Source organism: Lysobacter sp. F60174L2 (assembly GCF_052547135.1).
Genome location: NZ_JBQWRA010000003.1, coordinates 339,509 through 397,179, shown reverse-complemented (window position 1 = coordinate 397,179; position 57,671 = coordinate 339,509). Strand labels below are relative to the sequence as shown.

Sequence of the window (57,671 nt, the reverse complement as noted above, 5' to 3'; positions counted from 1 at the left end):
CGGCCGCGGGATCATGGCCGGCGGGCTGCGTGACTGGACCCTGGAGCGGGTCCGGATCAACGGCAACGGCTGGGCCGGCTGGGATGGCGATGTCGGCGATGGCAGCTCCAACTCCGGCGACATCGTGTTCCGCCATGTGGAGATCGCATGGAACGGTTGCGCCGAGCGCTGGAAGACCCGCGAAATCCACGGCTGCTGGGCTCAGGAAGCCGGCGGCTACGGCGACGGGCTCGGCACCGCGAGCACCGGCGGACGCTGGCTGATCGAGGACTCGAACGTCCACCACAACACCTCCGACGGCATCGACCTGCTCTACCTCGACGAAGCCACGTCCACCTCGGTCACCATCCGCCGGGTGCGGGCCGAGGCCAACGCCGGCAACCAGGTCAAGACCCTGGGCAACGCGCTGATCGAGGATTCGGTGATCGTCGGCAGTTGCGCCTACTTCAACGAGAAGTTCGACATGACCTGGAGCGACCAGTGCCGGGCGATGGGCAACGCGGTATCGATCGGCGTCGGCGACGGCCAGCTCGCCACGGTGCGCCACAACACCATCACCGGCGAAGGCGACTGCCTGATCCTCACGTCCGGCGGCGGCCCGTCGTCGACGATTGCGATCGAGGACAACGCGCTGGTCGGAAACATCGACTTCCTCGCCGACGCCGATGGCAATCCGGGCGAGCTGACATGCGGCCACTACGCCGACGACAGCCGGGCGAAGGTGCTGTTCACCGGCAACGCGTTCTGGAACGTCAAGCACGACCAGTGCCCGCCGGGCGACAACCTCTGCGGCAAGGCGCCACGACTGGCCGACATCGACCTTGACCACTTCCAGCCAGCGCCCGTCGCGGGCAGTCCGCTGATCGACCAGGCGACGGGGTCGCGCGGCGGCGTGGATTTCCTCGGCCGGCCGCGACCGCATGGCGCGGCCAGCGACATCGGCGCGATCGAATGGCAGGGCGAAGCGGCGGCCGCACCCGGCAGCAACACCGGCGAGACCCGCGCGACGCGCGACAAAGCGGCTGGCCCCGACCGGTCGGGCACAACCACGGCGACGCCGGCGCAACGCCGGACCGGGGTCCTGAAGCTGCCTGGCAACGCCGGCTGGTGCGTCGAACCGGCGCTGTTCATGGGCAACCCGCTGGTGCTGATGTCGCGACCGGACTTCGCGCGCTGCCTGCTGGTGCTCCACGCCGCCTGGCAATCCACCGCGCGGCCCGGCGCGACGGCCTATCGGGCATCGCATCGCGCCGCTCCGACCTCAGGAACCGGCGGCAATGGCGCCGGCCCGTGAGCGCGACCTGAGCAGCCCCAGCACCTGCATGCGGATACGTGCATCCAGCAGCAGCACCAGCGAGCAGTAGGCCAGCCCCACCACCGTGCCGCCGACCAGCAGGCGCTCCCAGCCCGGCCGCAACCCGAACAGTCCGGTGGCCCATACCCCGACGATGCAACCCGCCGCGACCCCGCCCGCGGTCACCACCGTCCGCGCGTCCGGCAGTTTCAGCAGGTCGCGCGGCACCCACACGCAATGGCCTACCGCCAGTGCGGTGGAACTCACCAGGGTGGCGTAGACCGCGCCCATCACCCCGAACTGCGGGATCCACACCCAGTTGAGCACCGAGTTGACCAGCAGGCTGCCGCACATCAGCACCATGACCTGGGTCGAGCGCTTGCCCATGATCAATCCGTAGCCCGCCACCAGCAGCACCGGCAGCAGCGCGCGGGAGACGCCCATGACCGCGAATACCGGGCCCGAGGCGACCTTGTCCGGGCCGCTGAGCGCGAGGATCACGTCCGTGCCGAAACACCACAGCAGCACCGACACGCCCACCGAGGCGTAGGTCATCGGCATCAGCACGCTCGACTTGAGCGCCCGCACCGCCGACGCGCCTTCGGTCACGTTGAGCCGGTTGGCCATCGGCGTGAACGACTCGAAGATCGCGAGGTTCATGAACATGTGCACCTGCAGCGCCAGCGCTGCGCCGATGCTGAAGATGCCCACCACCGCGAAGTCGCCGGTGAGGAACTTCAGCATCACCCGGTCGACCAGGATCAGCGCCACCGCGAACGCCTCGTAGATGATCATCGGCCCGCCGAACGACAGGCCCTGGCGTGCCATGCCGGCATCCACGGCGGCGCGCGAGAACGGCAGGTGGCGCCGCGCCCAGTACAGGTAGAACGCCACCACCAGCAACGTGCCCGCGAGCTTGGCGCCATAGACGGCAAACGCGCTCTGTTGGATCCACACCACCGCCGACAGCATCAGCACCAGTTGCAGCCAGCGGCTGCCGATGCGCGACAGCATCACCAGTTTCGAGCTCTCCCTGACCCGCAGCACCGTGTCCACCAGGCTGGCGTAGACCGCCATCGGCACCGACGCCAGTGCCAGCCACATCACCGGCGACTGGCGCGAACCGGTGGCCCAGTCGTACGCCAGCAACCCGGCCACGACCAGCAGCCACAGCGCCACCGAGATGGCCATGGGCACGTGGAAGTAGTTGGTCGCGAACGACCGGGTCGCGCCGGCGTCGCCGTCGTGCGGGTAGTAGCGCTGCAGGGCGTGCTGGGTGCCGAGCTTGCCGAACGCGACCGCCATCAGCGCCCAGGTTTCGTAATAGCCCAGGATGCCGTACTGGGTGTTGTCCAGCAGCCGGGTCAGCACCGGGAACGACACAAAGCCGGCCAGGATGACCATCACGTTGGCAGTGGAGTAGCGCAGGTAGTGCGCCACCATGCCGGGACTCTTGGTGCCCATGGTCAGTGTCCGAACTGTTCGCGCATCCAGCCGAGCACGGCGGCCTGCAGCCGCCGCCGGTCATGCCGCAGGTAGAAGGTGTGGTCGCACGCAGGCCAGTATTCCAGCGACACCTGCGGCTCGCGCGCCGCGCGACCGAAGCAGGCGGCCAGTTGCCCACGGTGGTTGAAGTAGCGGTACACCGCGCCGGTGTAGACAAACAGGATCCGGATATCCCGCACCACCAGGTCGGCCAGCTTGCGCCGCGCCTCGGCCCGGGTCGGGAAATCACGGAAGCTGCCCTGCGACGACCTGCCGCCAAGCATGGAACGCAACTGGCGCCAGACGCGTCGTGGATCGAGCACGCGCGGCAGCACGTGGCGCAGCCAGTGGCCCGGCGTCGGATAGGCCAGGCCGTCCAGCAGCAGCAGGCCGACGATCCTGCGGTCGATGTCGGCCGCGTTGAAGGCGTCGTCCGCGGCCGAGCAGATGCCGCCCAGCACGAAGCGCGAGACCCCGGTTTCCGCGGTGACCAATGCCATTGCCGCCCGGATGGCGTTGTCGCGGACGCCTTCGCTGGCCACCGGTGCACGACTGTCACCGAGGCCGGGCTGGTCGAAGCGCAGGACCACGAATCCCGCATCGGCCAGCACCCGCGCGAGCTGCACGTAACCGCGGAACGGCCCGACCCGGTGGACCAGCCCCGCGTTGAGCAGGATCAGCGCGGTGGCGTGACGGGTCGCCGCGGCCGGCTGGCTGACGATGCCGACGAGGCCATCGCCGAACGCGTGGACCTGCTCGTCCACGCCGCCCGCAACCGCGTCATCCAGTTCCGGCACCGTGGCCTGCAGGTTCATGCGACCGCCCCTGCCAGCCGTCCGGCCAGCCGCGACACGCTGCGACGCGGGAACGCCTGCAACTCGAACGCGTGACGGTCCTGCCAGTCGACCCGGTCCCCCGGATCGAGCGTCACCACTTCGACCTTGACCCCCATCTGCTGCTGCGACTCCACGAACTGGCGATGCGATGGCGGGAAGTCCCACGTCGCCAGCAGCACTTCGCTGCCTGCCGGCAGTTCCATGTGCAGCGCGTCCAGCCGCGCCAGCCGGCCGAGCAGTTGCCCGTCGATGTCGAACCCCAGCAGTTCGTCGGGTTCGGCGACGGCGCCGCCGCGGGTAAAGCGGCCGGCCGCCGTCAATTGCCATGCGTGTTGCTGTCGCCATTCGGCGACCAGTTCGTCGCCGACCAGCACCGGATCCCACAGCACGATGCGTGCCGGCACGCCCTGGCTGCGCACGTAAGCAAGCAGCGGCAACGCGGCGCCACGCACGGCGAAGAACCGGCACCCGGCGGCCGGGGTTCCGGTCGACAGTTCCGACCGCGCCGCGGCCAGGTCATCCAGCATTCCCTGCAGGGTCAGTTCGTCGGATTCGCCCGCCGAATCGCCACTGCCGTACCAGTCGAAGCGCAAGGTGCTCACGCCCGCGCGCGCCAGCGTTTCGGCCAGCGCCCACAGGGCCCGGTGGCAGCGCGTGCCCTCGTGCAGCAACGGCGCGCACATCAACACGTGGTCCCGTGCCGGCTGGGCGCGATGGTGCATGCCGTACAGGCGTCGCCCGGGCCGGCCGAAGAACAGCGGCAGTGTCATTGCGATGCCGCCTCCGGCGACCCGAGCATCCGCGCCAGCCCACTGGTCGAGGCCGGCTGCCTGCCATCCGGCGCGCCGTGCGCGGCGGCAAGCCTGCGGCTCGATTCGTCCGTCGAAGCGGGCAACTCGGCCGCCAGCTGCGACAGCGTCCAGCTGGCCAGTCGCATCATGTTGAGCCGCACGCCGCGCTCGCGATACACGCGATCGGTCATCTGCACCGCCAGCATCGAGTGGCCACCGGCATCGAAGAAGTTGTCGCCGGGCGCCACGTCGGCATCCAGCAACTCCTTCCACAGCGCCATCAGGTAGCGGACCCGAGGATCATCCACCGCGGCTACGGCCGACACGCCGGTCGCCTCCTGGCGCGCGCTGGCGTGGCCATTTGGCGCCGCGGCCAGTGCCTGCGCCAGGCTCGGCGCCATTTCCGGCGCCTCGACCAGCCCGACATGCGAACCGTCGACCGGAATCACTTCCACCGCTTCGACCAGCTGCTCCCAGCCCAGCGTCGGCCGCCGGTCGAGCGCGGTCGGCTGTTCCGAAGCGCGGAACAGCACCACCCGGCCGGGATACGGCCGCACGGCGTATTGCTCGTAGGCCTGGCGATGGACCGCTTCGATCCCGGCGTAGCGGTCGGCATGCGGGATTTCCGCGCCGATCCGGCGCGCCAACGCGGTCTTCAGCCGCAGCGCCAGCCGGCGTTTGCGTGATGCCAGGGCCGCCCCCAGGACCGCCCAGCGCTGCCGCCATGAACGACCCGCCATGCGATTGCGCAGCTTGACCCGCCAACCACCGAGCGCTTCGCGCCGGCAGCGTTCGCCGTAATCGGCCGAGGTGTCGATCAGCCCCAGGAACGAAACCTGCTGTCCGGCGGCCACCAGTTGCTGGGCCATCTCGAAAGCGATGATGCCACCCATCGAGCCGCCGGCCAGGCGGTAAGGACCTTCCGGCTGCACCTGCCGGATCTCGGCAACGTAGCGGCGCGCCATGTCCTCGACCCGCTGCAGCGGCGGCGTGCGCCCGTCCAGGCCAATGGCCTGCAAGCCGTACACCGGCTGGTCGGCGGGCAGCTTCTTCGCAAGGTGCTGGTAGTTGAGTACGTTGCCGCCGACGGCATGGGCCAGGAACAGCGGCGGGCGCGTGCCCCCGGTGCGGATGGGCACCAGCGGCGCCCAGGGATCCCTCGATGCCAGGCTGTTCGACACCGGGTTGTCCAACACCGGGGCGATCGGGATCGATGCCGGCGCGGCGACGGCGCCCGCGTTCCGGTACGCGGCGGTCAGGCCGCGCAGGGTCGGTGCCGCGAGCAGCGTCGCCAGCGGCAGGTTGGTGCCGGTCAGCTGGCGGGCGGCCTGGAACATCTGCACCGCTTGCAGCGAGTTGCCGCCGAGGGCGAAGAAATCGTCATCCGGTGCGACGGACTCGAGCCCGACCAGTTCGCTCCAGACCAGCGCCAGCCGGGCCAGCAGCGGGTCGTCGTCGGTGACGGTGGAGCCCGCCGGGGCCGGTGCCGCGGCGGCGTCCGCGGCCGTGTGCAGCGGCTCGACCGTCGCCGTCGCCGCGGCGTCCCAATCCTTCAGGTCCAGCGGCGCGAGATTTTCGAACCGGGTCAAGGCCGCGATCGGCTGGAACGGATCGGCGGCCACCGCCTCGATGATCGCCAGGTACCGCTGGTGCAGCAGGTCCGCGCTCTCCGGGCGGAACAGCTCGGTGTTGTAGACCACCGCCGCGCTGAGCTTGTCGACTTCCTCCACGAACCAGATCGCCAGGTCCTCGGTCACGCCCGGATGCGGCAGTGCGCGACGCTCGTGGGTCACGTTGCCCCAGTTCAACTCGCGCTGGCGGATGTCCTGGAACGAGAACAGCGACTGGTAGAGCATCCTGCCGCCGCTGGCGGTACGCACGCTCAGCTCGCTCATGAGGTCTTCCAGGCGGATGTCGGGATTGCCCAGGCTGTCCAGCACCAGGTCCTTGGTGGCCTTGACCACGTCGGCGAACCGCACCGACGGGTCGATCCCGATGCGCAGCGGCAGCAGGTTGGCGAAGTAGCCCATCATCGCCTCGACCTCCGGACGGTGACGCCCGCGGACCGGGGTCGCGACGATCAGGTTGTTCTGGCCGCTCACGCCGTGCAGCAAGGTGAAGTACGCCGCCAGCAGGGTCACGAACATCGTCGCTTCGATCTTCAACCCGGACTCGCGCAGTTGCTCCGCCAGCGCGGCGGGGATCTCGAACTTGTGCGAGGAGGCCCGCCCGGACATCCCGGGGCGCCGCGGGTGGTCGGTCGGCAACGCCCTGACCCTGCGCGAATCCTCCAGGTTCGCGCCACCCAGGCGCGTGCGCCAGAAATCCAGTTGCGCGGCGTACTCCGGCCCCTTGACCCACTCGCGATGCCACGCCGCGAAATCGCCGTAGGTCACCGGCAGTTCGGGCAGGTCCGGCTCGCGGCCGTCGAGGAACGCCTGGTAGAACCCGGCGATGTCGGTGTACAGCAGGTCGAACGACCAGCCGTCCCAGACGATGTGGTGCGGCATGAACATCAGCACGTGGCGCTGCTCGTCCATGCGGTACAGCCGGGCGGTGAACAGCGGCGGCTTGCCGAGATCGAACGGGACGGCGACCAGCGCGGCGAGCTGCCTGTCGAGTTCCGCTTCGCGACGATCGGCCGGGATCGACCTCATGTCCACCACCGGCAGCAGTCCGGTATCGAAGTCGTCGTGCACGATCTGCACCGGTTCGCCATCCTCCTCGCCGATCGTGGTGCGCAGCACGGTCTGGCGCTGCACCATCGCGCGGAACGCGCGCTCGAACACCTCGGCGTCCAGCGGACCGTTCAGCACGTGGGCCGACGGCGTGTTGTAGGTCGGCTGGCCGGGGTTGAACTCCTCCAGCATCCGCAGCCGCTCCTGGATCAGCGACAGCGGGGCGCGGCTCTGGTCGGGCCGACGCGGGATCGGGGCGTGGACCGGAGCGGGTTCGCCTGCGCTGTCATCGATCCTGCGGGCCAGGCGCGCGACCGTCGGGGCGTCGAACAGCGCCCGCAGCGACAGCGCCACGCCCAACTCGCGGTTGAGCCGGGAGGTCAGCTGGGCCGCCAGCAGCGAATGCCCGCCGGCGGCGAAGAAGTCGTCCTCGACACCGATCTCCGCCACCCCGAGCACGCTGGCCATGGTGGTGGCGATCCTGCGCTCCAGCTCGTTGCGCGGCGCGACGCTGTCGGTCTTGCGCTGGAGGGTGGTGTCGGGCGCCGGCAGGCCCTTGCGGTTGACCTTGCCGTTGGGCAGCAGCGGCACCGCGTCCAGCGCCATGACGTGCTGCGGGATCATGTAGTCCGGGAGCGCGCCGCGAAGGTGCGCGACAAGCGCGGATTCGTCGACCTCGCGACCCGGCTGCGGCACGACATAGGCGACCAGGCGCACGTCGCCGGGGCGGTCCTCTCGCGCGATCACCACCACCCGCGCCACGTCGGCGTGGCTGGCTAGGTTGTTCTCGATCTCGCCCAGCTCGATGCGGTAGCCGCGGACCTTGACCTGGAAGTCGAGGCGGCCGAGGTGCTCCAGGTTGCCGTCGGCACGCCAGCGGCCGCGGTCACCGGTGCGGTACAGCAGCGCCGCCGCCTGCCCCGCCTGCGCGGGAGGCGCGCCGGCGAACCGGTCGGGCACGAAGCGGTCGGCGGTCAGTTCCGGTCGCTGCAGGTAACCCAGCGTCACACCGTCGCCGCCGATGCAGATCTCGCCGGCGACGCCCCGCGGGCACAGCCCGCCCTGCTCGTCGACGATCCAGACCCGGGTGTTGGCGATCGGATGGCCGATGTGGATATCGGGAACATTCTGGCCAGCCGGTTGTTCCACCCGCGCGATCGTCGACCAGACCGTGGTTTCGGTCGGCCCGTACACGTTCCACAGCGCGCCGCAGCGCGGCAGCAGCTGGGTCGCAAGGTCGGCCGGCAGCGGTTCGCCGCCGCAGAGGATGGCGAACGCCGGATGCCCCGCCCAGTCCGCTTCCAGCAACAGGCGCCAGGTCGCCGGCGTGGCCTGCATGAGGGTCGCGCCCGAGTCCACCAGCAGCGCCTTCAACGCGCCGCCATCGACCGCGGTATCGCGGTCCGCCAGCACCACCCGGGCGCCGACGCTCAGCGGCAGCAGCAGTTCCAGCACGGCGATGTCGAACGACAGCGTGGTGACCGCGACCAGCCGGTCATCGGGACCGATGCCGGGCTCGCGCTGCATGCCGACCAGGAAGTTCGCGACGGCCCGGTGCGGCACCTGCACGCCCTTGGGACGGCCGGTGGAGCCGGAGGTGTAGATGACATACGCGACCGACTCGGGCTCGGCCGCATCCTCGTCGCGGCCGATCCGGCCGGTGGGCATGGATGCGAGTTCTTCGTCCAGTTGGTCCAGCATCAGCACCGGGCGGCCACGCAGGTCGAACTGGCCGGCATGGCGTTGCTGGGTCAGCAGCGCGGCCAGGCCGGCGTCGCCCGCCATGTAGGCCAGCCGCTCGGCCGGGAACTGCGGATCGAGCGGCACGTAGCCGGCACCGGCCTTGAGCACGCCGAGCAGGCCGGCCAGCATGTCGACCCCGCGGTCCAGCGCGATGCCGACCAGGCCACCGCGCTTCACCCCGCGCGCGCGCAGCAGGTGGGCGATACGGTTGGCCCGCGCCTCCAGCGTGGCGTAGCTCAGCGACTCGCCGCGGAACTCCAGCGCGACCCGATCCGGATCGCGATCGCATTGCACCTCGAAGGACTCGTGCATGCGGAGCTGGCGATCGAACTCGACCGGCGCGGGCTGCAGCGCCGCCAGCTCTGCAATCGCATCGGCATCGACCAGCGACAGGCTCGCGGCGGCGGCCTCCGGACGCTCGACCGCATCGCGCAGCAGCGCTTCGTAGGCCGACAGCCAGCGACGGATCGTGTCCGCGTCGAACAGGTCGGTGTTGTACTGGCACTCCAGCGTCAGCGCGCCATGCGCGTGCACGGCGTTGATGAAGATCTCGAAATTCTCGTAGCTGCGCGGGTTGCTGCGGAAATCCATCGACAGGCCGGGGAAACCCGTGGTCTCGCGCTCCAGCGCCTGGTCGATGTTGAACATCACGCTGACCAGCGGCAGGCGCGCGGGATCGCGCTCGAGCTTGACCTTCTGCAGCAGCGTGCCGAACGTGTAGCGCTGGTGCTCGATCGCGTCGAGCAGGGTGTCCTGGGCGTCGCCGAGCAACTGCTGGAACGGCTGCGCCGGGTCCAGGTCGAAGCGCAGCGGCAGCAGGTTGACGCAATGACCGACCAGGTGGTCGTGGCCGTCGACGGACTGGCCGGCGGCCGGGATACCGACGACCACCTGCGACTGCCCGGCGATGCGCGACACCACGCTGGCGAAACCGGCCAGCAGGGTAGCGAACATGCTGGTTCCGCGGCGCGCGCCCATGCGCCTGACCGCGGCGACCAGATCGGCATCGATGACGTGGTCCTCGCGACGCGAGGCGAAACTGCGACGGTGCGGCCGCGGCCGGTCGGTCGGCAGGTCGAGCACCGGCGCGCCGTCGGCGAACCGCGACAGCCAGTAGGCCTCGTCGGCGGCGGAGGCCTTGCCGGCGACATGCGCGGCTTCGGCCACGGCGTAGTCGGAGAACGCTTCGGCCGGCGGCAACGGACCGGTCTCGGTCCCGCACTCGACGGCGTAGAGCATGCCCAGGTCCTGCACCAGCACCCACCACGACCAGCCATCGCAGACGATGTGGTGGGCGGTCAGGACCAGCAGGTGTTCGTCGTCCGACAGGCGCAGCAACTCGGCCCGGAACAGTTCATCGCGATCCAGCCGGAACGGCGTCTCCACCACGCTGCGCAGGCGTGCGGCAAGCGCGGCGTCCCGGGCAGCCGCATCCATCGCCGACAGGTCGGTGAACGGCAATGCCAGCGTAGTGGCCGGCCGCACGCAGAGGCTTTCGCCATCCGGCCCGAAACTGGACCGCAACGCATCATGGCGCGCCACCAGCTGCTCCAGCGCGGCGTGCAACGCGCGGCGATCAAGCGACCCGCGCAGGCGCAGCGACGACGATTCGTTGAACGCCAGCGAGGCGTCCTCGCCCAGCTGGTCCGCGAGCCAGACTTCGCGCTGCGGCTCGGTGGTCGACACCACGCGCGCGAGCTCGCCGTCCGCGAACGGGTCGTAGTCGACCGCGCTGTGGGCCGCGGGTTGCATGATCGCCGCCATTGCTACGCCCCTACCTTGAGGAACTTGCCCGGCTCCCCGTCGTTGGGCACGAACCATGCCGGCCGGCCGTCAGGCTCCCGGCCCAGCCGTGCACCGGGAACCGGCGGCTGGCTCGCATCCATCACCGCCATTGCCGGCACCTCGGCGCGCGGCAGCAAACCGGCGCCCTGGAGTTCGAGCACGGCGTCCTTGTAGGCCTTCAGGATCGCCTGGAAATCCGCTTCGGAATGCGCGGTCGTGAAGAAGCACGGGAAGTTGTCGAGGATGTGGATGCCGCGGATGCGCATCATCGCGAACAGCATTTCCTGCATCGGATGGTCTTCGAGGAACTGCGTGCGCCAGAGCGAGGCGAACTGCGTAATCCGCAGCGGCGCGCCGACCTGCAGGCAGAACGCGTTCAACTCGTCGGCGAACGCCTCCACCCGGGCATTGAGGCCCTGCTGCAGCGCCGGGCCGGATTCCTTCATGTGCACCAGCACCGCATGCGCCGCGGCAAGCGCGAGCGGATGGCGCACGAAGGTGCCGGCGAAATAGGTCACGCCGACGGTCGGCTGCGAATCGTCGCCGTAGTCCCAGTGGCCGCCATCCAACGCGTCCATGAAGGCGCGCTTGCCGGCGATCACGCCGATCGGATAGCCGCCGCCGATGACCTTGCCGTAGGTCGCCAGGTCGGCCTTGATGCCGAACAGCGCCTGGGCGCCGCCCGGATGGCTGCGGAACCCGGTGATCACCTCGTCGAAGATCAGCGCGGCGCCTGCCTGCTCGGTGATCCTGCGCACCTCGCGCAGGAACTCGGCCGGCTGGAAGTCGGGCCGGCGGCTCTGCACCGGCTCGACCAGCACGGCGGCCAGTTCGCCGGCGCGCGCGCGGATGATCTCCAGCGCTTCGTCGGTGCCGTAGTCGAGCACCAGCACGTTCTCGGCGGTGTTGGGCAGGATGCCGGGCGCGGCCGGGACCGACTTGAGCTTGCGGGTGCCGCGGACGATCACTTCGTCGTTGATGCCGTGGTAGGAACCGCTGAACATCACCACCGTGTTGCGGCCGGTGATCGTCCGGGCCACGCGGATGGCGCCCATCACCGCTTCCGAGCCGGTGTTGCACAGGGCGGCGCGGTCATGTCCGGTGAGCTCGCAGACGAGCCTGGTGACCTCGCCGGCGAGCGGATGTTGCGGGCCGATCTCGTAGCCGAGGTCCAGCTGCGCGCGGATCGCATCCATCACGAAACCGGGCTGCCAGCCGAACATGCTGGTACCGAAACCGTTGGTGGCGTCGACGTACTCGTTGCCGTCGATGTCGAACACGTGGGCGCCCTTGGAACGCTCGACCACGATCTGGTAGACGATCTCCTTCACCGCGGGCCGGAAGCCGTTGACCACGCGCGGGTCGGCCATGTGCGGCCGGTGCTCGCGGGTGTACGCCTTGGACTTGCCGGTGCGCTCGATGTAGCGCTGCATGAACGACTGCACGTGCTGGTGCTGGCGTTCGTCGAGGTTGAGCTTGCTGGTGTGGATCCGCGCGATCGCGCCGAAGGCCTTCTGCACGTCGTAGCGGGTGTGGGCGAGTTGCGCGACCTCGTCGTCCGCTGCAGGCACGGGGGCGACCGCGGTTTGCGATGCGGGTGCGGGAGTTGGCGACGGCGCCGGATTCGCGACGGCGGGCATTGCCACGGGTGCCGCGACCGGCGTCGTGACGACCGGTGCCGCAACCACCGGCGCCACCGGACCCGCCGCGAGCAGCGCGAGCTGCTGCGACATCAACTGCATCTGCTGCGAGATCAGCATGCGCCCGAAGTCGCCGGGGTCGACGGCGGACGCCATGGCCGGCGCCGCCGGCAATGCGAACGGCACGCTGGCCGCCGTCGCCACGGCGTCCGTGGCCGGGACGGCAGCAGCGGCCGGAGCTGCAACGGGCGCCACCACGGCATTCGCGGCCGGCGCGGGCGCGGCCTCCGCTGGCATCTGCGTGTCGAGCATCGCCACCAGCCGGTCGAGGCTGGAGCAGTCGCCCATCAGCTGGCGGAACGTCACCGCGACCGGGAACGCCTTCTGCAGCTGCAGCGCGACCTGGGTCAGCATCAGGCTGTCCAGGCCCAGCTCCATGAAGTTGGCATCGGTATCGGCATCGGACAGATCGAAACCGACGATGTCCTCGAACAGGTCGCGCACCTCGCCCATCAGGCGGGGCTTGCGATCGGCGACCGTTTCGACGGCGGGTGACGGGACAGGGTGCGGCATCTGGGACTCCGGGGTTGCGGCTGCTGCGATGGCGGGATGCAGGACGACCTTGGCCGTCGTGGAAGGTGCTTCTACCCAGTAACGTTGTCTGTCGAACGGATAGGTCGGCAGGCGCACGCGACAGCGCCGGGCGCGCCGGTCGAAGCAGGCCGGATCCACCGGTACACCACGGCACCAGGCCTGCCCGAGCGCCTGCCGGACACTGCCCTGCTCCGCATCCGGGTGGTCCGACAGCGACGACAGCACCGCCGTGCCGGGCTGGCCCTTGATGGCGGGATGCTGGCGGGCGAGCGTGCCGAGGGTGGTCCGTGGGCCGACTTCGAGCAGCACCCGCGGCGTATCCACGACCAGGCACTCGATCGCCTTGGCGAATCGCACCGGCTGCCGCAGGTGGCCCGCCCAGTAATCCGGGGAACAGGCGGTTTCCGCATCCAGCCACTGGCCGGTGGCGGTGGACACCACAGGCAGCACCGGTGCCGTCCGCACCATCGCCTCGACCTCGGCGCGGAACGGTGCCACCACCGGATCCATCATCGACGAGTGGAACGCATGCGACGTGCACAGGGCCCGGCACGCAATGCCATCGGCTTCCAGGCTGGCCTGGAACGCCGCGATGTCTTCGTGTGGCCCGGCCACCACGCAGGCGCCGGGGGCGTTCTCGGCCGCCAGCGAGAGGGTGTCGGGCAACCGCGCCTGCAACGCGTCGAGGGCGATCCGGACCGACAGCATCGCGCCGCCCGGCTGCGCCTGCATCAGCGCACCGCGGCGCACCACCAGCCGCAGTGCGTCGGCCAGCGTGAACACGCCCGCCAGCGCCGCCGCGACGAACTCGCCGACGCTGTGGCCGACCAGCGCGGCCGGCTGCAGGCCATGGTCCATCCACATCCGCGCCAGCGCGTACTCGACGATGAAGGTCGCCGGCTGCATGACCGCGGTCGGTCGCAAGGCGTCGGCATCGCCGTGCAGGATCAATGCCCGCAGGTCGCGGTCGTCGTCCTGCGGCAGGTTGTCGATGCACTCGTCGAACGCCCGGCGGAACGCCGGCTCGGTGCGGTACAGCTCGCGGCCCATGCCCGGATAGGTCGCGCCCTGCCCCGGGAACATGAAGACCACATCGGCGCGGTGGGCCGGCCGGCTGCGCTCGGCGGCCGCAGCGACCTTGGGATCGCGCAGGCTGGCGATGGCGTCGGCGACGTCATCGGCCACAAGCGACAACCGGTGTGGGAATGCCTTGCGGCCTGCCGCCAGCGTCCACGCCACGTCGTCCAGGCGGGCGCCGGGATCGGCCTCCAGATGCTCTGCCAGCCGCGCCGCGGCCGCGGCCAGCGCGGCCGGCTTGCGCGCAGAAAGCACCAGCAGGTGCGGCCCCTCGCAGGTCTCGGAGGCGGCAGGCAGCGGCGCCTCTTCAAGCACAAGGTGCGCGTTGGTACCGCCCACGCCGAAGCTGCTGACGCCCGCGCGCCGTGGCTGCCCGGACTGGCGCGGCCAGTCGTGCAAGCGGGCGTTGACGGTGAACGGCGTCGCGGCGAAATCGATCGCCGGATTGGGCTCGGTGAAATGCACGGTCGCCGGGATCCGTTCCCGCGACAGCGCGAGCGCGGCCTTGATCGTCCCTGCCACACCGGCCGCGCTGACCAGATGGCCGATGTTGCTCTTGACCGATCCGACCCGGCAGAAGCCGTTGTCGTCGGTGCCGCGGCGGAACGCGCGGGTCAGTCCTTCGATCTCGATCGGGTCGCCCAGCGGCGTCGCGGTGCCGTGGGTTTCCACGTAGGAGATGCTGCGCGGGTCGATGCCCGCATCGTCGTGCGCCATCGCGATGACGGCCGCCTGCCCTTCGCTGCTCGGCGCGGTGAAGCTGGCCTTGTCGCCGCCGTCGTTGTTGATCGCGGCGCCGCGGATGACCGCATGGATGGTGTCGCCGTCGGCCTGCGCATCCGACAGCCGCTTGAGCAGCAGCACCGCGCCGCCATCGCTGAAGACCGTGCCGCGCGCGGCGGCATCGAAGCTGCGCGTGTGCCCGTCGGAGGACAGCATCGCGCCCTCCTGGTACAGGTGTCCGCTGCGCAGCGGGCTGGTCACCGCCACTCCACCGGCCAGTGCCATGTCGCAGCGCCCCAGGCGCAGGTTGTCGACCGCCTGGCAGATCGCCACCAGCGAGGTCGAGCAGCCGGTGTGCACGCTGACCGCCGGCCCGGTGAGGTCGAGCTTGTGCGCGACGCGGGTGGCGATGTAATCCTTTTCGTTGTCGAGCATCACCGTGAAGGCGCCAACCTTCTCGACGAGTTCCGGATTGGGCAGCACGTTGTGCTGGTAATAGCTGGCGTTGTACATGCCGGCGAACACCCCGACCGGGCCGGCACCGGCGCCCGGCACGTGGCCGCCGCGCTCCATGCACTCCCAGCACAGCTCGAGGAAGATCCGCTGCTGCGGGTCCATCAGTTCGGCCTCGCGCGGGGAGATGCCGAAGAACGCCGCGTCGAACAGTTCCACGCCATCGACGAGGCCACGCGCCGGGACATAGGCCGGATCACGTCGCACCGCCTCCGGCACCGAGCGGTCGATCTCGTCGAGGCTGAAGTGGCTGATGCTGTCGCGGCCCTCGCAGAGGTTGTCCCAGAACGCCTCGACATCGTTGGCGCCGGGGAAGCGCCCGGCCATCGCGATGATCGCGATGGGTTCGGCCAGCCCCGCTGCACGACGCCCGGCGCCCATGCGTCCCGCGGCGATGCCCGGCGCCTGCGCCGATGCATGGGCCATCGCCAGCGCCGCCGGCGATGGATGCGCGAACAACGACGTGATGGCCACGTCCAGGCCGGCCTCGCGCTTGACCTGCTCGACCACCCGCACCGCCAGCAGCGAGCCGCCCCCCAGCTCGAAGAAGTTGTCGTTGCGGCCGATCTTCTCCAGGTCCAGTACATCGGCCATCGCCCGGCACAGCGCGACTTCCAGCTCGCCTTGCGCCGGCTCGAACGGCCCCGCCCAGTCCGGCCGCTGCCGCCCCGGTGCCGGCAGCGCCGCGCGGTCCAGCTTGCCGTTGGGGGTCAGCGGCAGCGCGTCCAGCGCCACGTAGGCCACCGGCACCATGTAGTCCGGCAACTGCGCGGCCAGGTGCCGCCGCAGCAGGTCCACGTCGACCGGCGCGTCGGCCGCGAGCGGAGAGTAGTACGCGACGATGCGCTTGAAGCCGGGGCTGTCCTCGCGGACCACCACGCCGGCCTCGCGTACGCCCGGGCAGGCCATGACCTGCGCCTCGATCTCGCCCAGCTCGATGCGGAACCCACGGACCTTGACCTGGAAATCCTGCCGGCCGAGGCACTCCAAAGTGCCGTCGGGCAGCCAGCGACCGAGGTCGCCGGTCCGGTACATCCGCGCGCCGTCGGCCTCGCTGAAGGGATCGTCGAGGAAACGCCCGGCATCGAGGTCGGGCCGCTTGAGGTAGCCGCACGCGAGCACCGGCCCGGCCAGGTACAGCTCGCCGACGACGCCGGACGGGACCGGCTCGCCATGCGTATCCAGCACGTAGACCCGCGCGTTTGAAATCGGCGCGCCAATGGCCGGCAGGCGCGGCCAGTCCGCAGGATCACCGGGCAGTGTCAGTGCGGTGACCACATGGCTTTCGGTCGGGCCGTAATGGTTGTGCAGGCGGCAGCCGGGAACCCGCTGGAAAAAGCGGCGGATCCGTGGCTCGATCCGCAACTGCTCACCGGCGGTGATGACCTCGCGCAGCGCGCAGTCCAGTGGTTCGCCCGGGGCCAGTGCGTCGATCTGCGCGTCGAGACCCTCCGCCAGCATCTGCAGGGCGAAATACGGAAGGAACGCGCGTTCGATGCGATGCTCGCGGATGAACTGGAACAGCCGCGTCGCGCTGACCCGCGTATCCGCGTCGACCAGGAACAGCTGCCCGCCCGCGCACAGGGTGGCGAAGGTCTCCTGGAACGCGACGTCGAAACCCAGCGCGGCGAACTGCAACGTGCGCAACGGGCCGGCGGCACCCGGCTGGCGCAACTGCCACTGCACCAGGTTGACCAGCGGCGCATGCGGCATCGCCACGCCCTTGGGCTTGCCGGTGGAGCCGGAGGTGTACAGCACGTAGGCCAGGTGCCGCGGCAACAGTCCCGCATCCGCGGTTTCGGGATTGTCGGGCGACTGCGCGTGCCACGGCGGCGTTGCATCGGCGAGGTCGAGTACCGGCACGCCTGCGGGAATCGCAAGTCGCTTGCCGATGCCATCGACCATGTCCTGCGTGGTCAGCACGGCCGCCGGCTCGCTGTCCTCCAGCGTGTAGCCGAGCCGCTCGAGCGGATAGGTCGGGTCGAGTGGCACGTAGGCGGCGCCGGCCTTCAGCACGGCCAGCAGCGCGACGATCAGTTCGGTGCCGCGCTCAAGGAAGATCGCCACCCGGTCATCGGGCTTGATGCCGATCGCGCGCAGGTGATGCGCGAGCCGGTTGGCGCGGGTGTTCAACTGCGCGTAGTCCAGCTGTGCGTGGGCGTCGACCACGGCGACGGCATCCGGGCTGCGCTGCACCTGCGCCTCGAACAACTCGTGCACGCACAGGTCCAACGGGTAATCGGCGGCCGGGGCGTCGTGTTCCCGCAACGCCTGCAGGCGCTGCCGGTCATCCAGCAACGGGAGGCGGTCGATCGGGCAGGCCTCGTCGGCCACCATCGCCTGCAACAGGTTGCGCAGGTAGTCGGGATAGCTTTCCGCGGCCTGCGCTCGGTGCAACGCGGGGTCGTACTGGATCGATCCGGTGATGCCGTCGCCCTGGCATCCGAGCGAGAGAGCGAGTTCGTAGCCGTCGCCGACCTCGCCAGGCGCGTTGTCGCTATCACCGGAGTGCCAGTGGTATCCAAACCCGGGTGTTGTCGCTTCCACAGAACCGATCACGGGCAGGTCCCGCGCCGACACCAACAGTTCGTGCAACGCAGCCAGCAGCTCGCCGGTGCCCGGCATGTGCGACAGGTCCACGCGCAGCTCCGTCGGCGCTTCGCCCGCGACTTCGATCACCATCTGGTCCCGCGCCGACAGGCGCATCAGCAACACGCACCATCCCGCCAGCACGACGGTACCTGGATCGGTGCCATGGCGCCGGGCCAGCGCGTGCAGGGATGCGGTCGTCGCTGCATCCATGGCGAAGGACAAACCGACCGTTCCGGACGGCGGATTGCGTATCGGAGAATGATCGGTCGGCAGTTCCGGTCGTGCACTGTTCATTCGCTACCCCTGTTGGTGCCGCCCTTTGGCTTGCACCATCTGAAACGCCGATGGCACGGGGCAGCGGCCACGCAGGCACGGCAGGAACCGCACCGGTCGGGGCGGCGGCGCACACACCAGGCGTGCACACCAGGGGACACCATGAATCAGGATTTTGCGGTGCTGTACGAGGAGCTCGATCTCGATCCCGGTTGCAGCCTGGACGAGCTTCGGCATGCCTACCGGCGACGCATCGGAGAACTGCACCCGGACCGCAATGGGGGCGAGCCGGCCGACGACGATGGAAAGGCGATGCTGGGCGAGCTGACGGCGCTCTATGCCAATGCGGTGAGGTTCCAGCGCCAGTACGGTCGCCTGCCGGGTTCGGTCGCCGCGCCGCCTGCCGCGACACTTTCGCCATCGAACGAGCGCAGCTACCGCGCGCTCGTCGTGCCACCGCGACGGGCCGACCCTGCAGCCCGGCGGCGCCGCACCACCACGCTGGCGGTGCTGATGGTCCTGCTCCTGCTGCTCTGGATGGTCGTGGTGGAGTAGCCCGCGCCCTGCCGCAGCCACATGCCGGACGCTAGCGCGCGCCGCGCTGGAACAGCACCACCTCGACCGTCTGCAACAGGATCATCAGGTCGAAGACGAGGCCGTGGTTCTTCACGTAGAACAGGTCGAACTTCAACTTCTCCTCCGCGTCCTCCACCGATGCGCCATAGCGATAGCGCAACTGCGCCCAGCCGGTGAGCCCGGGCTTCACGCTGTGGCGCACCGCGTAGTAGCGGATCTCCTGGCTGAGCATGTCGACGAACTGCGGCCGCTCCGGCCGCGGTCCCACGAAGCTCATTTCGCCACGCAGCACGTTCACCAGTTGCGGAAGCTCGTCCAGCCGGGTCATCCGGATGAAGCGCCCGACCCGCGTGGTGCGGTCGTCACTCGTGGTCGCCCACCGGGCCACGCCATCGGACTCGGCGTCGCAGCGCATGCTGCGGAACTTCAGCAGCTCGAACTCGCGCCCACCTTCGCCCACCCGCACCTGCCGGTACAGCACCGGACCGCGCGAGTCCCACGACACCGCCAGCATCACCAGCAGCATCAGCGGCCACGCGACGAGCAGCATCAGCGACGCCGCCATCAGGTCGAAGAAGCGCTTGCTCAGCCGGCGCGGCAACGAATGGTCGAAGCCCCCGGAAAACACCAGCCACGACGGGTCGGCCACCTTCATCGTGACGATGCCCGCCTCGCGCTCGAAGAACGTCGACAGGTCGGTCATCGCGATGCCGCGTTGCGCGCACGCCAGCATCTGGTCCATCGGCAGCGCGCCGCGGCGCTCGTCCGGCGCCACGACCACCTCGTCCACGTCCAGCCGTTCGGCCAGCGCAGCCAGCGGCTCCGGCCCCTCGATGCGAAGTGCCGACCCGACCGCGACCGGCTGGCCTTCGATCGGGATGAAACCAAGCAGCACGAACGAACGCCGGTCGCCGCCGCGGCGCAGCCGCGTGTTGATCAGGTCGGCGTTATGGCCGGCGCCCAGCACCAGCACGCGCCGCCGGAACACCTCCGACTGGAACATCGCCTGCGAGACACTGCGCAACAGGTAGACGCCGGCGAATGCCGCGGCCAGCGCCAGCAGCAGCACGCCACGGCCGATGTAGGTGGCCGGCAGCACGTAGTACAGCACCAGCAGCGCGGTGCCGCCGAAGGCGAACGACAGCACCAGGCGCAACAGGAAGTCGTGGCGGTTGTGCCGTCCATGCACCTGGTACATGCCGAACGCCGCCATCGCGGTGGTGGTGACCAGCGCGACGACCAGCGCACGCGAGGGCGCGCCCTGGGAGAAGATGAGGTGCCCCTCGGGATCGTGCAGGAAGCGCAACCACGCCGCACCGGCTACCGCCAACACGATGATTGCCACCTCCGCCAACCACAACAGCAGGGTTGCGCGATTCTTGCTGTTTGCCAGACCGATCCCCACCCCTGCCCCCTCGACGCGTTTGCGCGTCATCGACCAGCGTCTTTACCCACTCGCGATTACCAACGCAGGAGCGCGGATACTCCGGCCTTCACATCCGCGTGGATCGAAGCCACTGGATGTCCGGTCCCCTGCCCTCGACCCCGGCTTGCTCGACGCTGGCGATGGCCGCGACGCAGTCCGGACCGGATGCAAGCATCCGCGCGCGAACCGCTTCCAGCCCCTCCAGCCGCAGTGGCACGCCGACCGGCGCGTCGAAGGTTTCCATCGCACGCTCCAACCCGATGCCCGCGGCCTTGAGCAGCGCCTCCTTGCGCATCCACAACTCCAGCAATGCCCTGGCCCGGGCCGATGCTTCCAGCTGCCGCATGGCGTCGGCTTCGGCCGGCGTGCATACCCGGTCCGCGATCTCCGGCAATTCGGCGACCCGCGTCGACGGTTCGATATCGATCCCGACCGGGCCGACCCGGCTGAAGGCGAACGCCAGGTGCCCTTCTGCGTGGCTCAGGCTGGTCCACAGCGGATGCCCCTCCACCCGCGGGCACCCCTTGGCGTCGCGCCCGATCGGGACGTCGGCCGGCGCGATGTCGAGCAGGACGGACAGCAGCAGCCGATGCAGCGCGTACGCCAGGATCAGGTTCACCCGGTCACCGGGCCGGTGGCGACGTTCGACGCAGGCCAGTTCGCGCGGATCGAGCAACGCGCGCGCATCGCCCAGCCATGGCAGCCAGTCGACCTGTTCGACAAGCACGGCACCGGCGCCCACGCGCAATCGCCGCGCCCACCCGACCGGAGGCCAGGCCTCGTTGAATGTGGCCTGCAGGGAGGGGGCTTGCGGGAGCCGTACCTGCGGCGCGCATGCTTGCTGGGAGGATGGCGTCGACGCCCGGGGCTCGCGGGTTTGCCCGGAGTCACGGCGCAGTTGCAGGGCTTCATTCATGGCAGCGGATAGCTACGTCGATACCGGCCGCGACAGGCCAACGCGGATCGTGCGCGGCCAAAAAAAAAAGGGCCGACGAGTGGTGCTCGTCGACCCTTTCAACTTCTGTATGGTGCGCCCGGAAGGATTCGAACCTCCGACCCCCAAGTTCGTAGCCTGGTGCTCTATCCAGCTGAGCTACGGGCGCCTAGTCGAAAAATTATGAAGGTCGGAAACCGATCCGTCAACGCTTTTTCATGCGGTGGAACGTACTGCGACAGGACTGACTGCAATAGAACTGGCGGAGAGTGAGGGATTCGAACCCTCGATGGAGTTTAACCCCCATACTCCCTTAGCAGGGGAGCCCCTTCAGCCACTCGGGCAACTCTCCGCATCACACAAGCCGGTGCGGCCGGGAAGCATAACGGCTCGCTCCACCCGCGGCAAACTTTTTCAGTCGGAGGTGTTGTTGGCGTCACCCTCGGACGGCTCTTCGCCGCGCTGGATGCGCTGGTAGATCTCTTCGCGGTGCACTGCCACATCTTTCGGTGCAGTGATGCCGATACGTACCTGGTTTCCCTTGACGCCGAGCACGGTGACGGTCACCGAGTCGCCGATCATCAGGGTTTCACCGACGCGTCGCGTCAGGATAAGCATGGAATTCTCCTTGTGCCGCGCTTCGTGCGTCGGCGGTTGCGTTGCCAATGATATGGCAACGCTTCCAACTACTGGCTAAACGTCAATTATCCCCGTGCAGGGACACGGCTACAAGCGAAAGAAGTCATGGTCCAGTCAGGTCAGCCGGGCCTCCACCCAGCCCGGAACGCCCGCCAGTGCTGCAATCAGCGCCGGTCCGTCCTCTCCACCGCCCTGTGCCATATCTGGCCGTCCGCCACCTTTGCCGTTGATCTGGCCGGCGACATGGCCGAGAAGCTCCCCGGCCTTGACCCGGCCCAGCGCGCTGCCACCGACGCCGGCGACCAGTGCCGCCTTGCCCTCGCCGGTGCCGGCGAGGATCACGACCGCGTCGCCAAGCTGCTGGCGGAGCCGGTCCAGCGCGTCGCGCAGGGCCTTTGCATCGAACCCCTCGAGTCGCGCGGCCAGTACCTTCAGGCCGCCCACCTCGACGGCGGAGCCGGCGAGATCGGCGGTCGCGCCCGAGGCCGCGCGGGCCTTCAATGTCTCCAGCTCACGCTCGAGTTTTTTCTGCCGCTCGACCAGCCCCCGCACCTTGTCGGCCACGTCGGCGGCATTGCCACCGAGCAGTCGCGCAGCCTCGCCCAGGCGATCTTCCTCGACCGTCACGTGGTCGAGCGCGCCCTGCCCGGTCAGCGCCTCGATCCGGCGCACCCCGGCCGAGACGCCGCCCTCGGAGACGATCTTGAACAGGCCGATGTCGCCGGTGCGGCTCACATGGGTGCCTCCGCAGAGTTCGGTGGAGCCCTCGCCCATCCGCAACACGCGGACTTCGTCGCCGTACTTCTCGCCAAACAGCGCCATGGCGCCGAAGTCGAGCGCTTCCTGCATGCCCATGTGGTGGATTTCGGCGGCGTGGTTGGCGCGCACCTCGGCGTTGACCCGGCGTTCGATCTCGGCCAGTTCCGCGGCGGTGACCGGCTGGAAATGCGCGAAGTCGAAGCGCAGGCGCTCGGGAGCGACCAGCGAGCCTTTCTGCACTACGTGCTCGCCGAGGACCCCGCGCAGGGCGGCATGCAGCAGGTGGGTCGCGGAATGGTTGAGCACGGTCGCGTTGCGGCGCCCGGCGTCGACCGAACCGAGCAGGCGATCGCCACGCTTGAGGCTGCCGGCGGCGAGCCGGCCGACGTGGCCGTGGAACTGGCCGGCGAGCTTCACGGTGTCGTTGACCACGAAGCGGGTGCCGGCGTCGTCGAGCTCGCCCGCGTCGCCCACCTGGCCGCCGCTTTCGGCGTAGAACGGGGTGCGGTCCAGGATGACCACGGCCTCGTCACCGGCCTCGATCGACTCCACCGGACGGCCGTCCTTGAGCAGGGCGACGATTGCCAGGCCGCCTTCGACCAGTCCGTCGTAACCCAGGAACACGGTGGGTTGCAGTTGCGAGGCGAGCTCGGCCGACAAGGTGGTGGTGCCACCGAACTTGCCTGCGGCGCGGGCGGTTTCGCGCTGGCGGGTCATCGCCGCATCGAAGCCCTCCATGTCGATCGACAGGCCACGTTCACGGGCGATATCGGCGGTCAGGTCGACCGGGAAACCGTAGGTGTCGTACAGGCGGAAGGCATCGGCGCCGGGGATCGTGTCCTTCGAGCGCGCCGCGACTTCGTCGAAGATGCGCATGCCCGAATCGAGCGTCTCGGCGAAACGCTCCTCCTCGGCCAGCAGGGCGCGGTCGATCAGCTCGCGCTTGTCGCGCAGTTCGGGGTACGCGTCGCCCATGACCTCGATCAGCGGACCGAGCATGTCGTGGAAGAACGGCTGCTTGCGGCCGAGCATCCAGCCATGGCGCAGGGCGCGGCGGATGATCCGGCGCAACACGTAGCCGCGGCCTTCGTTGGACGGCAGCACGCCGTCGATGATCAGGAACGCGCAGGCGCGGATGTGGTCGGCGATCACGCGCAGCGACTTGTTGTCGAGGTCGCTGGTGCCGGTAAGCCGGGCCGCGGCCGCGATCAGGTGCTGGAAGATGTCGATCTCGTAGTTGCCATGCTTGCCCTGCAGGATCGCGGCGAGGCGCTCCAGGCCCATGCCGGTATCGACGCACGGCGCCGGCAACGGCGCGAGGGTGCCGTCGGGCTGGCGGTCGAACTGCATGAACACCAGGTTCCAGATCTCGATGAAGCGGTCGCCGTCCTCGTCGGGCGAACCCGGGGGGCCGCCGAAGTGCTGTTCGCCGTGGTCGTAGAAGATCTCGGTGCAGGGGCCGCACGGACCGGTGTCGGCCATCTGCCAGAAGTTGTCCGAGGCGAACGGCGCGCCCTTGTTGTCGCCGATGCGGATGATCCGCGCCTCCGGCACGCCGATGACATCGCGCCAGATCGCGTAGGCCTCGTCGTCGGTCTGGTAGACGGTGACCGTCAGGCGCTCGGCCGGCAGCTTCCAGGCCTCGGTCAGCAGCTGCCAGGACCACTTGATCGCGTCTTCCTTGAAGTAGTCGCCGAACGACCAGTTGCCCAGCATCTCGAAGAAGGTGTGGTGGCGCGCGGTGTAGCCGACCTGGTCGAGGTCGTTGTGCTTGCCACCGGCGCGCAGGCAGCGCTGGACGTCCGCCGCCCGCACGTAGCCGGGCTTCTCGCTGCCCAGGAACACGTTCTTGAACTGGACCATGCCCGAGTTGGTGAACAGCAGCGTCGGGTCGTTGGCCGGCACCAGCGGCGCCGAGGGCACGATGGTATGGCCGCGCTCGCGGAAGAACTCGAGGAAATCGCGGCGGATATCGTTGGTGGTGATCTGGGAAGCGTTGTTCATGCCTGGCACGTAATCGAGAGGGCTGGGCAGGTTGTCGCCGCGCCGATGCCCCGGGAGGGCGACCAGCGCGCGGGAGACAGCCGCGAAATAGCTCGATAGCGTATCAGGGAGGCGGACCGGGTGCTGCAGCGGGTCAAGCGGGAGAGGGAGTTCAGTCGTCCGGGTCGAGACGGGTCGCGGCGCGGATGACGTCGCCGGGAAAGCCACGGCGCATCAACAGATCGGCTGCCTTGCGGCGCAGGCCAAGGTCATCCGCGACGCCATCGCCGAAGCGGCGGCGGACCAGGTCACGGGCATTCTCGACCCAATCGCCCTCGAAGCTGTCGAGCGCCGCCGCGATGGCATCGCTGTCCAGATCATGCGTACGGAGCTCGGCCCGGATGTGGATCGGGCCGTACCCTCCATTGACGCGGTTGCGGACGAGGCTTTCGGCGAAACGCCCGTCGTCCTGCCAGCCGGCGTCGGTGAGCTTGTCGACGGCCTGGTCGACCTCGACCGGGTCGAGCCCCCGCGTTACCAGCTTGCGGGCAAGCTCCTTGCGCGAATGCTCGCGCCTTACCAGCAGGGCCAGCGCGCGCTGGGTGGTTGTGGCGACCGGCCGCTTGCGGCGGCGGCCGCCCACCACGCCTTCGGGACCGAACAGGCCGCCGGTGTCGCCACCGGGCAGGCCATCATCGTCGGGCGCGTCATCCTGCATCGCTCAGCCGTGCGGCTCAGGCATCCGTATCGGCATCGTCGCCGTCGTCCTCACCGGGCCTGGCTTCGGCCGGCACGAACTTCTCGCGCAGCGTCGCTTCCAGTTGCTGGGCCAGCTCCGGGTTTTCCTTCAGGTACTGGCGGGCGTTCTCCTTGCCCTGGCCGATGCGCTCCTCGCCGATGCTGTACCAGGCACCCGCCTTCTGCACCAGCTTGGCGTCGACGCCCATGTCGATCAGCTCGCCCTCGCGGGAGATGCCCTGGCCGTACAGGATCTCGGTGAAGACCTGTTTGAACGGCGGCGCCATCTTGTTCTTGACCACCTTGATCTTGGTCTGGTTGCCGATGATCTCGTCGCCCTTCTTGACCGCGCCGATCCGGCGGATGTCGAGGCGCACGGAGGCGTAGAACTTCAGCGCGTTGCCACCGGTGGTCACCTCGGGGCTCTGGCCGGGCATCATCTGGCCGATCTTCATGCGCAGCTGGTTGATGAACACCACCAGCGTGCCCGAGCGTTTGATGTTGCCGGTCAGCTTGCGCAGCGCCTGGCTCATCAGGCGGGCCTGCAGGCCGGGCAGCTGGTCGCCCATCTCGCCCTCGATCTCCGCCCGCGGGGTCAGCGCGGCGACCGAGTCGACCACCACGATGTCGACCGCGGCCGAGCGCACCAGCATGTCGGCGATCTCCAGCGCCTGCTCACCGGTATCGGGCTGCGACAGCAGCAGGTCGTCGACGTTGACGCCGAGCTTGGCGGCGTAGACCGGGTCGAGCGCGTGCTCCGCATCGATGAAGGCGGCGGTGCCACCGTTCTTCTGGCATTGCGCGATCGCCTGCAGGGTCAGGGTGGTCTTGCCCGAGGACTCCGGGCCGTAGATCTCGACCACGCGGCCCTTGGGCAGGCCACCGATCCCGAGCGCGATGTCGAGCATCAGCGAGCCGGTACCGATCACTTCGGCCGCTTCCACCACCCGGTCGCCCATGCGCATGACCGAGCCCTTGCCGAACTGCTTTTCGATCTGGCCCAGTGCGGCGGCCAGTGCGCGCTTCTTGTTCTCGTCCATCGTGGAATCCTCGGGTGGCGTCAATTGGTTGGATGCAGGTTAGGCAGCGCCGGTCGCAGGGGCTGCGACCACGGCGGCGGTTTCGAAATTAGCGTCGGGCGATGTACCCGTGCGATCGGGCAAGGCGCCGGCAACGGGTCGGAAAACACCGCGCCCGGAGGCACGCAAACCGGAGCCCGGGCACGCCTCAGTGCCCACGCCGTACCAGCCCGCAGTACAACCCCTCGATCGCGAAATCCTGGTCGGGCAGCACTTCGATGGGGGCGTAATCGGGGTTGCGCGGCAGCAGCCTGATGCGGTCCCTGGCGATCTTCAGCAGCTTGACCGTGATCTCGTCATCGATCCGGGCAACCACGATCTGACCGGAGCGCGCCTCCGGTGTCCGATGCACGCCGATCAGGTCGCCATCGAAGATGCCCTCGTCGCGCATCGAGTCGCCCTGGACCTTGAGCAGGTAGTCCGGCGACGGGAAGAAGATATTGCGGTCCAGCAGGATGTAGTCGTCGACCCCGGCATCGGCCCCGATCGGTGCCCCTGCGGCAACCCGGCCGAGGATCGGCAGGCGCAGCGCGTCATCGAAGCTGGGTGGCGGCAGCTCGTCCGACACGGCGTCCGCGTCCGGTTGCACCAACTGGATGCCACGCGCCTTGCCCGGCACCCGGCGGATCACGCCGGCCTGTTCCAGTGCTTCGAGGTGATATTGCGCGGCACGGACGCCGGAGAACCCCATCGCGCGGGCGATCTCCGTCTGCGAGGGCGGCATGCCGTCAGCCGCGATGCGCTCGCCGATCAGGGCGAGGATGGCTTGCTGGGTTTCGGTCAGCGCGTTCATTAGTAGTAATACTACTAACAACTTTCAGCAGGGCGCAAGCCCCTGCCCCACGGCTCAGGCGGCGAGGTCGAGCAGTCCGTGCAACGCCGCGGCGACAGTCTGCCGGCGCACGGCCTCGCGGTCGCCATCGAAGTGGAACACCACCGCCGTCGGGTAGCCGCCACGGCTCTTCCAGGCGATCCACACGGTGCCGACGGGCTTGTCCTCGATACCCCCGCCGGGCCCGGCGATGCCCGTCACCGCAACCGCCAGGCTGGCGCCGGAATGCACCAGCGCGCCGGACACCATCTCGATCACGGTTTCCCGGCTGACCGCGCCGTGCTGCTCCAGCGTGTGTGGCTGGACCCCGAGCAGTGCCTGCTTGGCCTCGTAGCTGTAGGCGGCCATGCCGCTTTCGAACCACTCCGAGGCCCCGGCGATATCGGTCAGGGTCTTGGCGATCCAGCCGCCGGTGCAACTCTCGGCAGTGACCAGCCGATGGTGGTGTTTGCGGGCCGCCTCGCCGACCTGCTCGGCGAGGCGCTGGAGGGCGGCGTCGGATACGTCTTTGCTCATGGGGCCGACTATACCGGCCCCGCCCCATCAGTACCGAACGCGCAGGGTCACCCCGTAGGTACGCGGGGCGCCGAGGAAGGCGTTCCAAGCACCGGCCTGCAACGGGGCGTCGAAGCCGACCTGGATGTATTCCTCGTCGGTCAGGTTGTCCGCCCACAGTTCCAGCATCCAGCTGCGATCACTGGCGCCGAAGCCGAGCCGCGCGTTGGCGACGGTGTAGGCGGCCTGCGCTTTCTGCGGATCGAGATCGGAACCGGTGTTGCTGTCGGACGTGTACTTCGCGCCGATGTTGAAGCGCGCCACCAGGTCGGCGCCGAGACCGTGCTCGTAGGTCAACGATCCACTGGTCGACCACAACGGCGCGAAGCTGGCGCGGCTGCCGGGCAACAACGCGAGATCGGCGTCGGGCAACGTCTCGTCGCCATAGCGGGTGTCGGCATACATCACCCCGCCCTGCAGCAGCAGCCCCTCGATGCCGGTCTGCCAGATCGCCTCGGCGTCGACGCCCTGCGACACGACTTCCGGGATCGCCCGCACCACGAAGCTGGTGCCGAGGAAGCTGTTGAGCTGGAAGTCGGTGTAGGTCTGGTGGAACAGGGTCGCGTTGAGCAGCAGGTTGCCGTCGGCCCAGGTGGTGCGGGCCCCGAGTTCGTAGCTGTCGACGAACTCGCCCGGGAACGAGGTGTCGTCGACCGGCGCGATGCCGGCGGTGCCGCTGGACAAGCCATTGGACGACTGCACTCGGTCGAGGTTGAAGCCGCCGGCCTTGTAGCCGCGCGCGGCCGACAGATAGGTCATCACCTGCTCGTTCCAGCGGTAGGCCGCCTTCAGCGTGCCCGACCATTCGTCCTCGTCGCGCTCCTGGTGGGTGACCCGGCCGTTGTGCAACGCGTTGGCCCAGGGCAGGCACATGTAGCCCGCGACCTGCGGTGCGACGGCGCCGAGGATCTGCGCCTGTACGTCCGGCGGCAGCGCCGTGATCGGAACACCGCGGGCCATCAATGCGGCCGCGACCCGCCCGGCCGGATCGGCCAGCACCGCGCCACAGCCCACGCTGCCGTTGGGGTTGGAATAGATCGAATCGAGGGTCTTGTTCTCGCGCGTCGCACGCAGGCCCAAGGTCAGGTCGAGCGCATCGGTGGCGTGCCAGGTGTTGTTGGTGAACAACGCGAAGCTGCGCGAGTTCTGGTCGTAGCGGTCGAGCGCGCCAAGCCCGGCGAAGTTGCCGCCGAACGGCTGCCCGCTGACCTGCGAGAAGAACGACGCCGGGTTGGACTGGTCGACGGTGATGCCCATCGGCCCCAGCTGCGCGGCCAGTCCGCCGAGCACCTGGCTGCCGACCAGCGTCGACAGGTACGGCTCGTACGCCGCGCCGATCCGGTAGGAGTCATGCCGGTCGAGGTCCTCGTCGGCATAGAACATCCCGACCATCCAGTCGACGCTGGCGGTCGACCCGGTCAGGCGGAACTCCTGGCTGAAGGTCTCGAAGCCGGTGAACGATTCGTCCGGGTCCGGCGCGCGGTACAGCACGTCGGCGGCACTGAAGTCGAAGTCCAGGCCGTTGATCGCCTGCCAGTCGCGCACCGCGGTGATCGAGGTCAGGTCGGCGCCACCGAACCATGGCGTGGCCCAGTCGAGTTGGGCCGAGATGCCCTTGTCCTTGATGTCCTGTTCGGTGCTGCGGTTGCTGTAGGCCACCCGGGCGAACGGATCGACGGTCGGACTCACTCCCTCGCCCCCGGCCAGCGCGTTGATCACCTGCATCGGCGCGTTGAACGGCAGCCCGGGGGTGTTCTCGCGGACGATGGTCACGCCGGTGCAGCAGTTCTCCTCGCGGCTGGTGAAGTCGGCGATGAGGTTGATGTCGAGGTCGTCGGTCGGCTCGACCAGCAGTTGCCCGCGCAGCGAGTGGAAATTCTGGTCGTAATCGTCGGTCTCCTGACGCGGTCCGACGCCGGTTCGCACTTCCATGTGCCCGTCGCGCTTGCGCTTGGCCGCGTAGATGTTGAACGCCGCGTTGTCACCGATTGGCGTGTTGAACGAGCCGGCCGCGCCGAGCGCGTCGTAATTGCCGACGGTCAGTTCGCCCTCGACCACGGTGGTGTAGCTCGGGCGACGGGTGACCACGTTGATCACGCCGGCCGAGGTGTTCTTGCCGAACACCGTGCCCTGCGGCCCCTTCAACACTTCGATCCGCTCGATCTGGCCGAGGTCGCCGAAGCCGACGCCGTTGCGCGGCCGGTAGACGCCGTCGATGACCACGCCGACCGACGATTCCAGACCCGGGTTGTCGCCCACCGTGCCGATGCCGCGGATGCGCGCGGTGGTCTGCACTGCGCTCTGGGTGCTGGTCACGGTCAGCCCCGGCACCAGCAGCTGCATGTCCTTGATGTCGCGCACGCCGGTGTCCTGCAGCAACTGCTCGTCCAGCACGGTGATCGCGATCGGCACGTCCTGCAGCGCTTCCTCGCGCTTCTGGGCGGTGACGGTGATCGCCGACAGCGTGGTCGCCTCCTCCTCGCCGGGGGCCGGTTCAGCGGCCTGTTGCGCATGCGCGGGCGCCCACCCGGCGCCGAGGACCGCCACCACTGCGAGTACCAGGACCTTCCGATCCAGCCTGCTCGAATCCATCGCGACTCTCCCCGGAGTTGTTGCCGAATGACTGCAGGACTTCCCCGAACAACCGGCGGGCGCAACCGGCCGCCGAAACACCGCGACCGTGACCGCCGCCACAGAACCTACACGGCAGCGTATGGCCGCGCATGCCGCATTGCAGCAGTCCCGGCCACCGCGATGGCGACTGGCATACTGTGGCCATCGAACGGGTCCGCCCGCTCCCCTCGCTTTTTTCCGACCGCCGAGCCGTGCCCCAGTCCAGTTCCGCCGCAAACGCCCGCAATACCGACGCGCACACGCCCCTGATGAAGCAGTTCTTCGCCGCCAAGGCAGAGCATCCGGACGTGCTGCTGTTCTTCCGCATGGGCGACTTCTACGAACTGTTCTTTGATGACGCCCGGAAGGCCGCGAAGCTGCTCGACATCACCCTGACCCAGCGCGGCAGTTCGGCCGGCCAGCCGATCCCGATGGCGGGCGTGCCGCACCACGCCGCCGAGGGTTACCTGGCGCGGCTGGTGGCGCTGGGCGAATCGGTGGCGATCTGCGAGCAGATCGGCGACCCGGCCGCGAGCAAGGGCCTGGTCGAACGCAAGGTGGTTCGCATCGTCACCCCCGGCACGGTCACCGACGAGGCGCTGCTGAGCGAGCGCCGCGACACCCTGCTGCTGGCGGTGTCGCGCAACAAGGCCGGGTTCGGACTGGCGTGGGCGGACCTCGCCGGCGGCCGTTTCATGGTCAACGAAGTCACCAGCGAGGACGCGCTCGAAGCCGAACTCGCGCGGCTGGAGCCGGCCGAGACCCTGTGCGCCGACGAGGACGGCTGGCCGGCGTTCGTGGTCGAGCGCAACGGCCTGCGCCGGCGCCCGCCATGGCTGTTCGACGCCGACAGCGGCCGCCGCCAGTTGCTGAAGTTCTTCGGCCTGCACGACCTGACCGGTTTCGGCCTGGACGACCGGCCGCTGGCGATTTCCGCCGCCGCCGCGCTGCTCGGCTACGTCGAGGAAACCCAGAAGCAGCGCCTGCCGCACCTGACCTCGATTGCGATCGAATCCGGCGACGGCGCGATCGCGATGAACGCCGCGACCCGCCGCCACCTCGAGCTCGACACCCGGGTCGATGGCGATACCCGCCACACCCTGCTCGGCGTGCTCGACTCCACCGTCACCCCGATGGGTGGCCGCCTGCTGCGCCGCTGGCTGCACCGCCCGCTGCGCGACCGTGCGACACTGCGCCTGCGCCACCACGCCGTCGATATTCTCGCTGGATCCACGGCCGGCGACGACCTGCGCACGCAGTTCCGCGCGCTCGGCGACCTCGAGCGCATCCTCACCCGCATCGCCCTGCGCAGCGCGCGCCCGCGCGACCTGTCGACCCTGCGCGATGGCCTGGGCCTGCTGCCAGAACTGCGCCGCGTGCTCGGTCCGCTCGATTCACCGCGCCTCGGCGAACTGGCAGTCGAACTCGGCGAGCACGATGCGCATGCCCACCTGCTGCGCTCGGCCATCGTCGAACAGCCGCCGGTGCTGGCGCGCGATGGTGGCGTGTTCGCCGATGGTTACGACGCCGAACTCGACGAGTTGCGCACGCTGTCGTCGACCGCCGACCAGTTCCTGGTCGACCTCGAAACCCGCGAGCGCGAAGCCAGCGGCATCGCCACGCTGAAGGTCGGCTACAACCGCGTGCACGGCTATTACCTGGAAGTCAGCAAGGCCCACGCGGCCAAGGCGCCGACCCATTACACCCGTCGCCAGACCCTGGCCAACGCCGAGCGCTACATCACCGAGGAACTCAAGCAGTTCGAGGACAAAGTGCTGTCGGCGCGCGAGCGCGCTCTCGCCCGCGAGCGGCTGTTGTACGAACAATTGCTCGATGTCCTAGGCGAGCGGCTGGAGCCGTTGAAGCGCTGCTCCGCCGCGCTGGCCGAACTCGACGTGCTGGCCGGCCTGGCCGAGCGCGCGCAGTCGCTGGACTGGTCGCGGCCGGAACTGTCGGAGGAGCCCGGCATCCGCATCGAACGCGGCCGCCATCCGGTGGTCGAGGCGGTGCGCAGCGAGCCGTTCGAACCCAACGACCTGGTCCTGCACGAGGACCGCCGGATGCTGGTGATCACCGGTCCGAACATGGGCGGCAAGAGCACTTACATGCGCCAGAACGCGCTGATCGTGCTGCTGGCGCACATCGGCAGCTTCGTGCCGGCGACGCGCGCGGTGATCGGCCCGGTCGACCGCATCCTGACCCGCATCGGCGCTGGCGACGACCTCGCGCGCGGGCAGTCGACCTTCATGGTCGAAATGAGCGAAACCAGCTACATCCTCCACCACGCCACCGAGCAGTCGCTGGTACTGATGGACGAGATCGGCCGCGGCACCTCGACCTACGACGGCCTCGCGCTGGCCGAGGCCTGCGCGCGGCACCTCGCGCATGCCAATCGCGCCTACACCCTGTTCGCGACCCACTATTTCGAACTGACCACGCTGGCCGGCGAGCCCAACAACAGCGGCGGCAGCGGCATCGCCAACGTCCACCTGGATGCGGTCGAGCACCACGACCGCGAACGCGGCGACACGCTGGTGTTCATGCACGCGGTCAAGGACGGCCCGGCCGATCGCAGCTTCGGATTGCAGGTCGCGGCGCTGGCGGGATTGCCGCGCTCTGTGGTCAACCAGGCGCGTGGCCGGCTGGCCGAACTGGAGCAACAGAGCCGCGACGCACCCAAGCCGTCGATGGCCGCCGCCGCGCTGGACCAGCCGCAGCAGATCGGACTGTTCGCACCCGCCTCCGCCGCACTGGACGCACTCGCCGCGATCGATCCCGACGAGTTGACGCCCAAGCAGGCGCTCGAAGCGCTGTACCGCCTGAAGTCGCTTGGATAACCATCCGTCCGGACTTTTGTAGGAGCGACGTAAGTCGCGAACGCCAGGACAGCCGGGATCGCCGTGCGGTCGCGACTCACGTCGCTCCTACACGAAGCCCCATCGAACTTCTTTCACCCAGTACTGAAGGACCGATGCATATGGTCCCGATGCGATGCATGACGCGGCCCCATCGCCCGCCCCAACCCGACGCACTACTCCACAAGGACGCCCAATGCGTGTTTCCCTGCTCGCCGTCGCCACGGCAACCGCCCTGCTGACGACGCCGGCGCTGGCCCAGTCAAGCAACGACGCCACCGAACTCGACCCGGTGGTGGTGACCGCGACACGCAATCCCGACGACGCCCTGCTGGTCCCTGCCGCGATCGACGTGATCACGGCGGCGGAGATCGGCCGCGCACAACCGAAGATCGACCTGTCCGAATCGCTGCAGCGCGTCCCCGGCGTGGTCGCGCGCGACCGCCAGAACCAGGCGCAGGACCTGCAGGTCTCGGTCCGCGGCTTCGGCGCACGCGCAACCTTCGGCGTGCGCGGCGTGCGCCTGTATACCGACGGCATCCCGGCGACGATGCCCGACGGCCAAGGCCAGGTCTCGCACTTCCCGCTGGAATCGGCCGGTCGCATCGAGGTATTGCGCGGGCCGTTCTCGGCGTTGTACGGCAACGCCTCCGGTGGCGTCATTTCGCTGTTCACAGCCGACGCGCCGGACCAGCCACTTGTACGTGCTGGGCTGATCGCCGGCGACGATGGATTGCAGCGTTCGTCGGTGTCGTTCCACACTCCGACCGGCCGCCGCGACGACGGCGATTTCCTGCTCGACCTGGTCAACGTCGACAGCGACGGCTACCGCGACCACAGCGCCGCACGGCGAAGCAGCGGCCAGGCATTGCTGCGCGGCACGTTCGCGAACGAGGCCCGCTACACCCTGCTGCTCAACAGTCTCGATCTCGAAGCCGATGACCCGCAGGGCCTGACCTTGGAGCAGTTGCAGGGCGACCGCCGTGCCGCCAGCGATGGCGCACTGGCATTCGACACCCGCAAGACCGTCCGGCAGCACCAGCTCGGCGCACGCATCGAGCAGGAACTCTCGGCCAGCCATGCCTACGCAGTGACCGCCTACGGCGGCAACCGCCAGACCACGCAGATGTTGTCGGTACCGGTGGCGGTGCAGCGCGACAACCCGCTGCACAACGGCGGCGCGATCGATCTGGACCGCGACTACTTCGGCATCGACAGCCGCTGGCGCTGGTCCACGCAGCTGTGGCAACGACCGTTCTCGGTGACCACCGGCCTCGACTACGAAGTCTCCGATGAGCACCGGCTCGGCAACGAGAACTTCATCGGCGAAACCATCGGCGTGGTCGGTGCGTTGCGGCGCGACGAGCGCAACCGCGTCACCGCGCGCGACGTCTACGTGCAGGCCGACTGGGAGCCGGCCGAGCGCTGGCGGATCAACATCGGCGCGCGCCACAGCCGGGTGGAGTTCGACTCGGACGACCACTTCTTCACCGACATCAACCCCGACGACAGCGGCACCCTGGAGTATTCGCGCACCTCGCCGGTCGCCGGCGTGCTGTTCCGCGCGACCGACCGGCTCAGCGTGTACGCCAACACCGGCGGCGGTTTCGAGACTCCGACCTTCTCCGAACTGGCCTATCGCAGCGACGGCCTTGGCGGCCTCAACGACGCCCTGCGCCCTGCCCGCAGCCGCAACCACGAACTCGGCCTGCGCGCGCGCACCGATCGCCTCGACTGGTCCGCCGCGGTGTTCCAGAGCCGTACCGAGGACGAACTGGTGGTCGTGGCCAACGATGGTGGACGCAGCATCTACGGCAACGCCGGCATTTCGCGCCGTCGCGGGCTGGAGCTGGCAGCGTCGGGCGAACTGGCCGATCGGTGGCATTTCGCCAGCAGCTACACCCTGCTCGACGCCCGCTACCTGACCGACTTCGCGGTGTGCGCCGAGGCGCCGTGCGGGGAACAGGACCGGCTGATCGAAGCCGGGCGGCACATCCCCGGCCTGTCCCGTCATTCCGCATGGGCCGAGTTGCGCTGGAGTCCCTCCGACCGCACCGACATCCTGCTCGACGGCCGCTTCGTCGACCGCGTCCACGTCGACGACGGCAACAGCGAAGCGGCGCCCGCCTACACCCGCTTCGACCTCGCTGCCGAGCACCGTTTCAGCATCGCCGGGCTGGACTGGCGTGGCTTCGTGCGCCTCAACAACCTGTTCGACCGCGACATCATCGGTTCCGTCATCGTCAACTCTGGCGGCGGCCGCTATTACGAACCGTCGCCGGGCCGCAACTGGCTGGTCGGGCTCAGCGCGAGCCGTTCGTTCGAGTAGCCCGTTTTCCGGGCATGGCCATGAACCGGCGGTTTGGCGCTAGGATCGGGCTTCTCCCAACAAGGATGGACTCGCCATGGCCACCTCCCTGACCAACGACCTGATGCACCAGCTGCAGGGCCAGCCGCTGCAGCAGATGAGCCAGCAACTCGGGCTGGCGCCCGACGAGACCGCCAACGCCGTATCGGCCGCGTTGCCGCTGCTGATGGGCGCGCTCGGCCGCAACGCGAGCCAGCCGCAAGGCGCGCAGGCGCTGTTCGGCGCGCTGCAGAAGGACCATGCCGGCCTCGACGTCGGCAGCGTGCTGGGCGCGGTCCTCGGTGGTGGCGGTGGTGGCGGCGACATCCTCGGCCATGTCTTCGGCGCCCGCGAGCAGACCGCGGCGCAGGGGCTGGGCGCGGCGACCGGGCTGGGCGGCGATCGCGCCAACTCGTTGTTGAAAATGCTCGCGCCGATCGTGATGGCCTATCTGGCCAAGCGCGTGCTGGGTGGCGGCAATGCCGGGGCCAGTCCGCAGGCGTTGGGCAATGTCCTGGGGCAGGAGCAGCAGCAGATCCGCCAGCAGGGCGGCATCGGTGGCGGCCTGCTGGGCGCGGTGCTCGACCGGGATGGCGACGGCGATGCCGACGTGTCGGACCTGCTCAAGCTTGGCGGCTCGATCTTTACCGGCGGTCGCTGAGCGGGCACGCGCCTTGGCGGACCGGTTGCAGCTTTTCGATCGGCTACCGCATCGATCCGGCTACAGCGCGTCGATATCGCCCAGCGCCCTGATCAGCCGACGGGCCCGCTTGTCGGGCTTGGTTTCGGGCGGCTGGTAGCCGGCGCGTTCCGCGGCACGCAATGCACGGATGCGCTCGCGCTCCGCGCGTGAGGTTTCGGATTCCTCGTACAGGGTCCGCGCCACGCTGGCCGGGCCGCGCTTCTCGGCAAGCGCGAGCACGGTGACCTCGAAGGTTTCTTCGCCGCGGCCAACCCGTAGCGCGTTGCCGACCCGCAGCGTCCGCGACGGCTTGGCGCGCTGGCCGTCGACCTCGACCTTGCCGGTCTCGATCGCGTGCTTGGCGAGAGCGCGGGTCTTGTAGAAGCGCGCGGCCCACAGCCACAGGTCGAGGCGTACGGTCGGAGTGTTGACTGGTTCGGTCATCGGGCCATTGTAGGAGTGAGGTCGCATGCCGACCTCGGTAAGTCGCGATGGGAAGCCGGGTTGCCATGTGGGTTTCCGATCGCGACTTACGTCGCCCCTTACAAAAAGCACGGGTTCCCTCATCCCGCAAACGCAAACGGCCGCCCTGGGGCGGCCGTCGTTGCGCATCGCGGGGCGCGAATTACTTCGCGGCAGCCGCTTCGGCCTTGGCCTTCGCATATGCGGCCAGGTCTTCCTTGATGCGCGCCTTCTTGCCTTCCAGACCACGCAGGTAATAGAGCTTGCCGGCGCGGACCTTGCCGCGGCGCTTGACCTCGACCGAGTCGATGATCGCGCTGTGGCTCTGGAACACGCGCTCGACGCCGAAGCCGTGCGAGATCTTGCGCACGGTGAAGGCCGAGTTCAGGCCGGCGTTCTTGGTCGCGATGACCACGCCCTCATAGGCCTGGACGCGCTCGCGGTTGCCTTCCTTGACCTTGACGTTGACGACGATGGTGTCGCCCGGGCTGAAGGCAGGCAGCTCGCGCGTGACCTGTTCGGATTCGAAGTTCTGCAGCAGCGTGTGGATCGAGGGCTTGTTCATGACATTGACCTGTTTGGATGGCCTTTACGGCCTGCCTGTTGGATTCGTTGTAGCGCGAGTGCACGTGGACCCGCGTCTGGCATTGGATGGAGCAAGGCGTAGCTAAGCGGCGAATTATAGCGGGATTTCTCCTTGCGTGGCCAGTAGTTGGCGGATTATTCCCTGCTCCCACCCTGACCCGACCCGTCCTGCCCCGCGCGCCACTCGGCCAGCAGCTTGCGGTCCGCCTTCGACAGATTCGCCTCGTCCAGCAGCTCCGGGCGCCGTTGCGCGGTCCGCGCCAGCGACTGCTGGCGGCGCCAGCGCGCGATCGCGGCGTGGTTGCCGGACATCAGCACCGGCGGCACCGTCCCGAGTTCGTGTTCGACCGGGCGGGTGTAGTGCGGGCAGTCGAGCAGGCCGTCCTCGAAACTGTCCTGGGTCGCGGACTCGGCGTGGTTGAGCGCGCCCTCCTGCAGCCGGGCGATCGCGTCGACCAGCACCGCCGCGGCCAACTCGCCGCCTGACAGCACGTAGTCGCCGATCGAGATTTCCTCGTCGACCTCGGCCGCGACCAGACGCTCGTCGATGCCTTCGTAGCGGCCGCACAGCAGCACCAGGCGGTCGTGGGCAGCCAGTTCGCGGACCTTCGCCTGGGTCAGCGGCGCGCCCTGCGGACTCAGGTAGATCGTCCGGCTCGGGGCCGGATCGGCTGTCCGCGCGGCCTTGAGGCTGGCCCGCAACGGGTCGATCAGCATCACCATGCCGGGGCCGCCGCCAAATGGGCGGTCGTCGACCCGGCGGTAATTGCCCTCGGCGTAATCGCGTGGATTCCAGCCGTGCAGCGACAGCAGTCCGCGCTCGGCCGCGCGCCCGGTCACGCCAAACGCGGCGCACTGGGCGATGAACTCGGGGAACAGGCTGATGACGTCGATGCGCATGGTCTTCGCCGGCCCGCTAGAAGTCGGAGTCCCAGTCGACCGTGATCACGCCGGCATCGATATCGATCGAGGTGACGTATTGCGGCTGGACGAACGGGATCATGCGTTCGCGCTCGTCGTCGCGGGCCACCAGCACGTCGTTGGCGCCGGTCGAGAACAGGTGCGAGACCGTGCCCAGGGCAACGCCGTCGACGGTGACCACGCTCAGGCCTTCGAGGTCGGCCCAGTAGAACTCGCCGGGCCTGGCCGGCGGCAGGGCGTCGCGCGGGACGTGGATTTCCAGCCCTTGCAGGGCCTCGGCGGTGGTACGGTCGACGACATCGGGAAACGTCGCGACCACGTGCTTGCCGGTCTCGCGGCCACGCACGCCGCTGACCTCGCGCTCGCGCCCGTGGGCGTCGCGCAGGGTCCAGGGCTGGTAGCGGAAGATCGCGTCGCGCGGCTCGGTCCAGGACTCGAGCTTTACTTCGCCACGCAAACCAAGGGCGCCTGCAACCTTGCCCAGAAGGATGCGGCGCCCTGGTTCGTTCATGTCGTCATGCGGCCGCGCGCGGGGCGCGGCCTGCAGGTCAGGCGGCGGTGGCCGGCGCGTCGGCCGACTTCAGCGCTTCCTTGTACAGCACGGCGACCTTGTCGGTCAGCTGCGCGCCGTGGCCCAGCCAGTGCTGGACGCGGGCGGTGTCGAGCTCGACGCGCTTCTCGGCGCCGGCAGCCACCGGGTTGTAGAAACCGACGCGCTCGATGTTGCGGCCGTCGCGGGCGCTGCGGCTGTCGGTAACGATGATGTGGTAGAAGGGACGCTTCTTGGCGCCGCCGCGGGTCAGTCGAATTTTGACCATGGGTATGCTTTCCTGTGTCGCCCAGCCGTCGGAATGACGGGGTAAGCCGGCAAGTATAAAGGGTTTTTCGCCCGAGGGAACCTCCCGGCTGCTATGCCCCTCTACGCCCTCTCCCGCTTGCGGGAGAGGGCTGGGGTGAGGGCATGCGAAACGGCGCTTGCGTCGCATCTGCGGTGTCGCGCGCCCTCATCCGCCCTGCGGGCACCTTCTCCCGCAAGCGGGAGAAGGGAAGGCGAATGCGCCCCCTCTTGTCTGGGAGCGCAACGCGTCTTTGCTCCCTCTCCCGCTTGCGGGAGAGGGTTGGGGTGAGGGCATGCGAAACGGCGCTTGCGTCGCACCTGCGATGTCGCGTGCCCTCATCCGCCCTTCGGGCCTTCTCCCGCAGGCGGGAGAAGGAAAAGCAATTGCGTCCTTCGACAGGCGTGAGAAGGAAGCGGTCGCCTTTGGCGGCGTTCTAGAAGGGCATGCCGCCTCGGCCGCCCATCATCCCGCGCATGCCGCGCATCATGCCCTTCATGCCGCCGCGGCCCAGCTTGCCCATCATCTTTTCCATCTGCTGGTACTGCTTCATCAGCTTGTTGACGTCGGCCGGGGTCATGCCGGAGCCGGCGGCGATGCGCTTGCGGCGCGAGCCGTTCAGCAAGGCCGGGTTGCGGCGCTCCTTCAGCGTCATCGAGTTGATGATCGCGACCAGCCGCGGGACCTCCTTGCCGGTCACCTGCTGTTTGACCGACTCGGGGATCTGGCCCATGCCCGGCAGCTTGTCCATCAGGCCGCTGATGCCGCCCATGCTCTGCATCTGCTCGAGCTGGTCCTTCATGTCGTTGAGGTCGAACTTCTTGCCCTTGGCGACCTTCGCCGCCAACTTTGCCGCCTTGTCCTGGTCGACCTGCTGCTCGACCTGCTCGACCAGCGACAGCACGTCGCCCATGTCGAGGATGCGGCTGGCAACGCGCTCGGGATGGAACACGTCGAGGCCGTCGGGCTTCTCGCTGACGCCGATGAACTTGATCGGCTTGCCGGTCACGTAGCGCACCGACAGCGCCGCGCCGCCGCGGGCGTCGCCGTCAGTCTTGGTCAGCACCACACCGGTCAGCGGCAGTGCCTCGCCGAAGGCCTTGGCGGTGGTCGCCGCGTCCTGGCCGGTCATCGAGTCGACCACGAACAGGGTCTCGGCCGGGTTCACGGCGCCGTGCAGCGCCTTGATCTCCGACATCATCGCCTCGTCGATCGCGAGGCGGCCGGCAGTGTCGACGATCAGCACGTCGGCGAACGACTTGCGGGCGTCGTCGATCGCGGCGCGGACGATGGCCTCGGGCTTCTGGTCGGCCTGCGACGGGAAGAACAGCACGTCGACCTGCTGCGCCAGCGTCTCCAGTTGGGCGATCGCGGCCGGGCGGTAGACGTCGGCCGACACCACCATGACCTTCTTCTTGCGTTTGTCCTTCAGGTGCTTGGCCAGCTTGGCGACGGTGGTGGTCTTGCCCGCGCCCTGCAGGCCGGCCATCAGGATCACCGCCGGCGCCGGCACGTTGAGGTTGAGGTCGCTGGCCTGCGATCCCATGACCGCGGTCATCTCGTCGCGCACGATCTTGACCAGGGCCTGGCCCGGGGTCAGCGACTTCAGCACTTCCTGGCCGACCGCGCGGACCTTGATCCGCTCGATCATCGCCTGCACCACCGGCAGCGCGACGTCGGCTTCGAGCAAGGCGATGCGGACCTCGCGCAGCGATTCGCGGATGTTCTCCTCGGACAGGCGGCCACGGCCACGCAGGCGCTCGACGGTGCCGGACAGGCGCTGGGTCAGGGATTCGAACATGGGAGCGGGGACCTGCGGAGGTGGGAAAAATCGGTTGCGAAGTATAGCCCGCCGCTGTTGCTCCCTCCCCGCTTGCGGGAGAGGGCCGGGGTGAGGGCGCGCGTGGGCGGGGCGTATGCCAAACTCCGGCGATGACAATCGTTCTCATCGCGATCCTGCTTTATCTCGCCGCCGCCGGACTGCTGGTCGCCAACGTGCGGCGCGACAGCGGGCACGGCAGGGCCTGGCTGGTGTTGGCCGCCATCGGCGTCGGCCTGCACGCCGCTACGCACCTGCTCGCCTGGCGCGGAAGCGGCGGCGCGGACATGCATTTCTTCGCGGCGCTGTCACTGGTCGGGCTCGGGATGGCGGCGCTGACCGCGATCGTCGGGGCGTCCGGGCGCATGCGTGCGCTGGGGGTGGTGGTGTTTCCGCTGGCCGCGCTGGCGCTCGGCGGCTACCACGCTTATGGCCACGTGCCGCCGGAACCGCTGGGCTGGCGCCTGCAACTGCACGCCTGGACCGCCCTGCTCGCCTACGCGACGCTGGCGATCGCGGCGTTGCTGGCATTGATGCTGTGGCTGCAGGAGCGTGGCCTGCGTCGTCGCGAGTTCCACCGCTGGCTGCGCGCCCTGCCGCCGCTGGTGGAGCTGGAAACCCTGCTGTTCCGCACCATCGGGGTCGGCTTCGTGCTGCTGACCGCGACCCTGCTGACCGGCGCCCTGTTCGTCGAGAACATGTTTGCCCAGCATCTGGCCCACAAGACCGTGCTCAGCGTGCTGTCGTGGCTGGCGTTCGGCGGGTTGCTGCTGGGCCGCTGGCGCTACGGCTGGCGCGGCGCGGTCGCGGTGCGCTGGACCCTGGCGGCGATGGCACTGCTGGTGCTGGCCTTTTTTGGCAGCAAGTTCGTGCTGGAACTGGTGCTGCACCGCACCAGCTGAACAAGGGTTTTACCGAATCCGGCGACTTGATTGCCTAGACAATATTTGCCTTGACAACTATTGCATGGGCTAGCAATATTCGGCGCCATGAGCTCCGCCCCCACCCCGCCACCGGAACAGCCCTGCACCGGCTCGACCCTCGGCCTGCTGTTCCGGCAGGTCCGCGATGCGATGTGGGCGCGGATGGAGCAGGAACTGGCCGGGCTCGGCCATGACCTGACCTTCAGCCAGTACATCACCCTCAAGAAGCTCGCGACCGGCACCGCCGGGGTGACCGACCTCGCCCGTGCGGCGGAGGTCAATCCGGGCGCGATGACCCGGCTGCTCGACAAGCTCGAGGCCAAGGGCCTGGTCACCCGCACCACCGACCCCGACGACCGCCGCGCCACCAACATCGGCCTGACCGATGACGGCCAGCGGATCTGGCAGGACATCAACCAGTGCGGCATGCGCGTGCGCGAGCGCGCCATGGCCGGCATGAGCGAGGCCGACCGCGCCCAGCTCACCCGCCTGCTCGAACAGGCCCGCGACAACCTCCAACCTCCTTCCGGTTCCTGACCCATGCCTTCGACAGAATTTCGCCCGCACCGCGGGCTGGGGCCCGTTTTCCTCGCGATTTCGCTCGGCGCGCTGCTGGCGGGCTGTGCGAGCACCCGCGGGCTGGCGCCGTCCGGCGACCCGCTCGATGCCGACAGCCTCGCCGCAAGCCGCAGCCTCGGCACGGACGGCACGTCCGACGCATCGATTTCCGACGCCGCCTTTCCCCGGCAGGACTGGTGGACCGCGTTCGGCGATCCGCAGCTCGACGCACTGATCACCGAAGCGCTGGCCGGCACTCCGAGCCTCGCCGCCGCCGACGCCCGCGTGCGCCAGGCGATCGCCCGCGCCGGACTGGCCGACGCCGCGCGCTCGCCGACGCTTGGCGTCGGTGCGCAGTACTCGGTCGTGCGGATCCCCTCGACGCTGGCCGGCGACGAGCTCGGCGGCGAGACCAACGGCAGCACCCTGCTGACCCTCAACTTCAAGTACAGCCCCGACCTCTGGGGTGGTCAGCGCGCGCAGTGGCAGGCCGCACTCGGCGAGGCCCGCGCGGCCGAGGTCGATGCGCAGGCCGCACGGCTGACGCTGGCGTCCAACATCGCCCGCGCCTATGTCGTGCTGGCGCAGGCGCACGAGGCGAAGGACGTCGCGCTCGACGAGCAGGCCCGTGCCAGCGAACTGCTCGACCTCGGCCGGCAACGCGTCGACGCGGGCCTCGACAACAACCTGCAGATCCGCCTCGCCGAGGCCAACGCCGCCAGCGCCCGGCAACAGGCGCAGGCCGCGCAGCAGCAGATCGATGCCACCCGCAACGCACTCGCCGCGCTGCTCGGTCAAGGCCCCGACCGCGGGTTGGAAATCACCCCGCCGCGCCTGCTCGACGCGCCATCGCCGACCGTGCCCGACGTGCTGCCAAGCGAGCTGCTCGGCCACCGCCCCGACGTGGTCGCCGCTCGCTGGCGGGTCGAGGCCGCGCGCCACGGCATCGACGCCAGCAAGGCCGCGTTCTACCCGACCATCAACCTCAACGCGATGGCGGGGCTCGCCTCGGGCGGGCTGTCCGACCTGTTCGGCAGCGACGCGCTGCTGGCCTACGGCGGCCCCGCGATCAGCCTGCCGATCTTCGACGGCGGCCGCCTGCGCAACCAGCTGGCCGGCAGCAACGCCGACTACGACCTCGCCGTCGCCGGCTACAACCAGAGCCTGGTCGGCGCCCTGCGCGAGGTCGCCGACGCGTTGCAGGCGATGCGCGCGCTCGATGGCCGGATCGCCACCACCGTGCAGGCCCGCGACGCCGCGCAAGCGGCCTGGGACATCGCCACCGCGCGCTACCGCGCCGGCCTCGGCAACCAGATCGACGTGCTGTCGGCGCAGGAGCCGCTGCTGCAGTTCGACCAGCAGATCGTCGCGCTGCGCAGCCAGCGACTGGCCGCCGCGATCGACCTCGACCTCGCGCTCGGCGGCGGCCTCGTGCTCACCGCGCCAACCGCGCCCACCACTCCAGACATCGCCACGGCCCCAGCCCGGAACCCCACGCCATGACCACCGAATTCAACCCGCAAGCCACCGCCGCGGCCGAGCCGCCGAAGAACAACAAGCGTCGCAGGGCGCTGCTGATCCTTGCCGCGGTGATCGCGGTCGTCGCCATCGTCTGGGCCGCCTGGTACCTGCTGGTCGCGCGCTGGCACCAGGACACCGACGACGCCTACGCCCAGGGCAACGTGGTCAGCATCACCCCGCAGACCGCCGGCACGGTGGTCAGCATCGGGGTCGACGACGGCATGAAGGTGCACGCCGGCCAAGTGCTGGTGCAGCTCGATCCCAACGACGCCAGGGTCGCCTACGAACAGGCCGTCGCCAACCTCGCCAGTGCGGTGCGCGAGGTGCGCGGACTGTACAGCGTGGTCGATGCGGGACAGGCCGAACTGGACGCGCAGCGGGTCGCGGTCGAGCGTGCGCGCAATGACGTCGCCCGCCGCGAAGGACTGGTCGCCAGCGGCGCGGTCTCGGCCGAGGAACTGGCCCACGCCCGCGACCAGCTGTCCGCCGCGCAGGCCGCGTTGTCGGCGTCGCAGGGGCAACTCTCGCGCAACCGCGCGATGGTCGATTCCGGCAACCCGGTCGCCGAGCAACCGCAGGTCCGCGCCGCCGCCGCGCAGGTGCGACAGGCCTACCTCACGCTGCAGCGCGCGTCGATCGTCGCGCCGGTGTCCGGCTACGTCGCCCAGCGCCACGTGCAGCTCGGCCAGCGCGTGCAGCCGGGCGCGTCGCTGATGACGATCGTGCCGCTGGAGCAGATGTGGGTCGAGGCCAACTTCAAGGAAACCCAGCTCGGCGACATGCGCATCGGCCAGCCGGTCGAGGTCCACGCCGACCTGTACGGCGATGACGTCACCTTCGACGGCACCATCGGCAGCCTCGGCATGGGCACCGGCAGCGCGTTCTCGCTGCTGCCGGCGCAGAACGCCAGCGGCAACTGGATCAAGATCGTACAGCGCGTGCCGGTGCGGATCGACCTCGATCCGGCACAACTGGCCGAGCATCCGCTGCGGATGGGCCTGAGCATGAGCGTCGATGTCGACGTCCATGACCAGGACGGCGCGGTGCTCGCCGCCAGGCCGCCGGCCAAGCCGGTGCTGTCGACCAATGCCTACAGCGAGCAGCTGGCCGACGCCGACGCGCTGATCGAGAAGATCGTGCGCGACAACCTGGCCCAGAAGCACAGCTGACATGGCGACCGCGGCAACCTCCGCAGCCGGCCCTGCAACCCCGGCGCAGCCATTCCGGCCGCCGACGCTCTGGCTGACGACCATTGGTCTTGCACTGGCGTCGTTCATGCAGGTGCTGGACCTGACCATCGCCAACGTCTCGTTGCCGGCGATCACCGGCAACCTCGGCGGCAGTGGCAGCCAGGCGACCTGGGTGATCACCTCGTTCGCGGTCAGCAACGCGATCGCGCTGCCGCTGACCGGCTTCCTCACGCGCCGCTTCGGCGAGCGCAAGTTGTTCATGTGGGCGACCGCGCTGTTCTCGATCGCCTCGCTGCTGTGCGGCCTGGCCGGCAGCATGGGCTCACTGGTCGGCGCGCGCGCACTGCAGGGCTTCGTCGCCGGGCCGATGTACCCGATCACCCAGGCGTTGATGATCTCGGTCTATCCACCGCACAAGCGCGGGCAGGCGATCGCGCTGCTGGCGATGGTCACCGTGGTCGCGCCGATCGCCGGGCCGATCCTCGGCGGCTGGATCACCGACAACTACAGCTGGGAATGGATCTTCCTGATCAACGTGCCGATCGGTTTCTTCTGCAGCTTCGTGGTCGGCCGCCAGCTGAAAGGCCGGCCGGAGCGGCTGGAAAAGCCGAAGATGGATTACATCGGCCTGGCCACGCTGGTGCTCGGCGTCGGCGCGCTGCAACTGGTGCTGGACCTCGGCAACGAGAAGGACTGGTTCGCCTCGACCGAGATCATCGTGCTGGCGATCACCGCGGTGGTCGGGCTGACGGTATTCCTGATCTGGGAGTTGACCGAGAAGGACCCGATCGTCGACCTCAGGCTGTTCCGCCACCGCAACTTCACCTTCGGCACCATCGCGATGGTGCTGGCCTACTCGGCGTTCTTCAGCGTCGGCCTGCTGGTGCCGCTGTGGCTGCAGCGCAACCTCGGCTACACCGCGATCTGGGCCGGCTTCGCGACCGCGCCGATCGGCATCCTGCCGGTGCTGCTGACGCCGCTGGTCGGCAAGTACGCGATGCGCATGGACCTGCGCTGGCTGGCCAGCTTCGCCTTCATCGTGATGGCGTTCACCAGCTTCGTGCGCGCCGGCTTCAACCTCGACGTCGACTTCCAGTCGGTGGCGATGGTGCAGCTGTGGCAGGGCCTGGGCGTGGCGCTGTTCTTCATGCCGGTGCTGACGATATTGCTGTCGGACCTGGAGCCGCACGAGATCGCATCGGGCTCGGGACTGGCGACTTTCGTGCGCACCCTCGGCGGCAGCTTCGCCGCGTCATTGACGACCTGGGGCTGGAACCAGCGCGGCACCATCCACCACGCGCAGTTGACCGAACACATCAGCGCGCACGACCCGGCGATGGTGCAGACCGTCACCGCGATCGGCCAGGGCGACCTGCAGCGCGGCGCGGTGATGCTCGACGGGATGATCTCGCAGCAGGCGGTGCAGATCGCCTTCAACGAGATCTTCCACCTGCTCGGCATTTTGTTCCTGCTGGTGGTGGTGTTTGTCTGGTTCGCCAAGCCGCCGTTCGCGGCCAAGAGCTCGGCCGCGGCAGCGGGTGGGCACTGACGATTATTGCGAAGCCGCGCCCGCGGCCGGCTGCAACACCATCCGCCAACCGTCGTACAGGTACCAGAGCTCCACGGGACCGGTGTCCGCGAGCACCTCGAAGGCGGCCTCGCGCTTGCCGGTTCCGGGGTCGAGGACGATCAGCTCCCAGACCACGGTGCGGTCGCCACGAAGCCCGTAAAACGTAGTCAGCATGCGCTGCTCGTTGGTCGGTACTTCGCCCTCGACATGGGGAACGTCGTGGCAGACGAGATCGTAGCCGGGCGACTGGATTTCCTTCGCCTCCTGCCGGAACACCTCGTCCGTCACCACCACCGTGTTCCCGACCCGGCCCTGTGCGGCCTCGGGAGTGGTGAGTCCGCCGCGATACCGGTCGGCCGACTTCACGGTGTAATCGCCCATCAAGCTGTCCATCGCGGGCGGCGATGCGTCCGCGCAGGTCTCATTCGCCGGCGGCGCGGCAGGCTCCGGTGCCGTCACGGGGGTTTCGGCGGCCACGGCCGGGACCGGCTCGCCACTGCAGCCGGCGACCAGCAGCGAAATCGCCAGCACCCGGCAGCACGTTCCCACGGCTTTCAGCCTCATACGATCCATTCGTCCTCCCAATGCGGCATCACCAGTGTTCATAGATGCCTTCGGAATACATGTCCCACTCCGCATCGCGGCGGTTGATCAATCCGTTGTTGACCTTGCCCTGCGACTTGTTCCACGCCTTCCACGCGTCTTCCAGCGTGTCGTACGAGGTGTCGGCTTCCGGATCGTTCACCATCTTCGCCACCGACGAACCGGCGAAACCGTCGCGCCCGATGTTGTAGGCCAGCATCACCATCGCATCGAACTCGTTCGCCGTCACCTCCACTTCGATGACCTCGTTGACCTTGTCGACGAACGGCGCCACGTCCTGCTGGAACAGCGTTTCCGCCTGCTCCTCGGTGATCCCGTCCTTGTAGAGGTCCCATTCGTTCTCGCCGATCAGGTGGCCGTAGCCGATGGTCGCACCTTCCACCCACTCGATGATGGGCTCGTCGGTGATGCCCACCTGGTCGTCGTACGGTTGCAGCGCGAGCTTCTCGACCTCCTTGAGCCAGGCTTCACCCTCGTCGCTCAGGGTCATGTCGTCGTCACACGTGGCCGAGGCGGTCTGCGGACCGCTGCCGCCGCCAGCCGCGGCAACGCACATGACGGGGGGCGGACCGGAACTGCCGCCACCACTTCCCGCACCACCGCCTCCGCCGGAACCGGGCGGCTGGTACGGCAGACCGGGGTCGACTCCACCGCCACCCGCGCCTGCGCCACCGCCGCCAGCACCGGGTCCGCCGCCACCGACCGTGCCGCCACCGTCACCACCGAAAAACGGGCCACCCGCCGCGGCTGCATCGGTCGCGCGGCCCGCACTGGCAACCGCGCCCGCGATGGCGTTGCCGCTGTCCAGCCCGGCGAGCTCCAATGCCATGCCGGCCGTCTGCTGCCGGACCGTGTCGCCGAAAGCGCCGAAAGTCGCGGCCGCCGCGAGCGAAATACCGGCGACGACAATCAGGTATTCGGTAATCCCCGCGCCTCGCGCGGACGACCTGGACGATTGCGTACCTGCCCCGTTTCCCGACATGCAGCCTGTTCCTTGCCACCTTTGCGGCCGTTCAGCTGTTGTCCGGACCCTAGTGGGAACCCGGGGGCGACACAATGAACCCGGTCACATTGCTTCAAGTGCCTCGGACAGCCGCTCGACCGCGATCACCTTCATTTCGCCGACGCGGCCGCTCTTCGGCGCGTTGCCCTTCGGCACGATCGCGCGCTTGAAGCCGTGGGTCGCGGCCTCCTTCAACCGGTCCTCGCCGTTGGGTACCGGGCGGATCTCGCCGGACAGGCCGACTTCGCCGAACGCGATGGTCTGTTCCGCCAGCGGCCTGTCGCGCAACGACGACAGCACCGCCAGCAACACCGGCAGGTCCGCCGCGGTCTCCTGCACGCGGATGCCGCCGACCACGTTGACGAACACGTCCTGGTCGCCGACGCCGATCCCGCCGTGCCGGTGCAGCACGGCCAGCAGCATTGCCAGCCGGTTCTGTTCCATGCCGACCGCGACTCGCCGCGGGTTGCTCAGCGGCGACGAGTCGACCAGCGCCTGCACCTCGACCAGCAACGGCCGCGTGCCTTCGCGCGTGACCATCACGCAGCTGCCGGGCTGCGGGCTGGCGCTGCCCGACAGGAAGATCGCCGACGGGTTGGGCACCTCGCGCAGGCCCTTGTCGCCCATCGCGAAGACGCCCAGCTCGTTGACCGCGCCGAAGCGGTTCTTGAACGCGCGCAGCACCCGGAACCGGCTGCCCGACTCGCCCTCGAAATACAGCACCGCATCGACCATGTGCTCGAGCACGCGCGGGCCGGCGATGCCGCCCTCCTTGGTCACGTGGCCGACCAGGAACACCGCGGTGCCGGTCTCCTTGGCATAGCGCACCAGCCGCGCTGCGCTCTCGCGTACCTGGCTGACCGACCCCGGCGCGGCGGTCAGCGATTCGGTCCACAGGGTCTGCACCGAGTCGGCGACGATCAGCCGCGGGCTGGTCGCCACTGCCTGCTCGAGGATCTTCTCGACCCCGGTTTCGGCCAGCGCGTTGACGCCTTCCAGCGGCAGGCCCAGCCGCGCACCGCGGCCGGCGACTTGCGCCAGCGACTCCTCGCCGGTGACGTACAGCGCCGGCAGGGTCGAGGCCATTTTCGCGACCGCCTGCAGCAACAGCGTCGACTTGCCGATGCCGGGGTCGCCGCCGACCAGCACCACGGCGCCCTGCACCAGTCCACCGCCGAGCACCCGGTCGAGCTCGCCGATGCCGGTCGAGACGCGCGCATGCTCGGTGTGGACGACATCCTTGAGCGCGGTGACCTTGGGCGCATCGACCTTGCCGGCCCAGCCATTGCGGCGTGATGCACCGGTGCCGCCGGCTTTCATCGCGGCGGCCGATTCGATCACGAACTCGCTCAGCGAGTTCCACGCCCCGCACTCGTCGCACTGGCCCTGCCACTTGCTGTGGTCGGCGCCGCACTCGGAACAGACGTAGGCGACCTTGGCCTTGGCGGATTTGCCGGGTGACTTGGGGGCGAATGACATGCGGCGGTATCGGAGCGGACGAGGCGTCACTTTAGCCGGCGGCGGTCGCAGGGCGGGAGATTGGGGGCGGATGGCCGCCCCGGGGACGGTCGGCCCGGCGCGGGGTTGCCTGGTTTTCGGACGGCGCGATCAAGCCTGGTGCAGGAGCGACGTAAGTCGCAATTTCATTGCTCTCCGGTTGCGTCGTGCGGTCGCGACTTACGTCGCTCCTACACGGAGCGGACGGTGCCGCTTCATGGGGTTCGCAGGTCGAGGCGCTGGCTCGCAGCGATCTGGTCCCGCCACTGCGGCGAAAGGCCGGCTTCGTCGGCGAACCCCGGCCACCGCTGCACCGCCCCCACCACCTCGTCCAGGATCGCCTCCGCCCGCCCACGCTTCAGCGACGCCACCTTGCCGCAGGCGCGGAAATCCTCACGGGTGAACCCATCCCGCTTGCCATTCATCGTCATCTGGTGCCGCGCGGTCCACATCCCCGCGGGATTGAAGCTCCACGTCATGTCGAACGCCGGCGACAGCGACCAGCGCCCACTGCGATCCATCAGGAACGCAATGTTCTTGACGTGGTCGTCCTGGTTGCGGCCGACGATGTTGAACGCCATCCGCCGGAACTGCTGTTCCAGCGCGGCCATTGGCAGTCCGAGCCGACGCATCGCCATCAGCGCCTGTTCGTAGCTGTAGGCACCAGCGGCGTTGAAGTCGTAATGCGCCAGCCCGCACAGCGACTGCATGTGCAACTTGCCGCCCGTCGCGTCGCGGTCGAAGCGGCGGGTCATGAAGTGACGCCGGCCGTTTTCCTCCAGCAGCCTGCACTCGGTCATGTCGATGCCGGCGGCGCGCGCCATCAGGTGGTAGGCGTACTCGATCACGCCATAACCGCGCGGATCCTCCAGCTCCTTGTCGCGGTTGCCGGACACGCCGTCGAGCTTCAGCAGCCAGTGCTCGAAGCCCTCGCCGACCCCGGCCTGGCCGGAACGCACTTCCTGGGTCTGCGGGTTCCACGCGATCAACGCCTTGGCCCGCGCACCCGCGGCCGACGTACCGACCCGCAGGATCTGCCGCAACGCCTGCGCGCGGTCCTCATCGGCGAACGACGCCTGCAGGTCATTGCGATGACGAAGCACCTCCGACGCCAGCTCGACCAGCGCATCGACCTCGACCCGGCGATCAGCGCGCCCGTCCGGCCCCTGCGACGGCGCGAACTCCAGCGCACCCATGCCGCGCGCGCCGATGTAGCACAGCCGCTCGACCGCGTTGAACGACTCCGGCGAGCGCCCCTGCCCCGCCAGCCACGCATCGATCAGGGTGTTGCCGAACGCATCCGGCAGCGAATCGGCCAGCAGCCCCGGCAAGCCGTGGAAGGTCGTCCGCGGCAACGCCGGGAATGCATACACCGTCGACGCCAGCGGCATCACCAGCGGCGAGACTTCTATGCCACTGCCGGTGAACTCGCGCGCGTACTGGAATTCGGCGACATCGCGGCCTTCAGCCAGCGTCACCGCGCCGATCGTCCGGCCCCACAGCCGCACCGCGGCCAGCGTCGTCATGGCTCATCGCCCCAACGCCAGGGCCTGGTGGCCGGCTCGGCGACACCCGCGCGCGGCGCACGTTGCCGCGTCCTGCCTTCGCGCCGCAGGACATCCATCGGTCCCGGACCGGCCGTCGGCAACAACGCCTCCAACCCATCGAGCAGTTGCAGCACCCTCAATACCCGCACCAGGTTCGGCGACTGCACCGCGTCGCCCGCCTCCAACCGCTCCAGCGTCCGCTTGGACACCCCCGCCTGCTCGGCCGCCTCGGCCTGGGTCATCCCCATGGCGATACGCCGCGCCGCCAGCCGCTCGCCGAGCGCCTGCAGTATGGCCAGGTCAGTAAGATTTGCGTCGATCTTCATATCGTCACTTATGCCGAATTAACGGAAAATTCTGCTATAAATCGCAATAAGTAACGACTTATATTCCATGCTAATTCAAAAGTCAATTCGCCACAAATAACGAATTATCGTCTACAGAGCGACCCACCCCGCAAAAGCGACCAACTCCGTGTAGGAGCGACGTAAGTCGCGATCGCACGACGCAACCGCAGACCAGTGAAATCGCGACTGACGTCGCTCCTACCAGGGCGAGACCGCGATCCGGCCCGCCTACTCCCCGTAGTACTCCCGATACCACTCCACGAAATTCGCCACGCCCTCTTCGACCATGACCTTCGGCCGATAGCCCAGCTCCGTTTCCAGATCGGCACAATCGGCAAACGTGTCCGGCACGTCGCCGGCCTGCAGCGGCAACATCTCCAACGTCGCCTTGCGGCCCAGGCTCTGCTCCAGCACCTCGATGTAACGCAGCAGCGGGGTGTTGGCCGAGGAGCCAATGTTGAAGAGCCGGTACGGCGCGTTCGAGGTTGCCGGGTCGGGGTTGGCGGAATCCCAGTGCGGGTCCGGCCCTGGCGGATGGTCCAGTGCGCGGATCACGCCTTCGACGATGTCGTCGATGTAGGTGAAGCTGCGCGAATGGTGGCCGTGGTTGAACACCTTGATCGGCTCGCCCGCGAGGATCGCCCTGGTGAACAGGAACAGCGCCATGTCCGGCCGGCCCCACGGCCCGTACACGGTGAAGAAGCGCAACCCGGTGCTCGGGATGCCGTAGAGATGCGCATAGCTGTGCGCCATCATCTCGTTGGCCTTCTTGGTCGCCGCGTACAGCGTCAGCGGATGCTCGGTCGACCGGTGCTCGGAGAACGGCATCGTGGTGTTGGCGCCGTACACCGAACTGGTGGAGGCGAACACCAGGTGCTCGACGCCGTGGTGGCGACAGCCCTCCAGGATGTGCAGGAACCCGGTGACGTTGCTGCTGGCGTACACGTGCGGATTCTCGGCTGCGTAGCGCACGCCCGCCTGCGCGGCCAGGTTGACCACCCGCTGCGGCTTGTGGATCGCGAACGCCGCCTCCACCGCCTCGCGGTCGGCGAGGTCGGCGTGGATGTGCGTGTAGTCGGGATGGTCCATGAAGCGCGCCAACCGCGCCTGCTTCAGGGTGACGTCGTAGTAGTCGCTGAGGCTGTCGAAGCCGACCACCTCGTCACCGCGTTCAAGCAGCTTGATGGCGACGTGCGAGCCGATGAAGCCGGCGGTGCCGGTGACCAGTACTTTCATGAAGGCTCCCGTTGCCTAGAGGCGGCCGTCCACGCACTCGCGCGGCAGCACGTACTTGACGTCGTAGACCACGCATTCCGGCTTTCCGAACGCGCGGATGCCCCCGGCACCCAGCGCACGGAACTCGTCATGCCCCACCGCGATGATCACCGCGTCGTACTCACCCTGCCCGGGCCGGACAATCGGCGCCAGGGCGTATTCATGCTGCGCCTGGGCCGGGTCGACCCACGGGTCGAATACGTCGACCTCGACGCTGTAGCCATGCAGCGCGCCGACGATATCGACCACCCGCGTGTTGCGCAGGTCCGGGCAGTTCTCCTTGAACGCCAGCCCCAGCACCAGCACCCGCGCATGCACCGGATTGATGCCCTTGCCGACCATCAACTTGATGACCTCGCCGGCGACATAGCCGCCCATGCCGTCGTTGGTCCGGCGGCCGGCGAGGATCACGTCGGGGTGGTGCCCGATCTCCTGCGCCTTGTGGGTCAGGTAGTACGGGTCGACGCCGATGCAATGGCCACCGACCAGCCCCGGCCGGAACGGCAGGAAGTTCCACTTGGTACCCGCCGCCTCCAGCACCTCCAGCGTGTCGATGCCGAGCTTGTTGAACAGGATCGCCAGGTCGTTCACCAGCGCGATGTTGAGGTCGCGCTGGGTGTTCTCGATCACCTTGGCTGCCTCGGCCACCTTGATGCAGCTGGCCTTGTGGGTGCCTGCGGTGATGATGCTGGCGTACAACGCATCCACGAAGTCCGCGGCCTCCGGCGTCGAGCCCGAGGTCACCTTGAGGATGCTGGTGACGCGGTGCTGCTTGTCGCCCGGATTGATCCGCTCGGGGCTGTAGCCGACAAAGAAGCCCTCGTTGAACTTAAGTCCGCTCACCCGCTCCAGGATCGGCACGCAGACCTCTTCGGTGCACCCCGGATAGACCGTCGACTCGTAGACCACGGTGTCGCCCCGTCGCAACACTTCGCCAAGGGCCTCGCTGGCCCGGACCAGCGGCGTGAGGTCCGGCCGGCGCGCCGCATCGATCGGCGTCGGCACGGTGACGATGTAGACGTTGCAGGCGGCGATGTCGCCCAGCTCGCTGGTGAAGCCCAGCCGGCTGGCGGCCGCAAGTTCCTCCGGCGACACTTCGAGGGTGTCATCGCGACCGCTTCGCAGTGCATCGACCCGCGCCTGGTTGATGTCGAATCCCACGGTATCGAAACGCTTGCCGAACTCGACCGCCAGCGGCAGGCCTACGTAGCCAAGCCCGATGATCGCGATGTTCGCCGTACCCAGCCCCAAGCTGTCCTGCATGTCTGCTCCCGAATTCGACCGCCCGGCGCACACTACGCCGCGATCGATTATGCGTCACATGGGAAACGGCATTTCCGACCCGGGATCGGCCACAAAAAAGCCCGCCGAAGCGGGCCTTTGTGTCTTGGTGCCGGAAATAGGAATCGAACCTACGACCTACGCATTACGAATGCGCCGCTCTACCAACTGAGCTATTCCGGCGAAGAGGCGGAATTGTAGGGTTGGCGGGCCTGCAGGGTCAATCGAGGTCAGTCGACCAGTTGCACCCGCAGCTCCTTTGGCAGCGCGAACACCATGTTCTCGGGCTCGCCGTCGAGCTCGGTGAGCGTGTCGGCGCCCAACTCGCGCAGGCGGGCGATGACGCCGCGGACCAGCACGTCGGGAGCGGAGGCGCCCGCCGTTATGCCGATGTGCTTGCGGCCGACGATCCAGGCGGGGTCGATCTCGTCGGCGCCGTCGATCAGGTGGGCCTGCACGCCCTGGCGCTCGGCCAGCTCGCGCAGGCGATTGGAGTTGGAACTGTTGACCGAGCCGACCACCAGCACCAGGTCGCATTTCGCCGACAGCTCGCGCACGGCGTCCTGGCGGTTCTGGGTGGCATAGCAGATGTCGTCGTTCTTCGGCCCCTGGATCGCCGGGAACTTGGCCTTGAGGGCGTCGATCACCGCGCGGGTGTCGTCGACCGACAGCGTGGTCTGGGTGGTGAACGACACATGCCCGGGCTGCTCGACGGTCAGCGCAGCGACGTCTTCGAGGTCCTCGACCAGGTAGATCCGGCCGCGGCCCGCCTCGCGCTGCCACTGGCCCATCGTGCCCTCGACCTCGGGATGGCCTTCGTGGCCGATCAGGATCATGTCGCGACCGGCGCGGCACTGGCGGGCGACTTCCAGGTGGACCTTGGTCACCAGCGGGCAGGTGGCGTCGAACACCTTGAGGTCGCGCCGCGCGGCCTCGGCGCGGACGGCCTGGGAGACGCCGTGGGCGCTGAAGATCACGGTGTTGCCGTCGGGGACCTCGTGCAGCTCCTCGACGAAGATCGCGCCGCGCTGCTTGAGGTCGTCGACCACGAACTTGTTGTGCACGACCTCATGGCGCACGTAGATCGGCGCGCCGAGGGTCTCCAGCGCGCGGTTGACGATCTCGATCGCGCGGTCGACGCCGGCGCAGAAGCCGCGGGGGTTGGCGAGGATGACATCCATGGGCGGATTTTACCCTCGCGTGGCGGTCGTCTTGCCCTGCCCGCTGAACAAGCCGTAGAGGGCGATGCCAATGGCGCCGCCGACGATCGCGGCATCGGCGATGTTGAACGCGGGCCAGTAGTAGTCGCCCACGTACCACTGGATGAAGTCGACGACATGGCCGTGGATGAGCCGGTCGATGACGTTGCCGATCGCCCCGCCGATCACCAGCGCGTACGGCAGCGCGGTCTTCCAGTCGTGGCGCGGGGTGCGGCTCAGCCAGTAGCCGAGCAGGCCGCAGATGCCGACCGCCAGGATCATGAAGAAGTACTTCTGCCAGCCACCGGCGTCGCTGAGGAAGCTGAAGGCGGCGCCGGTGTTGTAGGTGCGGTACCAGTTCCACACGCCTTCGATCACCGGGATCGCGGTGTATTCGGGCAGCGAGGTCAGCACCCAGTACTTGCTCAGCTGGTCGAGCCCGATCACCACGGCCGACAGCACCAGCCAGATCAGGGCGTTGGGTTTGGAGTTGGGCATGAAATTGGTCTGGTCCGGTGTTCCCTTCTCCCGCTGCGGCGCCCGAAGGGTGTGCAAAGCTGAGAAGGTGCCCGAAGGGCGGATGAGGGAAGTGGCAAGTCAGAACCAGCGGCGGTCTTCGCCGTCGCCGTCGATGTTGTCGACGCAGCGACCACACAACGTCGGATGCGCCTCGACGCTGCCGACGTCGGCGCGGTAATGCCAGCAGCGGCCGCACTTGGCTTTCTCGCTGCGGCTTGCCTCGACCAAGACCTCCTTGGCCGCGTCGTCGGCAACCACGCTGACATCGCCGCTGATGAACAGGAACCGCAGCTCCTCGGCCAGCGGCGCCAGCCAGTTCTGGTCGGCGACGCCACAGCGCAAGGCGATCTCGGCCTCCAGCGCAGCGCCGATCGTGCCGGCGGCGCGCATCGGTTCCAGCAGCTTGCTGACCTGCTCGCGCAGCGCCAGCAGGCGCTTGAAGTCCTCGGCCGTCAGCGGGGCGTCGTCGGCCAGCGGGGCGAGGCCGTCGTACCAGGTGGTGAACAGCACGTTGCCCTCGCGCGGGCCCTGCTCGGTCACGGCCGGCAGGTAGTCCCACATCTCGTCGGCGGTGAAGCTCAGGATCGGCGCGATCCAGCGCACGAACGCCTCGGCGATGCGATACATCGCGCTCTGCGCGGAGCGGCGCCCGCGCGAGTCGGCCGGCATCGTGTACAGGCGGTCCTTCGTCACGTCGAGGTACAGCGAGCCGAGGTCGACGCTGCAGAAGTTGGCCAGCAGCTGCACGATCTCGGCGAAGTCGTAGCGCTCGGTCGCGGCGATGATCTTCTGCTGCAGGCCGTGCGCGCGGTGCACGATCCAGGCGTCGAGCGCGACCATTTCCGCAGTCGGCACCAGGTGCGCGGTCGGGTCGAAGCCGTCGAGGTTGCTCAGCAGGAAGCGTGCGGTGTTGCGGATGCGGCGGTAGCCGTCGGCGCTGCGCTTGAGGATCTCGTCGGACACCGACATCTCGTTGCGGTAGTCGGCCGAGGCGATCCACAGCCGCAGCACGTCCGCGCCCATCGCGTCGACCACCTTCTGCGGCGCGACCACGTTGCCGAGCGACTTGGACATCTTGCGGCCGGCGGCGTCGACCACGAAGCCGTGGGTCAGCACCTGCCGGTACGGCGCCTCGCCGTCCATCGCGACGCCGGTCAGCAGCGATGACTGGAACCAGCCGCGATGCTGGTCGGAGCCTTCCAGGTACATGTCGGCCGGCTTGCGCAGGCCGTCGTCCGGCCGTTGCGCGAGCACGCACTCATGGGTGACGCCGGAGTCGAACCAGACGTCGAGGATGTCGGTGACCTTGTCGTAGTCGCCGGCCTCGTCACCCAGCAGCGTCGCCGGATCGAGCGCATGCCACGCATCGATGCCGTCGACCTCGACGAGCTTGGCGACCTCGCCCATCAGCTCGACCGAGCGCGGGTGCGGCTCATGGCTGACCTTGTGCACGAACAACGCGATCGGCACGCCCCAGGTGCGCTGGCGGCTGATGCACCAGTCCGGACGGCCCTCGACCATGCCGGCGATGCGCGCCTCGCCCCAGTCCGGGAACCAGGCGACCTTGCCAATCGCCTCGACCGCGTCACTGCGCAGGTTGGCCTGCTCCATCGAGATGAACCACTGCGGGGTGGCGCGGAACGCCACCGGCGTCTTGTGGCGCCAGCAGTGCGGGTAGCTGTGCTCGAGCTTCGAGAACGCCAGCAGGGTGTCGTTGGCGCGCAGCACCTCGACGATCGCGTCGTTGGCTTTCCAGATGTGCAGGCCTTCGAGCGTGGCGCCGTCGGCCGCGGGCGTGCCGGGCAGGTACACGCCACGCGCGTCGACCGGGTTCAGCACGGCCGCTTCGAGCCCATCGAGCAGACCGTACTTGCGGGCCACCGCGAAATCCTCCTGGCCGTGGCCGGGCGCGGTGTGGACGTTGCCGGTGCCGTCCTCGTCGGAAACGTGCTCGCCGAGCAGGATCGGGATGT

At 68.8% G+C, this 57,671-nt stretch carries 40 protein-coding genes and 3 tRNA genes (2 of these 43 running past the window's edge); 10 read left to right on the top strand and 33 right to left on the bottom strand.

Annotated features, from left to right (window positions below; genetic code table 11):
* Positions 1-1,294 carry the 3' portion of a choice-of-anchor Q domain-containing protein gene (locus tag ACT9AS_RS10770; RefSeq protein ID WP_445100131.1) on the top strand. Its footprint begins 647 nt before the window's first position, so the window shows 1,294 of its 1,941 coding nt (coding positions 648-1,941); its start codon lies beyond the left edge, outside the window; its stop codon occupies positions 1,292-1,294.
* Here ACT9AS_RS10770 and ACT9AS_RS10765 read toward each other — a convergent pair.
* From ACT9AS_RS10765 to ACT9AS_RS10745, 5 genes are read right to left on the bottom strand one after another with little or no spacing between them, the layout of a single operon-like run.
* Complete coding sequence (locus ACT9AS_RS10765; protein ID WP_445100130.1) at positions 1,262-2,758, bottom strand: oligosaccharide flippase family protein; 1,497 nt, start codon at positions 2,756-2,758, stop codon at positions 1,262-1,264. The genes ACT9AS_RS10770 and ACT9AS_RS10765 overlap by 33 nt on opposite strands.
* A 2-nt stretch (positions 2,759-2,760) precedes the next feature.
* Positions 2,761-3,594 carry an alpha/beta hydrolase gene (locus tag ACT9AS_RS10760; protein WP_445100129.1) on the bottom strand — a complete coding sequence of 278 codons (834 nt, stop codon included), beginning with the start codon at positions 3,592-3,594 and terminating at the stop codon, positions 2,761-2,763.
* Positions 3,591-4,385 carry a hypothetical protein gene (locus ACT9AS_RS10755; protein ID WP_445100128.1) on the bottom strand — a complete coding sequence of 265 codons (795 nt, stop codon included), beginning with the start codon at positions 4,383-4,385 and terminating at the stop codon, positions 3,591-3,593. The genes ACT9AS_RS10760 and ACT9AS_RS10755 overlap by 4 nt, the downstream gene beginning before the upstream one ends.
* The gene (locus tag ACT9AS_RS10750) at positions 4,382-10,579 is read right to left on the bottom strand and encodes an amino acid adenylation domain-containing protein (RefSeq protein WP_445100127.1); all 6,198 of its coding nucleotides are present in this window, start codon (positions 10,577-10,579) and stop codon (positions 4,382-4,384) included. The genes ACT9AS_RS10755 and ACT9AS_RS10750 overlap by 4 nt, the downstream gene beginning before the upstream one ends.
* Before the next feature lie 14 nt (positions 10,580-10,593).
* The gene (locus tag ACT9AS_RS10745) at positions 10,594-17,961 is read right to left on the bottom strand and encodes an amino acid adenylation domain-containing protein (RefSeq protein WP_445100126.1); all 7,368 of its coding nucleotides are present in this window, start codon (positions 17,959-17,961) and stop codon (positions 10,594-10,596) included.
* Positions 17,962-18,186: 225 nt separating this feature from the next.
* Here ACT9AS_RS10745 and ACT9AS_RS10740 point away from each other — a divergent pair, with 225 nt between their 5' ends.
* Positions 18,187-18,579, top strand: coding sequence for a DnaJ domain-containing protein (locus ACT9AS_RS10740; RefSeq protein WP_445100125.1), 393 nt, complete (start codon positions 18,187-18,189; stop codon positions 18,577-18,579).
* Positions 18,580-18,610: 31 nt separating this feature from the next.
* Here the strand turns inward: ACT9AS_RS10740 and ACT9AS_RS10735 are convergent, their stop codons facing one another.
* The 11 genes from ACT9AS_RS10735 to ACT9AS_RS10685 all read right to left on the bottom strand — a co-directional run bounded on the left by ACT9AS_RS10735 (position 18,611) and on the right by ACT9AS_RS10685 (position 30,137).
* Positions 18,611-20,035 (bottom strand): TIGR03013 family XrtA/PEP-CTERM system glycosyltransferase, encoded by a 1,425-nt coding sequence (locus ACT9AS_RS10735; protein WP_445100124.1) that lies wholly within the window; start codon positions 20,033-20,035, stop codon positions 18,611-18,613.
* Between the two features lie 58 nt (positions 20,036-20,093).
* Positions 20,094-20,768, bottom strand: coding sequence for a 4'-phosphopantetheinyl transferase superfamily protein (locus tag ACT9AS_RS10730; protein ID WP_445100123.1), 675 nt, complete (start codon positions 20,766-20,768; stop codon positions 20,094-20,096).
* 284 nt (positions 20,769-21,052) lie between these two features.
* Positions 21,053-21,129: transfer RNA gene (locus ACT9AS_RS10725), tRNA-Arg, on the bottom strand.
* Between the two features lie 91 nt (positions 21,130-21,220).
* Positions 21,221-21,312: transfer RNA gene (locus ACT9AS_RS10720), tRNA-Ser, on the bottom strand.
* A 62-nt stretch (positions 21,313-21,374) separates the two neighbouring features.
* Positions 21,375-21,578 carry a carbon storage regulator CsrA gene (gene csrA / locus ACT9AS_RS10715; RefSeq protein WP_445100122.1) on the bottom strand — a complete coding sequence of 68 codons (204 nt, stop codon included), beginning with the start codon at positions 21,576-21,578 and terminating at the stop codon, positions 21,375-21,377.
* A gap of 135 nt (positions 21,579-21,713) precedes the next feature.
* Positions 21,714-24,362, bottom strand: coding sequence for an alanine--tRNA ligase (alaS, locus tag ACT9AS_RS10710; protein WP_445100121.1), 2,649 nt, complete (start codon positions 24,360-24,362; stop codon positions 21,714-21,716).
* Between the two features lie 151 nt (positions 24,363-24,513).
* A complete protein-coding gene (recX, locus tag ACT9AS_RS10705) occupies positions 24,514-25,005 on the bottom strand; it encodes a recombination regulator RecX (protein ID WP_445100359.1) in 492 nt (163 codons plus the stop codon).
* Between the two features lie 70 nt (positions 25,006-25,075).
* The gene (recA, locus tag ACT9AS_RS10700) at positions 25,076-26,119 is read right to left on the bottom strand and encodes a recombinase RecA (RefSeq protein ID WP_445100120.1); all 1,044 of its coding nucleotides are present in this window, start codon (positions 26,117-26,119) and stop codon (positions 25,076-25,078) included.
* A 187-nt stretch (positions 26,120-26,306) separates the two neighbouring features.
* Entirely contained in the window at positions 26,307-26,951 is a 645-nt protein-coding gene (gene lexA, locus ACT9AS_RS10695; protein WP_445100119.1) for a transcriptional repressor LexA, read from the bottom strand.
* A gap of 54 nt (positions 26,952-27,005) precedes the next feature.
* The gene (locus ACT9AS_RS10690; protein WP_445100118.1) at positions 27,006-27,506 is read right to left on the bottom strand and encodes a nicotinamide-nucleotide amidohydrolase family protein; all 501 of its coding nucleotides are present in this window, start codon (positions 27,504-27,506) and stop codon (positions 27,006-27,008) included.
* A gap of 27 nt (positions 27,507-27,533) precedes the next feature.
* Positions 27,534-30,137 carry a TonB-dependent receptor domain-containing protein gene (locus ACT9AS_RS10685; RefSeq protein ID WP_445100117.1) on the bottom strand — a complete coding sequence of 868 codons (2,604 nt, stop codon included), beginning with the start codon at positions 30,135-30,137 and terminating at the stop codon, positions 27,534-27,536.
* A 290-nt stretch (positions 30,138-30,427) separates the two neighbouring features.
* Between ACT9AS_RS10685 and mutS the strand changes: the two genes are divergently transcribed.
* The 3 genes from mutS (at position 30,428) to ACT9AS_RS10670 (ending at position 36,021) form a co-directional block, all read left to right on the top strand.
* Entirely contained in the window at positions 30,428-32,995 is a 2,568-nt protein-coding gene (gene mutS, locus ACT9AS_RS10680; RefSeq protein WP_445100116.1) for a DNA mismatch repair protein MutS, read from the top strand.
* Positions 32,996-33,209: 214 nt separating this feature from the next.
* Entirely contained in the window at positions 33,210-35,342 is a 2,133-nt protein-coding gene (locus ACT9AS_RS10675) for a TonB-dependent receptor domain-containing protein (protein WP_445100115.1), read from the top strand.
* Between the two features lie 76 nt (positions 35,343-35,418).
* On the top strand, positions 35,419-36,021 hold the full coding sequence (locus ACT9AS_RS10670) for a DUF937 domain-containing protein (RefSeq protein ID WP_445100114.1): 603 nt from the start codon (positions 35,419-35,421) through the stop codon (positions 36,019-36,021).
* A 60-nt stretch (positions 36,022-36,081) separates the two neighbouring features.
* Here the strand turns inward: ACT9AS_RS10670 and ACT9AS_RS10665 are convergent, their stop codons facing one another.
* The 6 genes from ACT9AS_RS10665 to ffh all read right to left on the bottom strand — a co-directional run bounded on the left by ACT9AS_RS10665 (position 36,082) and on the right by ffh (position 40,647).
* Entirely contained in the window at positions 36,082-36,486 is a 405-nt protein-coding gene (locus tag ACT9AS_RS10665; RefSeq protein ID WP_445100113.1) for a S4 domain-containing protein, read from the bottom strand.
* Positions 36,487-36,667: 181 nt separating this feature from the next.
* On the bottom strand, positions 36,668-37,069 hold the full coding sequence (gene rplS / locus ACT9AS_RS10660; RefSeq protein ID WP_445100112.1) for a 50S ribosomal protein L19: 402 nt from the start codon (positions 37,067-37,069) through the stop codon (positions 36,668-36,670).
* A 155-nt stretch (positions 37,070-37,224) separates the two neighbouring features.
* On the bottom strand, positions 37,225-37,989 hold the full coding sequence (gene trmD, locus ACT9AS_RS10655; protein WP_445100111.1) for a tRNA (guanosine(37)-N1)-methyltransferase TrmD: 765 nt from the start codon (positions 37,987-37,989) through the stop codon (positions 37,225-37,227).
* 16 nt (positions 37,990-38,005) lie between these two features.
* Positions 38,006-38,521: a ribosome maturation factor RimM gene (gene rimM / locus ACT9AS_RS10650; RefSeq protein ID WP_445100110.1), complete on the bottom strand. Its 516-nt coding sequence runs from the start codon at positions 38,519-38,521 to the stop codon at positions 38,006-38,008.
* A gap of 37 nt (positions 38,522-38,558) precedes the next feature.
* The gene (gene rpsP, locus ACT9AS_RS10645) at positions 38,559-38,828 is read right to left on the bottom strand and encodes a 30S ribosomal protein S16 (RefSeq protein ID WP_332614180.1); all 270 of its coding nucleotides are present in this window, start codon (positions 38,826-38,828) and stop codon (positions 38,559-38,561) included.
* A 454-nt stretch (positions 38,829-39,282) separates the two neighbouring features.
* On the bottom strand, positions 39,283-40,647 hold the full coding sequence (gene ffh, locus ACT9AS_RS10640) for a signal recognition particle protein (RefSeq protein WP_445100109.1): 1,365 nt from the start codon (positions 40,645-40,647) through the stop codon (positions 39,283-39,285).
* Between the two features lie 131 nt (positions 40,648-40,778).
* On the opposite strand from ffh, the gene ACT9AS_RS10635 reads away from it, so the two are divergent.
* From ACT9AS_RS10635 to ACT9AS_RS10615, 5 genes are all read left to right on the top strand, one after another.
* On the top strand, positions 40,779-41,567 hold the full coding sequence (locus ACT9AS_RS10635; RefSeq protein ID WP_445100108.1) for a cytochrome c biogenesis protein CcsA: 789 nt from the start codon (positions 40,779-40,781) through the stop codon (positions 41,565-41,567).
* A gap of 87 nt (positions 41,568-41,654) precedes the next feature.
* The gene (locus tag ACT9AS_RS10630) at positions 41,655-42,125 is read left to right on the top strand and encodes a MarR family transcriptional regulator (RefSeq protein WP_445100107.1); all 471 of its coding nucleotides are present in this window, start codon (positions 41,655-41,657) and stop codon (positions 42,123-42,125) included.
* A gap of 3 nt (positions 42,126-42,128) precedes the next feature.
* Positions 42,129-43,649 carry an efflux transporter outer membrane subunit gene (locus ACT9AS_RS10625; RefSeq protein ID WP_445100106.1) on the top strand — a complete coding sequence of 507 codons (1,521 nt, stop codon included), beginning with the start codon at positions 42,129-42,131 and terminating at the stop codon, positions 43,647-43,649.
* Entirely contained in the window at positions 43,646-44,836 is a 1,191-nt protein-coding gene (locus tag ACT9AS_RS10620; protein ID WP_445100105.1) for an HlyD family secretion protein, read from the top strand. Before ACT9AS_RS10625 ends, ACT9AS_RS10620 begins: the two co-directional genes overlap by 4 nt.
* Before the next feature lies 1 nt (position 44,837).
* Positions 44,838-46,406, top strand: coding sequence for a DHA2 family efflux MFS transporter permease subunit (locus tag ACT9AS_RS10615; protein WP_445100104.1), 1,569 nt, complete (start codon positions 44,838-44,840; stop codon positions 46,404-46,406).
* 3 nt (positions 46,407-46,409) lie between these two features.
* Here the strand turns inward: ACT9AS_RS10615 and ACT9AS_RS10610 are convergent, their stop codons facing one another.
* From ACT9AS_RS10610 to ileS, 11 genes are all read right to left on the bottom strand, one after another.
* Positions 46,410-46,991 carry a hypothetical protein gene (locus ACT9AS_RS10610; protein ID WP_445100103.1) on the bottom strand — a complete coding sequence of 194 codons (582 nt, stop codon included), beginning with the start codon at positions 46,989-46,991 and terminating at the stop codon, positions 46,410-46,412.
* A 28-nt stretch (positions 46,992-47,019) separates the two neighbouring features.
* Positions 47,020-47,859 carry a glycoside hydrolase family protein gene (locus tag ACT9AS_RS10605; RefSeq protein WP_445100102.1) on the bottom strand — a complete coding sequence of 280 codons (840 nt, stop codon included), beginning with the start codon at positions 47,857-47,859 and terminating at the stop codon, positions 47,020-47,022.
* Positions 47,860-48,096: 237 nt separating this feature from the next.
* The gene (gene radA, locus ACT9AS_RS10600; RefSeq protein WP_445100101.1) at positions 48,097-49,512 is read right to left on the bottom strand and encodes a DNA repair protein RadA; all 1,416 of its coding nucleotides are present in this window, start codon (positions 49,510-49,512) and stop codon (positions 48,097-48,099) included.
* A gap of 233 nt (positions 49,513-49,745) precedes the next feature.
* Positions 49,746-51,056 (bottom strand): HipA domain-containing protein, encoded by a 1,311-nt coding sequence (locus ACT9AS_RS10595; RefSeq protein ID WP_445100100.1) that lies wholly within the window; start codon positions 51,054-51,056, stop codon positions 49,746-49,748.
* Positions 51,053-51,403 carry a helix-turn-helix domain-containing protein gene (locus tag ACT9AS_RS10590; RefSeq protein WP_445100099.1) on the bottom strand — a complete coding sequence of 117 codons (351 nt, stop codon included), beginning with the start codon at positions 51,401-51,403 and terminating at the stop codon, positions 51,053-51,055. Before ACT9AS_RS10590 ends, ACT9AS_RS10595 begins: the two co-directional genes overlap by 4 nt.
* A gap of 249 nt (positions 51,404-51,652) precedes the next feature.
* Positions 51,653-52,660: an NAD-dependent epimerase/dehydratase family protein gene (locus ACT9AS_RS10585; protein ID WP_445100098.1), complete on the bottom strand. Its 1,008-nt coding sequence runs from the start codon at positions 52,658-52,660 to the stop codon at positions 51,653-51,655.
* A 15-nt stretch (positions 52,661-52,675) separates the two neighbouring features.
* On the bottom strand, positions 52,676-53,962 hold the full coding sequence (tviB, locus tag ACT9AS_RS10580; RefSeq protein ID WP_445100097.1) for a Vi polysaccharide biosynthesis UDP-N-acetylglucosamine C-6 dehydrogenase TviB: 1,287 nt from the start codon (positions 53,960-53,962) through the stop codon (positions 52,676-52,678).
* A 125-nt stretch (positions 53,963-54,087) separates the two neighbouring features.
* A tRNA-Thr gene (locus ACT9AS_RS10575) sits at positions 54,088-54,163 on the bottom strand.
* 47 nt (positions 54,164-54,210) lie between these two features.
* Entirely contained in the window at positions 54,211-55,161 is a 951-nt protein-coding gene (ispH, locus tag ACT9AS_RS10570) for a 4-hydroxy-3-methylbut-2-enyl diphosphate reductase (RefSeq protein WP_445100096.1), read from the bottom strand.
* 9 nt (positions 55,162-55,170) lie between these two features.
* Positions 55,171-55,677, bottom strand: coding sequence for a signal peptidase II (lspA, locus tag ACT9AS_RS10565; protein ID WP_445100095.1), 507 nt, complete (start codon positions 55,675-55,677; stop codon positions 55,171-55,173).
* A 99-nt stretch (positions 55,678-55,776) separates the two neighbouring features.
* Positions 55,777-57,671, bottom strand: partial view of an isoleucine--tRNA ligase gene (gene ileS / locus ACT9AS_RS10560; RefSeq protein ID WP_445100358.1) — the 3' portion only. It continues 919 nt past the right edge of the window; only the last 1,895 of its 2,814 coding nucleotides appear in the window; the start codon falls outside the window, past its right edge; it ends in the stop codon at positions 55,777-55,779.

What these genes read in the sequence shown, in the direction of transcription:
- lspA (WP_445100095.1), bottom strand. Translation starts at nt 55,677, where the DNA reads ATGCCCAACTCCAAACCCAACGCCCTGATCTGGCTGGTGCTGTCGGCC.
- mutS (WP_445100116.1), top strand. Translation starts at nt 30,428, where the DNA reads ATGAAGCAGTTCTTCGCCGCCAAGGCAGAGCATCCGGACGTGCTGCTG.
- ACT9AS_RS10615 (WP_445100104.1), top strand. Translation starts at nt 44,838, where the DNA reads ATGGCGACCGCGGCAACCTCCGCAGCCGGCCCTGCAACCCCGGCGCAG.
- ACT9AS_RS10605 (WP_445100102.1), bottom strand. Translation starts at nt 47,859, where the DNA reads ATGGCATTGGAGCTCGCCGGGCTGGACAGCGGCAACGCCATCGCGGGC.
- radA (WP_445100101.1), bottom strand. Translation starts at nt 49,512, where the DNA reads ATGTCATTCGCCCCCAAGTCACCCGGCAAATCCGCCAAGGCCAAGGTC.
- ACT9AS_RS10735 (WP_445100124.1), bottom strand. Translation starts at nt 20,035, where the DNA reads ATGACGCGCAAACGCGTCGAGGGGGCAGGGGTGGGGATCGGTCTGGCA.
- alaS (WP_445100121.1), bottom strand. Translation starts at nt 24,362, where the DNA reads ATGAACAACGCTTCCCAGATCACCACCAACGATATCCGCCGCGATTTC.
- ACT9AS_RS10690 (WP_445100118.1), bottom strand. Translation starts at nt 27,506, where the DNA reads ATGAGCAAAGACGTATCCGACGCCGCCCTCCAGCGCCTCGCCGAGCAG.
- ACT9AS_RS10630 (WP_445100107.1), top strand. Translation starts at nt 41,655, where the DNA reads ATGAGCTCCGCCCCCACCCCGCCACCGGAACAGCCCTGCACCGGCTCG.
- ffh (WP_445100109.1), bottom strand. Translation starts at nt 40,647, where the DNA reads ATGTTCGAATCCCTGACCCAGCGCCTGTCCGGCACCGTCGAGCGCCTG.
- csrA (WP_445100122.1), bottom strand. Translation starts at nt 21,578, where the DNA reads ATGCTTATCCTGACGCGACGCGTCGGTGAAACCCTGATGATCGGCGAC.
- ACT9AS_RS10740 (WP_445100125.1), top strand. Translation starts at nt 18,187, where the DNA reads ATGAATCAGGATTTTGCGGTGCTGTACGAGGAGCTCGATCTCGATCCC.
- ACT9AS_RS10665 (WP_445100113.1), bottom strand. Translation starts at nt 36,486, where the DNA reads ATGACCGAACCAGTCAACACTCCGACCGTACGCCTCGACCTGTGGCTG.
- rplS (WP_445100112.1), bottom strand. Translation starts at nt 37,069, where the DNA reads ATGAACAAGCCCTCGATCCACACGCTGCTGCAGAACTTCGAATCCGAA.
- ACT9AS_RS10760 (WP_445100129.1), bottom strand. Translation starts at nt 3,594, where the DNA reads ATGAACCTGCAGGCCACGGTGCCGGAACTGGATGACGCGGTTGCGGGC.
- rpsP (WP_332614180.1), bottom strand. Translation starts at nt 38,828, where the DNA reads ATGGTCAAAATTCGACTGACCCGCGGCGGCGCCAAGAAGCGTCCCTTC.
- ACT9AS_RS10745 (WP_445100126.1), bottom strand. Translation starts at nt 17,961, where the DNA reads ATGGATGCAGCGACGACCGCATCCCTGCACGCGCTGGCCCGGCGCCAT.
- ACT9AS_RS10620 (WP_445100105.1), top strand. Translation starts at nt 43,646, where the DNA reads ATGACCACCGAATTCAACCCGCAAGCCACCGCCGCGGCCGAGCCGCCG.
- ACT9AS_RS10635 (WP_445100108.1), top strand. Translation starts at nt 40,779, where the DNA reads ATGACAATCGTTCTCATCGCGATCCTGCTTTATCTCGCCGCCGCCGGA.
- ACT9AS_RS10625 (WP_445100106.1), top strand. Translation starts at nt 42,129, where the DNA reads ATGCCTTCGACAGAATTTCGCCCGCACCGCGGGCTGGGGCCCGTTTTC.
- ACT9AS_RS10685 (WP_445100117.1), bottom strand. Translation starts at nt 30,137, where the DNA reads ATGGATTCGAGCAGGCTGGATCGGAAGGTCCTGGTACTCGCAGTGGTG.
- ispH (WP_445100096.1), bottom strand. Translation starts at nt 55,161, where the DNA reads ATGGATGTCATCCTCGCCAACCCCCGCGGCTTCTGCGCCGGCGTCGAC.
- ACT9AS_RS10755 (WP_445100128.1), bottom strand. Translation starts at nt 4,385, where the DNA reads ATGACACTGCCGCTGTTCTTCGGCCGGCCCGGGCGACGCCTGTACGGC.
- ACT9AS_RS10610 (WP_445100103.1), bottom strand. Translation starts at nt 46,991, where the DNA reads ATGAGGCTGAAAGCCGTGGGAACGTGCTGCCGGGTGCTGGCGATTTCG.
- recA (WP_445100120.1), bottom strand. Translation starts at nt 26,119, where the DNA reads ATGGACGAGAACAAGAAGCGCGCACTGGCCGCCGCACTGGGCCAGATC.
- ACT9AS_RS10670 (WP_445100114.1), top strand. Translation starts at nt 35,419, where the DNA reads ATGGCCACCTCCCTGACCAACGACCTGATGCACCAGCTGCAGGGCCAG.
- ACT9AS_RS10675 (WP_445100115.1), top strand. Translation starts at nt 33,210, where the DNA reads ATGCGTGTTTCCCTGCTCGCCGTCGCCACGGCAACCGCCCTGCTGACG.
- lexA (WP_445100119.1), bottom strand. Translation starts at nt 26,951, where the DNA reads ATGAACGCGCTGACCGAAACCCAGCAAGCCATCCTCGCCCTGATCGGC.
- ACT9AS_RS10765 (WP_445100130.1), bottom strand. Translation starts at nt 2,758, where the DNA reads ATGGGCACCAAGAGTCCCGGCATGGTGGCGCACTACCTGCGCTACTCC.
- ACT9AS_RS10595 (WP_445100100.1), bottom strand. Translation starts at nt 51,056, where the DNA reads ATGACGACGCTGGCCGCGGTGCGGCTGTGGGGCCGGACGATCGGCGCG.
- ACT9AS_RS10590 (WP_445100099.1), bottom strand. Translation starts at nt 51,403, where the DNA reads ATGAAGATCGACGCAAATCTTACTGACCTGGCCATACTGCAGGCGCTC.
- rimM (WP_445100110.1), bottom strand. Translation starts at nt 38,521, where the DNA reads ATGAACGAACCAGGGCGCCGCATCCTTCTGGGCAAGGTTGCAGGCGCC.
- ACT9AS_RS10750 (WP_445100127.1), bottom strand. Translation starts at nt 10,579, where the DNA reads ATGCAACCCGCGGCCCACAGCGCGGTCGACTACGACCCGTTCGCGGAC.
- ACT9AS_RS10585 (WP_445100098.1), bottom strand. Translation starts at nt 52,660, where the DNA reads ATGAAAGTACTGGTCACCGGCACCGCCGGCTTCATCGGCTCGCACGTC.
- trmD (WP_445100111.1), bottom strand. Translation starts at nt 37,989, where the DNA reads ATGCGCATCGACGTCATCAGCCTGTTCCCCGAGTTCATCGCCCAGTGC.
- tviB (WP_445100097.1), bottom strand. Translation starts at nt 53,962, where the DNA reads ATGCAGGACAGCTTGGGGCTGGGTACGGCGAACATCGCGATCATCGGG.